Here is a 56,873-nt window from a genome sequence, read left to right on the forward strand (position 1 = left end):
AGCCAAATTTTATCGTGGTTTGATGGCATCCGAAGCGCGTCACTTCGGTACATATTGGGTTTTAGCTGATACTTACTTTGACCGGGAAATTGTCATGCAGCGGTTAGATGAATTAGCGATCGCCGAAAGTGAATTATTATTAACTTTACACCCAGAACCAAGAATTCATAGTTAACCGTAGTAAGCACTTCAGTGCTTAAAACAGGCGTTTCAACGCCTACTAGAAACTTTTATATTATATTTAAGCGAGATTTGTGCAAACGCTGGCTAATATGTCCAAATCGTGTATAGTACATATGTACAACACATAAGTCCTAAATATGACCCTCCAGTTCACATATGTAAGACTGCTAGTCTCCAATTTCGAGGCTTGCTTTATTTTTTATCGAGATGTCATGGGATTTGATATCGGTTGGGGCGATGAGAATGGTGTGTATGTTGAGTTTAAAACTGGAGATACCAAGCTTGCTTTATTTAAACAATACTTAATGGCTGAAGCAGTTGGAAACGCCAATCAACCGTCTTTTCTGGAATGCCAAGATAGAAGTGCCTTGATTTTTGCAGTAGATAATGTGGATGAAACATATCAACAACTTATAAAAAAAGATGTAAGATTTGTGACTGAGCCATGCGATCGCCCAGACTGGGGAACTAGAACAGCGCACTTTCGCGATCCTGATGGAAATCTGATTGAAATTAATAGTAATTTAGGTTCCTAATTTCATGAGAACCACTTATAAAGATTTTCTAATTCGTAACTGGGAACAAAGCGATCGCACTCCCGCATCTGAAATTATTCGCTCTGTATTATCAGAATACGGTTTGGGCTGGGAGCCAAACGGTGCAGATCGAGATGTGTTGCAAGTCGAAGAATGCTACTTAGAAACAGGTGGCGAATTTTGGGTAATTGAACACCTCGCATCCACCAAAGATTCAAGTGAAATAACAAATCTTCAAGCCTCCGAAGGGAGGCTTCGTTCGTTTAGCCGCGACTTTAGTCGTCAGGCTAATATAATTGAACACCAAAATCAAATAATAGGTACTGGTGCATACTACCCCATACATCGTGGTGAAAAAGCCGTAGAAATCAGGAAAATGTACCTTTTACCCAGCGCGAGGGGTTTAGGATTGGGGAAATATTTATTACAACAGCTAGAAAAAGCGATCGCTTCCCGTGGTTTCCAGCAAATTTGGATTGAAACCGCCAGCGTATTAGCCGAAGCTGTCAAACTGTATGAAAACAACGGCTATCAACCAGCAACCGGTGTAGAAACCGCAAGATGCGATCGCGTTTACGTTAAAAATTTATCCCCTCTTTTTTAAGCATCAGTACCCGCTAACACCATGCCAGGTAGAAAACTTGCCATATATTTCTCAGCACCTTTGGGATCGCTTAGTAATAGTGCGGAAACCTGTATAGCTTGTTCCCCAGGATAAACATCCTCCACACCGTCAATAACTGCTTGGAGAGCAGCCCTGGCGACTTCCCCAGGTGCTACCTTGGGATTGGGCCATTCCTTCGCTAAATCAGTATCCACAGTTCCAGGCATCACGCTAACTACCAGGGTATCCTGTGCTGCAAGCTCTGCCCGCACGCCTTGAGTCATCGAGATAGCAGCAGCTTTAGAAGCGCTGTAAGAACCACTGAACGGCAAATTTACTTTTCCCAGCAGTGACAAAACATTGACGATCGCACCCCCACCATGTTCTTTGAGAATAGGTGCAAAAGCACGACACATAGACAACATCCCAAAGTAATTGACCTCCATTTCTGCTCGCGCACTATCGATATCTGATGCAGCAATCAGTCCCTGATTGAGAGAGGTTCCCGCATTATTAATTACAAGAGTAACATCTTGACACTGAGTTGCAGCAGCAGTAACTGATTGAGGATTCGTTACGTCCAATTCAATTGGGAAAACGCGAGCAGGATCAACTGAAACCAGAGGGTTGAGTTTGCCAATGCTACGAGCGCAGACATATATTTTTGCTACACCCAAATTCAATAATTGCTCTACAAAGTGAGAACCGATCCCACCATTTGCACCTGTGACTAATGCAACTACACCGTTAATTTGCATTGGAGTTCTCCTTAAGGTATTTTGCCATATGTTCAACACCAGCAATTTTGGTTTTGGTGTCTTCAACGAGCCGATAAATTATAATATGCAAGGGTTAAAAGTTACCAAATGGATACTAACATCAAAAACTATTCCTGCCCTGTAGAAGTAACGATTAAAGCGGTTGGTGGTAAGTGGAAATGTCTTATCCTTTGGTGGCTAAGACGGGATGCGAGGCGTTTTGGTGAGTTAAAGTTATTAATTTCTAACATTAGCCAGAAAGTCTTGACTCAACAATTGAGAGAATTAGAAAAAGAGGGTTTAATTTACAGAGAATCATTCCCAGAGTCACCACCTCGTGTAGAATATGCTCTCACTCCTCATGGTCAAACTTTTACTCCCATCACCGAATTAATGTGCGAATGGGGGAAAGTACATCAAGTAGGGTATCAATTTAGTTACTGTCGCTTGGAAAACACGAAAATTTTAGTTGTATCTTCTGATGCTACAGCTCTTTGCACCAGTCTTGAAGAACGCCTGGGTGTAGCGATCGCTGTAACAAATATTCACGAGATACCCGATTTACTCAATCGGGTTCAACCCGATGCTATGCTAATCGATTTAACTTCCCTAAATGACAATGAAGCTCATTTACTGACAACTCAAGTCAAACTCAAACAAGTTGAGCAAAAAATGGCAATGGTTGCGATCGTTCTTGGTAATAATTCTGGAGAACGTGGGCGAGCATTTAAAATGGGGTTTGCTGTTCATATTCCCAAACCCGTTGAAACTATAGAAATGGTGTCCACCTTGGCTAGCTTAATTGTGAAAGATGTGTAAAGGTTTGGTTTAAACCCGGTAGCATCGGAATTAATAAATTAACCGCAGATCAACACAGATGAACACGGAGTTAGAGGATGTTTGAAAAGTCCTTAATGATGCATCAAATCAAACCAGCACGTTGAAATACTTCATTGGGAGTAATTTTTAATCCTGGTAGCAAATCATCGCTAATTAGTTGATTGTCTCGATAGGTGATAGGAACAGAAGCGGGTGCAAATATAGTAATGGTTCTGGCTTTTGTATCTACAACCCAAACACGAGAAACACCAGCTTTGATATAATCGGCAGCTTTTTCGCTCATCTCGCCAAAAGTTTGACCGGGTGAGATAATTTCAATAACTAATTCTGGAGGAACAGGACAAGCTTCGTCTTGTAACCAATCAGCAGGAAGCAGATCGTAAGAAACATAGGTCAAATCAGGTACAGGAAGCCAATCTTGTTGATTTGGTGTTAATTTGATTGCCCATTCAATTACAACCCGTCCCCTTTCTTGTGCCCATGCAGACAATAATATAAATAATGCACCAGTAGTCGAGCCATGAAAAAATTTGGGAGACATTTCTTCAGTTTTATATTTGGGAACAGCTTCACCGTTAACAAACTCGTAGGTAACATCACCTTCGGGGAGGGCAAGAAATTCTTCCAAGGTTAGGTGTTGATTAGGGGACTGAACCATATTTAGTTAAGATGGAAGGGATTTTATTTTAAGTTTAGGCGATCGCGTTTATGTTAAATTACTCCGGCACAGTTAGGAGTTATATCATGGGAGCGCAAATCACACATACTGTAGAGACGTTCCCCATACCGTAGAGACGTTCCGACGGAACGTCTCTACGACAGTTGTAATGCTCCATATATAATTGACGGGCTACTACTCTTTTATCGTTAACTTTCTGTTACAGTAATTTTCGCTTATATTTATCACAAAGTTACGTTTATTTATGCCCACTTATTTAGTTATCTAATAAATGAGTAATTTTATCAAAGGCTTACTCAGGCTCTTTCTTGAATCCAATTGTCCTCTTTGCCAGCGCCAAACAAACGAAGAATTTTGTCAATACTGTCTTAAACAGTTACATAGCTGTCACTTAGCTAATCCTAATAGCCGTTGGCAAGAATCAATACCAGTTTTTGCTTGGGGTAAGTATAGCGGTTCTTTAAAAAGAGCGATCGCTGTCATGAAATACGAAAATCAACCTCAAATCGCTCGCCCTTTGGGACAATGGTTAGGCGAAGCATGGTTAAATTCCCTCTCTACAAACCGACGCTTAATAGTTGTTCCTATTCCACTTCACCCCAGCAAGCAAAAAAAACGCGGTTACAACCAAGCCGCGCTCATAGCAGAAAGCTTTTGCCAAACAACTGGGTTAAAATTGAAACAAAATGGTTTGGCAAGAATACAAGAAACTGAAGCACAATTCGGTTTATCTCCTCTTGAGCGAGAAAAAAACTTAGCAAAAGCTTTTGGTTTAGGGAAAGATTTTTCTCAGTGTCGTCCAGATGTGCCAGTATTGTTAATTGACGACATTTGCACTAGTGGTGCTACTGCTAAATCTGCGGTGGAAGTACTTCATCAATGTGGAATTGCCGTAGAGGGAATAGCAGCGATCGCTACTCCTGTAAAAGAAAGATAAACAAAGAATATGTAGGCAAGCTATGCTTGAGAAATCTATAATTAACCAGATTATACTGTTTTTGTGGGAACACTGCTGGGAATGAGAAGTAAAGCTTTCGGGACAAGTTTGAGGCAAGTAATAATTGTTCCTGCTACATTGCTGGCAATTGGTATGAGTACAACAGCAGCTTTTGCTCAAAATAAGTTGTATACTCCTATACCTTTACCTAATAGCGCGGAAATTTCTGATACGCTTTCAGATAAAGACATTCCCACCGGTCAAGGTGGCTTTGCCCGTGATTACCTTGTGAGACTGACCAAGGGTGATAATCTCGCAGTTGATCTGTCATCTGACAGCTTTGATGCCATCATCACCCTGCTAGCACCTGATGGATCGACAGTAGCAGAAAATGATGACGGTCCCGATGGTAGCAGTAATTCCCTGCTGTTCACCCGCATTACACAAACAGGAAATTATATCATTCGTGTCAGGTCTTTCGGAGAAACTGGAGTTGGCGTCTATAAACTGAAAGTGACAAAGTTGCAACCAATTAAATAGACATCTCCAGAATTTAATTATGCGTTGCCCTGAAACCCTCGTAGAGACGTTCCACCGGAACGTCTTTACATTATGCGTTGCCCGAAACCTTTTCGCAAAACCCAAAATCGTTCACAGTGCCGTTAGCATACAGAGAAATAAAGCTTCAGTCCATTCAACCACTGCACCGTATGTATCTCCTGTATGTCCCCCTAATTTGTAATTAAACCAAGCACCAGTCACAAAAGCGATCGCACTTCCTGTCAGTGTCATCCCTAATGCAAAAAGTAGGCGTTTGTCTGTTAAAATTTCTAAACCACTTAAACTCAACAGCAGCAATAATCCTGGTAAGCAATCTTTATAAGAACGAATTGCTTCTTTATGAAATGCACCTTTACCAGTTAATTTGAGGTAAGGATATTGAGCGATCGCCAAAATTTGACCCCAACGTCCCCATCCACAAGCAGCCATCAAAACTAACCAGCGGTTTTGGTGGATGTCTGTCAATGCGGTTGTTTTTAATAATAGCAAGGCGATCGCTGCCATTGCCCCAAACGCACCTGTCGCACTATCTGTCATCACCTCCAATCGTCGTTCTTTGTCACCTACCGCTAACCCATCAGCAGTATCCATTACCCCATCTAAATGCAGTCCTCCCGTAATCGCAATCCAAACACTGACAACTAAGGCACTACGAGTTAATACTGGCATACCCAGATAATTCATTCCAGTATCAAATAGCCCCAAAATTCCCCCAATCATCAACCCGATCGCCGGCGCAAAGCGTGCAACCTGGGAAAAGTCTAAATTGTCCAGATATGGCAAAGGTATCGCAGTATAAAATATTACGGAAGCTGCTATTTGGGACAAACTTTTTTTCCACCACTGCTCTTCATTGGTCATATTTGTTACCTTATTTCTCAGTCATTAGTCATTAGCATTTTTACAGATGACAAATAACAAAAAATAAAGCACAAATGAAGAATGAGGCTGAAAATTCCCGCACAGGGAGCAGCATCAAATTTTAAAGCTTAAAATAAGATTTACTAGCATGATAAATTCTCCCGGAAAATTTTGTTATCCTTATCTCAGTTCTTAACTAAAAATGCATAGCATAAAAATAAACTTCATAATTATTTCCCGAAGTAGCAATTTAATCAGTGGCAGTTCCGTTGTACCGATTTTTCACTAATAACTTATCTCAAATTATTAGTTACTCGCCCGACAAATAAGTTGATAATTATTTAAATGTAGGGTTTAGCTCTATCTGTTCAATTGACTGTTTAGCTGTGTTGTACTTCACCTTCGCGCACTCAAGCTATTTAATTATGAGCCACCATCTACCCGACACCAAGATCCCAGCACCGTGCATCATTAACACGGGCGTAATTGTAAATAAGCTCGATATACGACGATTGTTGACGGATTTAGGTCGCGTCCACTACATTTACACCCAAGATGGCAAATTGCAGAGCGAGGGTGACGGGGACGTAATGGAAGTGTTTGCGAATCCACGACGGTCTACACTCGTAGCTAACCATGCTCTTTATTTAAATGTTTCTAGCTTCGATTATTTGGAATTAAAACAGTCTCCGCAGCAGCAAAGCTTTTTTGATTTGGTGCAAGAAGGAACCTGTCTGCGACTTATTCCTTTGTCTACCCCTTTACAAGAGCGACGCGATCGCAACTTGAATGTCACCACCATTGAAGCCATGATGGAGCAGGTACTATCAGCTAGGTGGGATGCAGAAATTGACGATGACGGTTCTGATTCGTTTTAAAGTCAAGAGTCAAGAGTCAAGACTTAAATCCTCCTTGTCTCCTTGTCTCCTTGTCTCCTTGTCCCCTTGTCTCCCCATCCCCCCCTCTCCCCATCACCCCATCTGTTTTATTTTGAGTTCTACATTCTCTTTTCAATGCCTTGCTTGCTGTAGCCAGACAAAAGCGCGGGCTGGGGTGTTTTTTACGCCTCATGGTATCGTTGAAACTCCACGGTTTATGCCGGTGGGAACCCTCGCAAATGTCAAAACTTTGACACCTGCCCAATTAAAAGACACTGGGGCGCAAATGGTGTTATCAAATACTTATCATCTCCATCTGCAACCGGGTGAAGCGATTGTGGCTGGGGGTGGAGGGTTACATAAGTTTATGGGTTGGAATGGTCCAATGCTGACAGATTCTGGTGGGTTTCAAGTTTTCAGCTTGAGCGAAATGCGAAAAATCACTGAAGAGGGTGTAGTATTTCGTTCACCTCATGATGGTCAGATTATTAACTTAACACCAGAGCGCTCAATTGAGATTCAGAATACTCTGGGGGCAGATGTGATTATGGCGTTTGATGAATGTCCGCCTTATCCAGCTACTCGCGAAGAGGTGGAAGCAGCTACATCGCGTACTTATCGCTGGTTACAACGTTGTATTGCGGCGCATCAACGCAGCGATCAGGCGTTGTTTGGTATTGTACAGGGAGGCGTGTATTTAGATTTGCGTTCTCAGGCTGCTGTGGCTTTGGCTGAGTTAGATTTGCCCGGATATGCGATTGGTGGTGTGAGTGTGGGAGAACCGCCAGAATTAATTGCGAATATTGTCCAAGCGACAGCCCCACTTTTACCACCAAATAAGCCGCGTTATTTGATGGGTGTAGGTACTTATCGAGAGATGGCGATCGCCATCGCTTCTGGCATAGATTTATTTGATTGCGTAATTCCTACTCGTTGGGCGAGACATGGTACAGCGATGGTACAAGGCGATCGCTGGAATTTGAAAAATGCTAAATTTCGTGAAGATTTTACGCCATTAGATGAAACTTGTGGTTGTTACACTTGCCAAAACTTCAGCCGTGCGTACATATCTCATTTAGTGCGATCGCAAGAAATTTTGGCTTACACTTTGTTGAGTATTCACAACATCACCGAACTGATAGGTTTTACGCAAAAGATAAGAGAGGCTATTTTAGGCGATCGCTTCGCCACAGAATTCGCTCACTGGCTTACTCCACCAGATGGAGTGATGGGAGATGGGAAGATAGGGAAAGGTTATTACTAATTCCCAATGCCCAATGCCCAATGCCCAATGCCCAATGCCCAATGCCCAATGCCCAATGCACTAAGAATTAACAACGTCACCAATGCGTGTTAAGATACTTCTCAATTATGAAAGCTGTGTTGGATAGGTGGATTTAAACGAACATGGAAGCTGCACTCTTATTAGCAAAATTGCCGGAAGCGTACCAAATTTTCGATCCATTGGTAGACGTTCTACCAATCATTCCCGTTTTCTTTTTGTTGCTAGCTTTCGTTTGGCAAGCAGCAGTAGGTTTTAGGTAAGCTAAATATTTGGCTTTGGTGGTAACGCCACAATTGAGTTAAATTTTACGGGACAGGCATGTTGCCTGTCTTATTTTTTGGATCAGCATGTTTTATTAAATTTATATTTATTAATATTTTGTAATATTTTCATATAATGAGTTAAGATACCGAATCAAGCCAAATCAAGACTCAGCCTGAAAAATCACTAAACAGCAATGGGTAACATCAAATTCGTTAAAGAAAATAAAGAAGTAATAGCAGCAAATGGTGCTAATTTGCGGCTTAAAGCCATGCAAAACAATATTGATATCTATAAACTTATCGGCAAGATGACGAATTGTGGCGGTGGTGGTAATTGTGGCACTTGTATTGTTGAGATAGCCGAAGGAATGGAAAATCTTTCCCAGCGCACAGATACAGAAAACCGGATGTTGAAGAAAAAGCCGGAAAATTATCGCCTTGCTTGTCAAACTGTGGTTAATGGTGCAGTCAGCGTAGTCACAAAGCCGTGAACTACCCAACACTGACAGGAGTACCTGTACAGTGTGGGCTTCCAGCTTCACGGACAGTCGCCTCTACGGAGGTCTTGCGATCCCGCTTTGGTCTTACAGTCCACTTACCATAATTAGTTTCCCAATCATGCCAGAGGTGGGTCTGTCCGCAAGCTTTTGCTACATTACAGAAGCCAGATCCGGTATGCCCTACCGTACTGTTTCGACCATATATCTTGGTTTTCTGGTACTTGATGCTTAAAGATTTTACCCGTGCAAGCATTCCTGCACAGAACCCCCTATCTTCAGTTTTCAAGGTGCGATGCCTCTCGGCTCTGGGTTTTTAAAGTGGTTGAATACCCTACCCACTAAAATAATGATAGCATTTGTGAGTAGAATTTACTCACAAAATGGAAGAAGTTCGGTTAAACGTTAGACTACCAAAGGATGAGATGCAGATTTTGGAAAAGTACGCCAAGGAAACAAGACGAACAAAAACAGACTTAGTTCGTGAATGGATACGCTCATTAGAAAAGAAGGACTGCACCTAAAGGTGCTACGCATTCATCCCACGGCTAAAAGCCGATGGGCTTTCTGCTCCCAAATCTGTAAAATATTTGGGCTGACTCGGACAACTATAATGCTATTCTAAAGTTGTTAACTGGAAATAAAAGAGAGGCTATCTTGCCATGCAAGTTAATGAGCTTGGGTTCGTAGCGAGCATTTTGTTCGTACTAGTTCCCGCTGTGTTTTTACTGATTCTTTACATCCAAACTGCCAGCCGCGAAGGTGGAAAAGATAATTAATTTCGGTATAAAATAAAGAACCCCTGCACTTGTAGTGTAGGGGTTTTTATCGTCGCTTCGCTCCTGGGTGTGGGGTATAGGGTGTCGGGTGTGGGGAAAGAAATATAGAGTTATTTGAACAAATTTGTATTTTATTTCCATACCCTACACCCCACACCGTACCCCCTACACCCTGTTCAATTATGGTTAAGCTTCGGTTCTGGCTAGCAATACCGGACAAGTAGCATTAACACGAACGTAGTCAGATAAAGAAGAACCTATTAGTCTGTCTATATCTACAAAACTCTTGGCAATTGAAGGACGGCGATCAGGCGAACCGAGTAATAATAAGTCTATATTCAATTCTTCTGCCAAACGACAAATTTCTTCACCGGTTTTGCCACTACTACTGTAACAACGAACTGGTACACTAGATTTTTTCGCTTCTGCAACTGCTGCTGCTAAAACTGGATTTTTTTCGGAACTAACTTCGGTTATTTCCGATTGTTTGCCGCGTAAATCTGTATCAACATTAGCAAGAATTAACTGCCCGCTGGCAATACCTTGCAATAAGAATGTAGCCAATTTTAAACAGTATTTTGCAGCATCAGATTCATCCATTGCCACCATAATGCGCTTAATATTTTTGACATAAATGTCATCTTTTACCAGCAACATCGGACGAGAAGATAACTGAAAAACGTACTGACTAACTGAGTTCGATAAAATTGATTGCAGTCGCTTAAGTCCGCGTGAACCCATGATGATCAAATCAGCATCGATTTCATCAGCGACTTGACAAACTACATCTTTGGGATCTCCTTGCCGCAAAATTGAAGAAATCTGGCTAGGATCTAAGTTTAAAATTTGAATTGCATTAGCTAATATTCTACCACCTTCTTCCCACTTAGCTGTCATTGCTTCACTGCTCGTTTTCCCAGATACAACGTGCAAAACTGTAACTTTTGCCTTTTGGATGGATGGCAATTGTGTTAAAGTTTTTAACATTTCTTCAGCGTGTCCCAATCCAGAGACAGCGAGCAAAATTTTTTGGATCATGTTACCTTCTGTTGTTAAGTTTGCTATGGTTTTCATCGCTTTGCTCAACAACCTAGCAAGTAAATGGCTACAAATAAACTTTTGTAATTGTTTTTTAACTACATGACAAATATAAACAAGTTACATTTATTTGCACCAAGTTACTTAAATTATCATCTAGGCTCCTAAGGATTAAGCATACTTCCAATTTTGCACTTTTAAGTTAACTATTTATGATTATTTTTATTAGTTTTAATCTATGTTAATTATTCTTAATTAAAGAACGATTAAGTATTGCAAAAAAGTAGGATAAATAATGAATAATTTTTATCCGTTGAATTAAACCTCGTCTACCTTGAGAACCGTAGTTTTCTGCCAAGACTTAAATAGGTGCAACCGAAGCGTCAATTGGGACACATCTGAATAAGAGTGAAACTCCTTCTTTTCAACATGGACGACGATCATTTTGATTGGCTACAGGTTCAGCTTAATAATATAAATTTTTATTTAGCTCTAGTAAACTCTCCTGTTTACTAGTTCTTTTGTACTAAATATGTCCGTTTCCTTGGAGTGTGATAGTTTGGGGTGCGGAATAAGGGAACTATAGCGCTTCTCGTTTGAATCAAATACAGATTTATCTGCGTCCATCTGCGTTCATCTGCGTTTCCTTAATTCTTTGATGTATTGCACCCAACTGAGAAGCGCTATATTTATTACCCCTGAAGAAATCCAGGGTAACTAATTTATAATCCGATAAATTTTAAGTATTGCGAAAGTTTCACCTACTAAAATTAAGGATTTTTTTGCAAATTGAGTAGTGTATTGTAAATTTCAGCTTTTAATTTTTCATTACTTTGTAGGTCTCTAGTAATCTTGTTAAAATTATCAATGCTGAGACCATTTTGTTCAACTATTTTTTGAGAGCGATTACAATAATTTACCGCAATATCTCGCGCCTTATTTGGCAGACTGCTGAGGCTGTTGGAGTCGCTACAAACAATCTGGGGAATTTCCCTACCACCAATAAGTTTTTTAATTTCTTCAAATGCTTGGCGTCGCTCAGGTTCCATTGCTAAGACTGATTTGGCATAATTTCTAATTTCAGTTGGAGTTTGGGCGTCAACTTGGGAACTTAAGGCAAAAGCGCTAGAAGCAAGACCCACAGCGGCTATAGCGCCAAATAAAAACGATTTATCAAGCATTCGTAGCTTTCTTGGTCGAAAAAAGAAATAGGAAATAATCTTCATATGCGAGATGACACAGAAATACAGTAGGGACAACTTAATAACTTTGAATTATTTTATAAGTTAGAAGTTCCAAGAAAAGAGATAATCGATATATTTATTGGTATAACTGACATAGTTCGATAACTTTAGTTTGCAGTATTGATATCTCGGAAGCTCCTTGTTTGATACTAACTTCTAACTCTAGCAGTACGGGTAAAGTAGAAATAAGTTGTGGCAAAGAAACAGACTTTATTTCTTGCTGTAAAAAGTAAATACGCTTGGGATTGCCTATCTCAGCGGCTTGAGCGATCGCTTGTTGATTCCGTTCTCCACTTGAAATCATAATTTTTACCCACAACCATGTGCGAAATCGACTAATTAGTGTAGCCACTATCCGCAAACCAGGTTCAGAAGCATTCATCAGATCGGCTAACGTTATTAAAGCTTTGGCTGTGTCCCCCATAATGATTGCATCCGCCAATTGAAAGCTGTTGTGTGTAGTGTTTCTGACTAGCCGAGCAACTATGTCAACCTCTAAAGGCTGATTGCTGCCTTCAGTATAAAGCCGTAACTTCTCCAACTCATTGTATAGCAGACGTGTATCGTTACCTACAGACTCTGCTAAAAGTTCTGCACATTCGGGACTTAATTTCACACCAACGATTTCAGCCGCTTGATTCACTGATTGCAGCAGTAATTCCGTCTTCCAAGTTGGTATCAGCGGAAATTCCCGGAATTCTTGAGCATATTGTTTCAGCAATTTTGTCGATTTCAGGCGTTCATCTAGTTTATTGCGACTAGTGAGCAATAAAAATGAATCTTGGGGAATTACTGGCAGCGTTCTCTGTAATTCCGTGAAGACATTATCTGGGCAGTTTTGACTGATAGTAGTATTCATCAGCCATACCAAGCGTCCACCGGCACCAAAAGTTGGTGTCATAACTTGATTTAGCGCTATTATCGCCGCATCCGGCTGCTCTGGGGAAATTGTGGTGTAATTAAAACTGATCCAATTGGGATCGAGGATGCGCGATCGCAACATAGCGATCGCCTTTTCGATAGAAAAATCATCCTCACCCCAGTAAATGTAAACTGGCATAGAGCAACCTCAACTGAAAATATCATCGCTTCTGAGCGTGCAAGAAAAGCTAAATACTTTTTAAATCACAATAAAGTTCCCTAAAATCAATAAACGTGAGCGCGGGAGGCATCAAAGATTGGACGACAATTATCAAACTTACTTAAATCGGGTAGCAAGAATGACGCTGCCAGAAGCTTACAGATCCCAAATCCAGCATATCCAGGAATCTTTCAAATTTCAGCCGTATGTTGAGGGAGCAAGACAAGCTGTACCCTTTCCTGGATATACGATAATTACCCCACCGTCGGAGGAAGAATCGGAAAACTCTGCTTTCTATACCAAATTACAAACTTACCAACACCAACTGTTGCAGCTGCCAAAAAACCCTAATTTGATTGTTCCTGTACCTACTAGCAGCTTTCATCTAACTTTGGCAGACTTAATTTGGGATAGTGCTTACCGCGATGCCTGTGAAAAAAATCCCGAATTTGAACAAGAATTAAGCTCTTGCATTGCGGAAATCTTTCAGCAATATCAACAATCCATCACAAAAGGGAATAATCTGATTTGCTGGCAGATGTTAGGACTGATTATAATGCCAAGATCCATAGGCGTTTGTTTAGTACCCCAAGATGAAAACTGTTATGAGCAGATTATTAACTTACGCCGGACAATTTATCAAAATTCCCAGCTAATTGCTTTAGGCATTGAACAGCATTATCACTTTACAGCACACATTACATTAGGCTATTTTGGCGAGATATCGCCCGATTTAGACCGCATAAGTTTAAGTACAATGCTTTCTGAGTTAAATCAACAATGGTTAGGAAATTCACCAGAATTTTTGGTAAGTCGTGCCGAATTGCGAAAGTTTGACGACATGACACGCTATTATCGGCAACCAGACTCACCAGTTTTAGTTATTAGTCCAGGATAGTATTTAGCGAAAGGGGTAATATAGCAGCCTATCGCTCTAATCCAATACATGTAGAGACGTAGCAGTGCTACGTCTCTACAAAGTTTTGGATTTTATATATGTACTTCCTAAGGAGTGAAATCTGCTGTAATTCCTTTTCTAGTTCCCAGTCCCCAGTACAACACGGTGGAAATAAAGCTACCATTCACTCATCAACGAAAGGCTTGTTTTATAAGCTTTTTGACTTTTGACTTCCGCGAAGCGGTACTAGTCCCCAATTTTAGGAAGTACATACTCTAAAATATTTAAAACTTTTCCACTCAAATTTGTCTTCTTATATTCTCTAATAATTTTGCCCCCAAGCTTTTCCGGAATTCGACGGCTGGGAATATTCGCTTTATCAGCACAATAGACAAGGTGTTGAAAATCTAAGTTTTCCTCAGCCCATGTTTTAAGTCCGATGATAGCCTCTAATCCGTAACCTTTGCCATGTGCTGATTTCTTCAGCCAAATACCAAGTTCTGGCTCGTTACTATTTATTTCGTGGATTCCCGTACAACCTAAAAATTTCAAAGAATTTTTATTTAAAATAACAAGTACAAGGTTTTCACGTTTTTTTATTTCTAAGAGTGAGTCGTTAATAAAATTTTCTGTATCCGAAATATTTTTTGGCGGATTGGTATACATATAAGTAGTAATTTCTTGATTAAATTCCCGAAAAATATCTTCTTGATATTTCATTGAAATAGTTTGTAAGAATAAACGACTTGTAGATATTTCTAACTGTAATAGTTCCATTTTTCGGTTTTTCTCGCTTGACATTATTGAGTTGACTAATTAATAAAATCATTTATACGGCAGTATCAGGCGACGTAATTTTTACTAAAATAACTTTCAGTATTGAATTTTACCAAATCATGCTATAAATTCATCCAATCTTCAAAAAGAAAAAGTTCTAGACGCATCATCAATAAGCTAAAGTTTTGTTAAGATGCAAATGTTAGTAGTTTCTCAACGAAAAACATCAATCAGGATGTGAAGAAAGAAATAGCACTAACAAGATAGAGTTCAGGAGAAAAAGCAATGAACACCTACATTTTTTTTGACGACGCCCTCCATATCCTTGTCAACGCTTACTTAGTATCATCTGTATTGCTAATCGCAGCTTCTGGTATCGGGTTAGCAGTCATCGAAACGATTGAAAAATCAGGGGAACGCTAACCCCAATCCCTCTTGTAGACTTGTTTCTGACATCTTTTAGGTCAGGTGTTCACTACTGAGAATTCTTGGGAACACTAAGAACACGAAGGTTGAAATTAGTTATTTAAGCTACCTAAGTATTACATAGGAAAAAGGTAACGATATGGCTAGTCAGACCTAAGTAAAGAAACAAACTACAATGGGTTTAGTCAAGAAAATGTTTAGCGGACATACTCAAGTTCAAGAAGCATTCAGTCCAGCAGAAGCCTTTGCTGCTATTATGCTAGCGGCGATCGCCTCCGACGGTTATCTTTCCCAAGAAGAAGTAACACGTATTACAGCTACTCTGTCTGGGATGAAGCTTTTCAGAAGTTATCCCAATGATGTAATGAACAGGCTGTTTGACAAACTCCTGGGAATTCTCCAGCGGGATGGTATCAATAGTTTATTTGATACAGCTAAAGAATCTCTGCCCCCCGACTTACGGGAAGCGGCTTTTGCAGTAACTGCGGATCTAATACTAGCTGATGGTATCCTTACTGAAGAAGAAAATAGTTTTTTAAATGATTTATATCATGCTTTGGGTATATCAACGGACATTGCCATACAAATTGTGCAGGTGATGATGATCAAAAACCGGGGATAAAAATAGAAAATCAGTTATAACTTATAAATTAAGTGTGCCAAAGGAGCGATAGCTTCTTTGGCATTGTTTTTGGTGTGAGTAGTAATATGCCCTGTTCTGCTACCTTAACTCAACTGATTGCAGTTCTTTCTGCCCAGCCTGTAAACTTATCTGAAGCTGCTCTAAAACAATTGGGTAGCGCTATTCAAACTGATACCCGTTTTTTGCAACCTGGTGAAGTATTTGTAGCTTTACGAGGGGAAAAGTTTGATGGACATGATTTTGTACCAATGGCGATCGCTAAAAATGCAATAGCTGCGATCGTTGATTTTGAGTACCTGAATCCGGGATTTCCTGTCTTGCAGGTCAAAGATACCCTCAAAGCATATCAACAAATCGCTTCTTGGTGGCGCGATCGCTTTCAAATTCCTGTAATTGGGGTAACGGGTTCTGTAGGTAAAACTACCACCAAGGAACTCATCGCTGCTGTTTTAGGAACTCAAGGACGAGTTCACAAAACTTATGGAAATTTCAATAATGAAATCGGTGTCCCAAAAACTCTTCTAGAACTAAGTTCAGAAGATGATTATGCCGTAATTGAAATGGCGATGCGCGGTAAGGGACAAATTGCCGAACTGACAGAAATTGCTCATCCGACAATCGCCGTAATTACTAATGTGGGAACAGCGCATATTGAGCTGCTCGGTTCTACCGAAGCGATCGCCGAAGCAAAATGTGAGTTATTAGCGCAAATGCCGTCATCTGGTGTGGCAATTCTCAATCATGATAACCCGTTATTAATGGCAACGGCGGCGCAAGTTTGGCAAGGTGAAACTTTGACTTACGGCTTGTCTGGAGGTGATATTCACGGGCTTTTAATTGATAACGATACTGTAAAAGTCGGGGGGATGGAACTTCCTTTACCTTTGCCTGGACGCCATAATGCAAGCAATTTCATGGCAGCTTTGGCAGTGGCGAAAGCCGTAGGTATTGATTGGTCGTGCTTGAAAGGTGGTGTTTTAGTTGATATGCCTTCCGGGCGATCGCAACGTTTTGTTTTGCCCAATGATGTGATAATATTAGATGAGACTTATAATGCTGCACCAGAAGCTATGATGGCAGCACTGCAATTATTAGCAGATACACCCGGAAAACGGAAGATTGCCGTATTGGGTGCAATGAAAGAATTAGGAGAGCGATCGCCACAATTACACTCCTCTGTGGGAGAAATGGTGGGAAAGTTGAATTTAGACGGTTTGCTGGTGTTGGTTGACGGACAAGATGCCCAAGAATACGCACTCAGCGCCAAAGGTATTCCATCCGAGTGCTTTGCAACTCATGCTGATTTAGTTGCTCGATTGAAAGAGTTTGTCACAGAAGGCGATCGTTTACTTTTCAAAGCTGCACATTCGGTAGGTTTAGATCGCGTTGTCAATCAGTTTCGGGCTGAATTTAATAGTTGATATTAAGCACAAATTTGCATTAATTCATGACGAAAATTTATCACAGAAACTCTGTGTCACTCTGCGCTTACCTCCTTTCCTCCTCTGCGTTAAAAAACGCGCTTGTTCTTACGCAAAACTGTACTAAGCGTAAAGACGTTCCGTGTAGAGACGTTCCGGCAAAACGTCTCTACATATGACGCGAATATAGCTCAATTAACTTGACGAAGCCAAGATTCGCTTGAAATTAGCTCGGCGATCGGATGTTTTGTCGTTAATCCAGGTTCAGATGTATCACCATCCGTTGAGTTAAAGCAATACGTAATGCATAGTGGACTGCTCTCAGAAAATATTCTCCGGCTTTTTCAAGAGTATTTTTATCATCACAAAGGTAAAACTCTATCCGCGCGATATTTCCATAAATTTCAGACAAGGCTTTATATCCTGATAAAATGCTTCAGAATAAGGCGATCGCCTGACAACTTGAGGTCTTTTGAAAGGAGAAGAATACTAAAAACGTGAAATGAACATATATCCTTATACACATAATTGGACATTTTTTACAGTACTAAAGTACTAATGTTTGAAACGATGTTTTGGCTTACAACGTTGTTTATATAAGGGAGAGTTGGGATTTTGTCGTTGGGTTGGTTGGGGAATTATCGCTCATAATTTAACTATTATTAGTCGAAAAACTCTCAGAACTCAAATAAATTGTCGAGTTTTTACTATCAACTAAATTTGAGTTTAATCAAATATTTTGTTATCATTAATCGCAGATAAAATACTGAAAATAAACTTTATTATAATATAGTTGAAACATACAACTATTGATTATTAACAAAGTTTTATATCTGATTTTTTGAACAGTTTCGCACTCCTGACTAGTCTAAACTCCAGTTGTTAGTTGATGGTGGTTAGTTGTTTGATTCACCAGTCCCCAATGCCCAATGCCCAATGCCCCAATAAATAATATGAATCAAGCTGTAATTCGCACAGAGTTTCTTTATAAATCTTTTGGGAAACTCGATGTCCTCAAAGATATTTCGACGGAGATTTATCAAGGTGAAGTAGTGGCTATTCTTGGTCCTTCGGGTTCGGGTAAGTCTACTTTTCTCCGATGTATGAATTTATTAGAACGTCCGACTAAAGGACGAGTTTACTTTAATGAACAAGAAATTACTCAGCCGAAGACAAATATTCTCAAAGTTCGGTCTTCTTTGGTGATGGTGTTTCAACACTTTAATTTGTTTCCTCACATGACAGTGCTGCAAAATGTCACTTATGCACCGATTAAAGTGAAAAAAGTTGATAAGCAACAAGCGCTTCAGAAGGGGTTGGAGTTACTTAATAAAGTGGGTTTGGCAGAAAAAGCCGATGTTTACCCATCTAAATTATCAGGGGGACAAAAACAACGAGTTGCGATCGCTCGTGCATTAGCGATGGAACCGCAAATGATTTTGTTTGATGAACCAACCTCAGCTTTAGATCCAGAAATGGTCAAAGATGTGTTAGAAGTGATGAAAGGTTTGGCACAATCGGGAATGACGATGGCAATTGTGACCCATGAAATGGGATTTGCTAGAGAAGTTGCCAGTCGAATTATGTTTCTCGATCAAGGAAGTTTGGCAGAGGATACTACACCAAGGGAATTTTTCCAAAATCCTCAATGCGATCGCGCAAAGCAATTTCTCGAAAAGATGCTTTAGTCTTCCTTATATAAACGTAGTAAGCGCTTCAGCGCTTTATTTAAGCACTTTAGTGCTTACTACACACAAAAACTCTAAAGGCTGACTGATGGAGGTAACAGTACGCTGTCAATTACATGAATAACTCCATTGTCAGTTTCGATATCCGGCTGAACGACTGTGGCATCATTCACCTTGACACCATTTGAGGCATCAATTTTGACATCGGAACCTTCAACCGTCGTGGCTTTAGTGAGCTTAACGACATCAGCCGCCGTGACTTTGCCAGAAACCACATGATATTCTAAGATTTTTCTCAGGGTAAGGATATCTTGAAGCAGTGCTTCGACTGTTCCCGATGGCAACTTAGAAAAGGCATCATCACTTGGCGCAAAAACAGTGAATGGACCGGGACTCTTGAGTGTATCTGCAAGACCAGCAGCCGTAACTGCCGCGACTAAGGTAGAGAAAATCCCCGCACTCATGGCAGTATCAACAATATCAGGCATAATTTTGATGCTATTTATGATAAATTGACAAAAAATGTCAAACATCCTCTAGCCTATGTCGGAAGTAGATTTACACTCTCTATCGGTGGGAGGAAATCGCCAGGTTTTTTGTAACCCCTGCTACTCTTGTTCTAAACAATTTTGCCTGTAGTGCCGTTGATTCCCCTACATTTGACACTCTCAGGTCTAAAGACACTGAGATTCTGCGGACAGAGTAGTTTTAGGCAGTACCCAAAGTCTAACTCTCGCTACGGTCGTCAAACACCGTCTACCCAGTTGGCTAGATTTAAACCTAGCTGTATGGCTAGTCGGGTAGCATTGGGATGTCACCATCCCGCAGCCCCCTAAGAACCGGACTTGACTGTTACCAATCATCCGGCTCAAGCCTTGGATTCCATTGTGGTCTTAGCTTTCCTTCCACCATGTAACACTGAAAGTCAGTAAACCAAAAAGTTTTTTCTAAACGGATAATATAGAGAAGACCACGGCGACTAAAGTCGCTCGTGTCGCTTCCCACGAGCGCACTGAAGTGACTGAGTTTCCCGCTTCCCGCGAGGTCTTATGAGCTAGTTGGGACTGTTAGGCGTTCACGCAATTGAACCTGCCCTGACTTTATATAATAGCCAAGTACCCCACAAACAAATTACATATTTGAGTCAAACTCAATATGAACGAGTTACAAGCAATTCTTAACGCCTTCGACGAAAGCCAAAAAAGCGGTGAAACCTCATATCTGGCAACTGTAGTCAACACCTTTGGTTCAACCTACCGACGTCCGGGTGCGAAAATGTTGATGACAAATACCGGAAAAATAATTGGCGCCATTAGCGGCGGTTGCTTAGAAAATGATGTTTTTCAACATACTCGCCAAAACACCAATTTCTTGGAACCGATTGTAGTCACCTACGATAACACTGCCGATGAAGATATTGTCTGGGGATTTGGGCTGGGCTGCAACGGCGTTGTGCAAGTACTTATTGAACGCTTGGATGTAAAAAGCGAACTTAATGCGATCGCATTTATTGCTCGGTGCTTAAATAATCAACAGCGCGGCGTTATCGCTACCGTTTTTAGTGTAGAGGATGCGCTGAATGTCAAAGTCGGCTCACGCCTAATTCTTAATTCTGACAATACTGTAATAACTGATATTGAACAAGCAAACTTAACAAAACTTCTTATTAAAGATGCTCAAACTGCTTTGGACAATCAACTTTCAACAGTCCACAAGTACCAATTATCAGGCAGCATAGAAGTCTTAATCGAAGTTATCCAACCACCAACACCACTGATTGTATATGGTGCAGGACGGGATGCTGTACCTGTAGTGAACTTTGCCAAAGCATTAGGCTGGGATGTTACAGTAGTTGATTGCCGATCGCATGAAGCAACAAAAGAGCGATTAGCGATCGCTGATAAGGTGATTCTCAGCCGTCGCGAAATTGTCCACAAAGAAATATCTATAGATGAAAATGCGATCGCTGTGGTGATGACGCATAATTATCTCGACGATTTAGAAATTCTGAAAACGCTTTTACCATCAAGAGCACGTTATCTAGGTATTTTAGGTCCCAAGCAGCGCACAGAAAAACTACTTCAAGATTTACAGGCAGAAAAAATAACTTATAGCAAACAACAATTAGAAAAATTATACGCCCCAATTGGCATCGATACAGGAGCAGACACCCCCGAAGAAATAGCCCTATCAATCATCGCCGAAATTCAAACAGTTTTAGCAAAACGTAGTGGAGGCTTTTTAAGGAACCGTAACGAACCAATTCATCAACGAAGTCACATAACTTGAATTGTTCTTTCGTAGTAAGCAATTCATTGCTTATAGGACTTACGCACTCGTTACCAGAAAACAAGACTTTGAGATTGCTTCCTTGCGTCGCAATGACGGAAATATGTAGTCCGTGCGTAAGTCCTGGCTTAAAATAAGCACGAAGAGTGCTTACTACATTTAGATGCGTTTACCCTGCTAGGTGATTAAAAATAATCAAAACATAAAAAAAGGCAGACTTATGTGGTCTGCCTTTTCTATTTCCATCTTATTATTATGTCTGTGGGCAAATAGAAACTAAATTATCTAAAAGCGAGAAGGGGGTGGAAGACACCCCAACAAAGTGGTGATTAAATCAACTTAGCCCAAATTAAGAGCCTTTTGATTTTTGCGTTTGAGGAGGAGCATACCACCACCTATAGCCAGCATACCTAAAGCAAGGCTAGGCTCAGGCACAGTGCGGAAGGAGTGGTTATCGCTTTCAAATCCACCCGCTCCTTTTTGGGAAATCACAATTTTGTTGAAGTATTCATCTGCGTTATCTGCAAAGAACTGAACGTAGCCATTGCCTTGATAGTACGTATTGCTTCCGGGTGCTGATTGTATAGAACTATCACCTGCCTTTGGTCCAGGATGTTGTTCAGAGTACAGGGCAAACTTACCTATGTCCGCAGTTTCAAAGGTCTTGATCAGGGTGTCTCCCTTAAAAAAGGAAAGAGTATTACCAGGGTGAGCAGCACCCCAATCTAAACCAAAAGATTTTGTCAGACTCTCTAAGCTAATTGTGACGGAGCTATTAGCGAAAACTTGCAAATATTTAGAGGTATTTTTCTCGTCAACAGTACCAACTGGTGCCCAAGTGTTGCTTAAAACTTTACTTGCTGGGTTAACTGTTAAGTTATTGAATGTGTACTGAGCAAATCCAGTAGTTGGTGCTGTACCGTCTACTTTTTTGCCTTTTGCGTCTACTGTATTGTTGAAGTCAACAGTGATTGCGTTTTTGTCTTTGGTATACGCACCTTGATTAGTTTCTCCGTTAGGACCTGTAGTACCTGTACTCATGGTAAAGGACATCGCGTGAGCAGCATCTGCGTAGGAGAAGGAAGCGATCGCAGATAAAGATAAAGCAGCAATTGAGGCAAATTTCCTGATAAACATGATTGTAAGCTCGTGTCGTTTTCCGTGTCTTGAGCCAATTATCTGATGCATTATTGACTAAATGTCAGGATATATTTACTGAAATATTATTTTTATTTAAATAGCCATAAATTGTGACTGATTTAACCAGCTTACAGAGAAAAAACAGTGATTTTACTTTCACAAACGTGAAGATAAACAAGTTAAAGGAACTAATTTTTATGAAGAAACGAATTATTAATAAAGAAGTTGTATACTTGTCCAGTGTTATTTTTAAGGAGTGATGAAGTAAAGAGAATTTTTTCTGTGTATAGGGTGTCTCTAAAAAATATAACGAGGGTGAATTAGGCGATCGCTTTTTTAGAATGACAGGGAAAGCGTATCAAATTGCCGTAAATAACAGTTTGATCATTTCCCGCATTAGGGCATACTGTATTAATCTGGTAAAAAAATGTAGAGACGTAGCAATGCTAGGTGTTTAAAAGCAATGCTACGTCTCTACAAGGGTTCTGGATAACGCATATTTAATTGTTATATGTAAAAATGCAGTAGAGGGGATAGACGCACCCCTAGAAAGTTCTAATTAACCGAGTTTATCCCAAGTTGACAGACTTCTGATTTTTGCGCTTGCGGAGGAAGATACCACCAACAGCTAGCAATCCTAAAGCTACACCTGGCTCAGGTACTTTGGCAGCGTCGTACTTGCCTGTACCTGTACGGAATGTGTGGTTGTCAGATTCAAAGCCGCCGCCATCATTCTGAGAAAGGACAATCTTATCAAAGTTATCATTTACACCTTCGGAGAAAAACTCGAAGAAGCCATTCAATTGACCACCGTGTGTCGAAGATGAAACTTTTGCAGCCGCGTTCATGATGTCATAGGTCAATTCTTTAACTAAGGTTCCACCCTTGAAGAATGACAAAGTATTACCTCCACTCAAAGCACCTGCATCAAAACCGAAGTAGTTGAAAACCTTATTTTTTGTGTTTTCGATGGTGACAGTGTTACCTTTGAAAACAGCTAAATAGTTGGAGTAATTTACGTCTGTTCCCACAACACCAGAAGGTGCCCACTTGTCACTGTAAATACCAGTTTGCCCAGAAAGAGCTGTCGTAGAATAAGTACCTTGAGAGAAAGTATATTTTACTCCATCGCTGTTCGGTGCTTTGCCATCATTGAAATCAAGGGTTGTATAACCTTTGTTGTTTACTTGTTCAGAAAAAGCACCTTGATTTTTAACTGCACTATCGCGGTAAGCACCAGCACTGTAGGTAAATCCGAGAGCGTGAGCTGAACCGGCGTAGGAAATGGAAGCGATCGCACTTAAAGATAAAGCAGCAATTGAAGCAATTTTTTTGATAAACATCATGTTTGGCTCTTGTCGTTTTCCGTGTCTTGAGCCTATTATGTGACTTAGTAAATACAAAAAATAGGCTATATTTACGGAATTTGCTTTTTTGCTTAAAATGTTACATATCTAACTAACTTAATATAAAAGTGAGTACTTTTACTTCCGTAAAGGTAAAGATAAACAAGGTATACGAACTAATATTTGTGAAGAAACGAATTATTGATAAAGAAGTGGTGTATTTGTCCTTCGTTTTTTAAAGAGTAATGAAGAGCTGGGAAATTTGTTTTTGTGTTTGAGAAAAAGGCAGGTGGGGCAAACCTGCCAAAGACTTGATATTAAAGCATAATCAAACCCAGTCGGACACCAACAGTTACAGCCTCGGTGCGAGACGAAACCCCTAGCTTGCCAAATATGGATGAGACATGAAACTTGACGGTATGCTCGGAGATATGCAAACGCTTGGCGATCGCTTTATTTCCCAAACCAGAACCGAGCATTTCTAAAACCTCTATCTCTCTTGGTGTCAATGTTTGCATCGGTGTGAGCGTCACTTTTTCCCGCATCAACTCTTTGAGAGGAAGCAACTCAACTGCATCGGGGTGTAAGACAATTAAACCAAAAGCGATCGCCTCGACAGCCGCGATAATCTCTGACTCTGTGCTGCTATCTGGTAAAATGCCCCGTATACCAGAACGCAGTGCTACTTCTAAGTTGATGCTGTCAAGTTCGTCAGCAATAACAATAATTGGTGATGAGTATTGCTCCTCTTGCATGGAAAGCAATTTTTCCCAGACTGATTGTTGAAGGTTGCCGCTCAAATCTAACAGCACCACCTGTGGTTGTAATTGCCCAACTTCCCCCAAGAGTGCATCCAAGTCAGATACACTACCTACTACCGTCAGTTGAGGGTTGCTTGTCAGCACAGCTGACAAACCTGCCCGCACCACGGGGGAAGGTGCAACTACCATCACCCGAATCATGTTACCTCCACAGCAGTTTTCCCATCTTGCAACACAACATAAAAAATGTATTGTTGCCCACCACGCAGAACTTGTAATGGTAGTGATTTACTGTCGCTTTGATTAAGATAGTTGCTTAAATCATTCGGTTGAGAGAATAATTGCCCCGAAACCCCAATCAACACATCACCAACTCGCAAACCAGCAGCTTCAGCAACACTTTGAGAATGCACAGATAAAATTAATAAGCCCAAGCTGCGTTTTACCAGTACAGGTTGTAAAGTCACCCCCAGCTTTCGACGATTTCCATCTAGAAAACGCTTGACAGTTGAGCTTGATATTGCCACAGCCAAATTGTTGGCAATCATGGTATTAATTCCGACAACGCGACCGAGACAATCGGCAAGCGGACCGCCAGAATTGCCAGGATACAGTTGAATATCAGCCATTACCAAACGCTGATTATTTGTGTGGATAATGCCGATTGTGACTGCACCACTGTCACCAAAAGGATTACCCACAGAAGAGACTAATTCACCCACTCGTAGGGCATCTGCATCACCAATGGTTGCGGCATTTAAGTCAGTAGCAGCAATTTTCAAAGCTGCTAAATCCTGCTGTGGATCGAAGTGTGTCCGTACTGCATCAAATATGCGTCCATCTGACAATTCGACAGTCGTCTTGTTGCTGGTAGCGACATGGGCATTAGTGATGATTAAGCCGTCAGGTTGCCAGATGACACCGGAACCGCTTCCTAAAGAACCGCTACGCACTTTTACAGTAATATTACGTAGTTTAGCAGCTAGGAGTGCTAATTCATCAGTTATTGCTGTGATAGTCATATTGGGGAAATTGTGATTTTTGAAGTTGGAATAGTTACTCAACCGGTTTTTCGCCGATCGCGATCGCTATCTCTTGCAAAACTCCACCGCGTACAATTTGCACAGAAACAGTTTTACCAACGCGATCGCTATTATTCAGCAATGCCAGCACATCACCGGTATCGCTGACAGAAGTATTATCGAAAGCTACCAATACATCCCCAAGCAGCACACCTGCCTTGTCAGCAGGTCCGTTTGTCTCAACATTGACGACAATCACCCCACCAGCAGAAGTTAAATTTAAGGCGCTTTTCAAGTTTGCAGGTAAACGTACAGGTTGCATTCCCAATCCCAAATAGCCCCGTGGAATGCGTCCTTTGGCAATTAATTGGTCAACCACACGATTTACTGTAGAAGCGGGGATAGTTAAAGCAGTACCACGCCGCCCCGATGTATTCATTCCTACCACGAAACCAGCAGCATCTACGAGGGGTCCACCTGCAAAGCCAGCGTAGAAAGTGATATCTGGACGGATGAACGAGTCAATATTACCACCGCTCATGCTTCGCCAAGCACCACTAACAACACTCACTGCACCCATAGCCGCTTTTAAGTCACCCTCGCTACTTCTTGCTAATCCAAGTACTAAATGACCAACTTTGAGTGTTGTTGCGTCGCCAATTTTCGCCACTGGGATTTCTACGTTTTGTAGCTGAAAGACAGCTACATCGGTGCTGGAATCATGACCCAAGATTTTAGCTGCAACTGTTCGATTATCTGTAGTGGTGACAGTAATTTCTTCATAGCGTTGTAGCGACTCGTCAGAGGTAACGATGATACCATCTCGCCAGTGAATTCCGCTAGGGGAAATGCGGGCGCCAGCGTTCACAGCAACAACAGCACTCCCAACCTGCTCTACGATATCGGCTAAATTGTTGGACAGAGCCACTAATGAAGACATCCAATTTCTCCTTTAAACGTTCCTAGATGCTCATATTTTGCCGTTTTGTTTTCGCAGGTGGCATCAGAAAAATGGGGAGAATCTATCCTAGAAAAATGGCTAGTAGTCTGCCAAGCCCGAAGTCACGCATTCAAAAAGCTTATAATTCAGGCTTTTTGACGATTTTAATAGAACTTACGGTTTCTTAATGAAAAAACGAACTGCACTCCTACGCAGAGTTGACAAAGGAATGAGGAAGAGAGAGAACTTTTGCGTAAGTCCTACAAAAATAAAATCTGATTTCTATATCTACACTGATGTGGTAGTATCACAATACATAATAGCCTTAATGTCATCATGCAAAATACATAATTAGAATTTGTTTTGGCAATTTATAAGTAATTTACCTTGACCATAGTTGCCTTCTGCCCTCTGTCTTTCTTGATAAAATCAGAAACCTTAAGTAAACATATTGTGCCAATAGTCAACTACAATGATGAATAATTTCTCAAACTTTCAAAATATCATTGCACAGGTTAAACAAGATTTGCCTTCAATTCCGCTTGCGAGTCCTTGGAAGACATTAGTAATCAATGCAATTGTAATCCTTGTATCGTATATTTTTATCTTTTATATTCTTCGCATCTGGTTTCGTCGATTCCGCTCAGATGCAGCGATTATGACGCTGAATGTCTCTAAAATCCCCGCCTTAATTATTAGTATTCTTCTAAGCCTGAAACTCTTTTTAGTGTCACTAGGAACAACTACATTCCTGACAACAGTTCAGAAAAGTTTCTCTGCAATCATCATCATTACACTAACTTTCTGGCTAGTTAGTTTTCTGACCGAAGTAGTTGTTTACTATCTAGTGGAATTTGCCGAGAAAAGTGAGGCGCAGTGGGATGATGTCTTAGTACCACTCCTGCAAAATATCTTGCCAGTGATTGTCTATCTAACTGGAGGTTTATTATCACTTCAAGCTTTTGGTCTAAATTTAACTGGATTGTGGGTTGCTGTGGGAGGAGTAGCCTTTATTCTCGGTTTTGCCCTACAAGATATCTTGGGGAATTTTTTTGCTGGTGTGGTGTTATTGATTGATTCTCCCTTCCGCTTTGGTGATGTCGTGACTCTTGGGGATGGAAAATCAGCAATCATCAAAAAAGTTGGGTTACGGTTGACTACTTTGTATGTAATTGATCAACACTGCGATTTATATGTACCCAACAATTCAATTCAAACTAAATCGATTCTTAACTTAAGTCGTCCCACAGCCCATTACTACTACACCCTTTCTTTTCCTGTAAAGAGTGATGCCGATCCAGCTCGTGTGATTGAACTGATGCAGTCAGTTATTCTTGCTCATCCGGATACATTAGGCAATGTGGATCGCAAGCTTCAAATGCTGAATGAATATTTTGGAATGTCAGAGGAGCCGACTAAAGCAATTCAGAAGCGAGAAGCTGGGCAGTTGCGATTATTGGCTGAGAAGCAGGTCAATACTTTGTTAGCAAAGGTGGAACAAGCATTTGATGATCTTTCAGATAAAATTAGTCGCATGGAAGATGGAGGTTTAGATAAAGAAGAGATTAGAAACCTTCAACGCATTTTTATGGATGTTTGTCAAATGATTGGGATGGAGGTATTGTCTGACCGCTTAGTGAGGAGCAAACGTGTGTGGTTGGAGGAATCCCCCGAAGCAGTTGCTGCCGAAGGAGCGCTGATTGGTTTAATCCGCTGTTGGTATCAATCTTGGTTAAAAGATCCGGATTTACTCCATGAGGATCGAATTCAGCTACCAAAGTATTGGGAGCAAAAGATTAATCTGCTGAAGATCAAGATGAACAAACTTTTTGTGAAAGTTAGTAAGACTTCATCAGACGATACTCGCTTGGATAATGCCATGACATCTCTACGGATGTGGATGCAGGAAAATTTCAAAACTACCCGCAATGAATGGCAAGAACCTAAAATTTGGGTTAGCGAAATTCAGCAATCAGAGCGAAATTTTAGCGTGAAGTTCTACGTGGACGATATTACCTTAGAACACTGCGAACGGGGTGTGCGAATTAAGAGTGAAGTCAATCGAGAACTGACCTGGCAATTGAGACGGTCTTACCTTTCTATATAGGGTCAGTTGTTCTCATTAGACATAGGAGTGAAAATGAATGTAGAGACGTAGCACTTGGTAGTCTCTACAAGGGTTGTGGACAACGCATAGTTCATTTTCACTTTTATGTCTATTTGTAGTCAACCCCCCAACGAAAACAGTGGGAAATCTCCACTGATATCTGCATGATGGACTGGGAATCATAACTAATTATCCGGACTTGATATTACGCAACTGTCACAGGCGATCGCCACCAAAATTTGACAACACCCAGAATAATTAAGGTACGATAAATTGGTATTTGCAAACAAAATTATGCAATTATTAACAGGTAAAAATGAATGCAGATGAACTTAAACGGCGTTATATCGCAGGCGAGAGAGATTTCTCTATAGCAGATTTAAGTGGAGTTAAGCTAATTAAAGCTTATTTACCCGGAATCAATTTATGGGCTGCAAACTTAAGTGGAGCTGTGCGAATCGTTGGTTAGAAACCAATCCTAGTAAAGGATTAGGGGGATTAGCCGCAAGGTATGAACCTTGACAACTGAATGTCCATGTAGGTGAAAAACCTACCCCGCAGGTGCAGCGGTGAAAGCACTTCCCCCAGGTTCGAGACTAGCCATCAACGCCTGAAGCGGGGATGAAAGGTGGTAATACTGAAAGCCTAATTCGGTATCCATCGAGCAAAAGTACCCATGAGTAAAGCCTCGGCTTGAAGATGCGTTTGAATCGTCGTTATTAAGAACCAGCGAAATAAGGCTGAAGCGCTGGAGCCAAAAGGCAAAGGATAAGGAGTTGGCAAGTAGTTCTTTGACCAATAAGCACCTCCAATAAACCCGGCGAATAGCATCACTCTAAAGGTACACAATATGGATATTCGGAACGAGATAACCTCTCGCTTACTCTCAAGAGGTCGAATACTTGAGTAGGTGCTAACCGTATGTAGCGAGGAGGAGAGATCGAGTCAGAAGCGAATGCTTGGGGTAACGCCCAGGATATGCAGACAGACTCACGATGATTTGGAAGATAAAGTCTCAAGTAATGAGTATATATGTCTAAAACGAGTTTAAAGACTACGGTGGAATGGAACCAAGTGAATTGGCGAAAGCTAGAACGCAAGGTTTACAAGCTCCAAAAGAGAATTTATCGAGCCTCAATTCGTGGCGATGTGAAAGCATTTCGCAGACTCCAAAAGACGTTGATGAAGTCTTGGGCAGCAAAGGTATTAGCGGTCAGACGGGTTACACAAGACAATCAAGGTAAGAAGACGGCTGGAGTGGATGGGTTGAAAAGCCTGACCCCAAAGCAACGCCTCACCCTGGTTGCCAATCTCAAATTAAGCTCAAAAGTCGCACCAACCCGGAGAGTATGGATACCAAAACCGGGGACAGAGGAGAAACGACCATTAGGCATCCCGACAATGAACGACCGAGCCTTGCAAGCACTTGTCAAAATGGCAATAGAGCCAGAATGGGAAGCGCGATTTGAACCCAATTCATACGGGTTTAGACCAGGACGCTCGTGCCATGATGCAGTTGGAGCAATATATGTCGCAATTAACCACAAACCTAAATTTGTGCTAGATGCTGATATTGCTAAATGCTTCGACCGCATTGACCATGAAGCACTGCTAATAAAATTAAATACATTCCCCACCTTACGCCGACAAGTTCAAGCGTGGTTAAAAGCGGGAGTGATGGATGGAAAGCAGTTGTTTCCAACATCTGAGGGAACGCCACAGGGAGGGGTCATTTCTCCTCTATTGGCAAATATAGCCCTCCACGGGATGGAAAAACGGATTAAGCAATACGCGGAAACGCTAAAAGGAAGAAAGCGAAATAATCGCAGGAGCCTTAGCCTAATCCGTTACGCCGATGACTTCGTAATTCTCCACGAAGACATAACCGTTGTTCAAAGATGCAGAGAGATTATCTCTGAATGGTTACAAGGCATGGGGTTGGAATTAAAACCGAGTAAAACGAGACTTGCTCACACTCTCAACCAGTATGAGCAAGAAAAGCCGGGATTCGATTTTCTTGGCTTTACGATACAACAATTTCCCATAGGAAAGTATCACTCGAAACAAGGTTTTAAAACAATCATCACCCCAAGTAAGCAGAAGCAAAAGGTACATTACGACCAAATCGCTAGTTTAATTGACGCTCATAAGGCAGCACCGCAAGCGGCGCTAATCAGCCGATTAAACCCAATCATTAGGGGGTGGGCTAACTACTACGCGACTGTAGTAAGCAAGATGGCTTACTCAGATATCGATGACCTCACGCACCAAAAGCTTGTAGCTTGGGCAAAACGCCGTCACCCCTTAAAAAGCGGGGCATGGGTGTCAAAGAAATATTGGCACCATATAAACGGTGATAACTGGGTATTCGCAACCAGGGAGGAAGGGACAAACCCACTCCGGTTATTAGACCATGCCGACACCCCAATAGTGCGTCATGTAAAAGTTAAAGACGAATCGTCTCCATACGACGGAAACCTAGTTTATTGGAGTAAAAGAATGGGAAAAAACCCCGAAATGCCAAGTAAGGTATCAAAACTCCTGAAAATGCAAGAAGGGAAGTGCGCCCACTGCGGACTATTTTTCCGCGAAAACGATGTTATGGAAGTTGACCACAGAATCCCAAAATCGCAAGGTGGAAAGGATTCTTACGAGAACTGGCAACTCCTACACAGACATTGCCATGATACAAAGACAGCCAGCGATGGCAGTCTTGGCACAAAATCCGGCTGTAATAGTGCCGAGCCTAAACCCACCAGAAGACTTGAGAAAGTTGAGGATAAATGGGTAATGAGGTACGCATGACAAAGCGCCAAAATCATTGAGGAGCCGTGTGAGGTGAAAGTCTCAAGCACGGTTTTGAAGACCAGCGGGGCTGGTGACAGTCTCGCTGAGTTTAATAATTTAGCCAAAGCAAAATTATGGGGAGCCAATTTTGAGGGAGCTAATTTATCCAGAGCTAACTTAACTGGAGCTAACCTCAGCGGAGCGAATTTAAGTCAAGCTAATCTGCGAGGAGCCAAACTAAATAATGTTAAGCTGTACGGTGCTAATTTTAGTGGTGCTTTTTACGACGAAAGTACCCGATTTGCTAGAGGTTTTGACCCCATCAGTCAAAATATGTGCTTAATTTGATTTTGTTTAACTGAGCAGATATCGATTAGACATAGGTGTGAAAAATAATAGACATCTCCAGAGTCATAGGTAGAGACTACCAAGTGCTACGTCTAATCAATGGTTTCGGGCAACGCATAATTAGTTTCTACCAGATGTCTAATGTAGAGACTACCAAGTGCTACGTCTTTACAATGGTTTTAGATAACGCATATTTAATTTCTATGCCTATGTCTATTAGACATCTCCAGAGTCATACGTAGAGACTACCAAGTGCTACGTCTAATCAAGGGTTCGGGCAACGCATATTTAAATTCGGTCGATGTCTATTAATTCGAGAAAAATCTCGGAACTATAGCGATCGCCTTTCTCGTCTATTTATAAACTATCTCAAAATTACCAGCTTTATTATACCATCTGTGTGAGTAGTCTTTGCGACTGGAATCGGCAAATAATTATGGTTTTAATCAAATTACTGCCTAAAATTGTAGTGTTTTATATAGGAGTCAATAAAGATGCAACGTAGTTTGAAAAGCCTTTTACTTCTAACCGCTGTTATCAGCTTGACAGCTTTACAAGAAGCAAAAGCAGTGTCAAATAGTAGCCTGACTGTGACGATTAACGGATTTAAAAGCCAGCGGGGACAAGTTTGCTTGAGTTTGTTTTCAGGTGGACGAGGATTTCCTAGCAGCAGCGATCGCGCGGTGGCTGCCCGTTGTGTCAAACTAGAAAAAATACCCCTGACAGTTAAATTTGACAACTTAAAAGCCGGAAATTATGCGATCGCTGCTTTTCATGATGCCAACGGTGACGGTATTCTCAATCGAAATCCGTTCGGTATTCCCACAGAAGAGTTTGGCTTTTCTCAAAACCCAAAAATTCTCACAGGTGCGCCAAAATTTGCCGATTCTGCGTTTCTAGTCGCAGGTCCTGAGACTAACATTCAAATTAAGTTGCTGAACTTTTTCGGCTAAAGTAAACGCTAAGTAAGTAGGTGTGAAAATTTCAAGGTATGTCCGAAGCGAGTGGAACGAAGCAATCCCAAGGATTTTGATTTTTTTACATTCTCTTATATAGTTCGGTTTATTTGTGCCGACTTACTTGTAGCATTACTTTGTTGTTATTCTACAGTGAATTCCCACTATGAGCGTTTAGTTGCACGACTGCTGCATTTGACCCAAATAAGCCACCCACATCAACTGAGTGCCAAGTCTCCACCTGAAGGGGCGAAACGCTACTATTTAAGAAATTAGTTAAAGTTCTAGAGTGAATTTATCAAATTCTTTAGAATAGCAATAAGGGTCTAAAGTTGAGGATTGAGTTTGTATATTATATAGGTTTGTTTGCTTGGTGGAAAGTATCAGTAATAAAGCTAACACTGGATCAACATTTTTCCTGGTAGTCTCACTGAACATATCCAATAATGCCATTTAATTAAAATGGTAAAAACAACCGAATTTTATTTTATTAAACCTCTTCCAGTACAAATGGTGACAAAAGTAAAGGTTAAAAGAGAAAGATTTTTCTTACTTCTTTTCCCTTTTTCCGAATAAGTGAAAGAAGTCTATTTTATTAGTCGTTGAGAGTAATTTACAGAAATTGATGAAACCCGATACCACAACAGAATTTAACTCAGACCCAGAGATTGACCGTTTAATCGATGAAGTAATAACTTCTTCTTTAACGGATGAGCAGTATCGTCAAAAAATGCAGCGCCGTAAGGAAGTTCAAGATAAACGAATCGCAAATGCTGTCCCAGAAAAAGGCTTAGTTATTATTAATACCGGCAATGGTAAGGGAAAAACGACTGCGGCGTTGGGGATGGTATTACGATCGCTCGGTCATGGATATAAAGTAGCGATCGTCCAATTTATCAAAGGTGCCTGGGAACCTTCAGAAAAAAAGGTTTTCAGTATGTGGCAAGACCAGTTAGAATTTCATGCTATGGGCGAAGGTTTTACCTGGGAAACTCAAGACCGCGATCGCGACCTCGATAAAGCTTATGAAGCTTGGCAAAAATCATTAGAATACATCCGCCATCCAGACTTTAAGCTGGTGCTGTTAGATGAAATTAATATCGCTGTGAAAATGGGTTATTTACAAGTTGACGAAATTTTAAGAGGTTTGCAGGAAAAACCACTCGACAAACACGTTATTCTTACAGGTAGAGGCGCACCAGCGGCTTTAATTGAACGAGCCGATTTAGTCACAGAAATGACTTTAGTAAAGCATCCTTTTCGCGATCAAGGCATAAAAGCGCAAGCGGGAATTGAGTTTTGATGAGTAAGTGATGAACGATCAATGATGCCAAAACTAATTATTCATCGTTCATTCAATGAACCATATCCGCCATTTAAAGCTTGATTGCACTTCTGCAAAATTTGGCGATCGCCTTCACTGACAGTATTTAATTGATGATAGTCTTGTAATGCTACTGAGTAGGCATAAGTCATTGGCTGATCTACATCTAGTTTCGGTAGTATATTTGCCGTAGCTACCTCTTCTATACCTCCTCCACCAGGTGCAGTCACCGTCATTGCCAACTCTCCTGAGGAGTCAATATTGCCCTGAAAACAACTAAACTCAGAACTCGGCATATACAACGCACCCATCACCTGATTTTGGCGCTTCTGAAATACAATATATCCTTGCCCAAGTTGGTTTGGTTGTAGCGACTGACCGTAGAGATAAACGCCATCTTGTTTGGGAAACTTCGTGGTGGGAACTGCAGCCTTTTTTGTTGCTTTTTGAGTTTCGGTAAGTTGTGTAGTAGTTCCAGATAAAGAAACTTTTTCGTCATCAGCCTGGATTTGTCTTTGTTGCAAAACAGCGTTTCTGGAAACAAGCAGCAAATCCGTAGCCAACGTTGATGTTTGTACTGTTTCTATTTGGTTACTCAAAGCTGGTTTAGCCTGTTCAGCAATAACACCAGCCGTTATAACTAAACCAACGAGGGGAATTGTCCATTTGCCAGGGTAAAGAAATTTATTCATATATATAGCACCCAAATTCTCCTGTTAAAATAACTACTTATTTCGCCACCTATTTAAACCGTAACCAAGTATTTAGGCATCAAGGCTCTGTCAAAGGATTGATTTATATTGTGCGGAACAATACACTTTGATGAAATATTTTTTAGTTTTAATCAGAAAATACCATCGTTTAAGCGATTTTCACTTCACTTGTGTAAATTCACTCGCTGGGGTGAGGTTTACGGAAAATCCCTGATATTTTTTTCTTTTCTATTTTTTAGCTAAAAAAATCGCCCCCTGAATTCAGGAGGCGCGTCGCCTAGAGCGATGAGCTTATAACTAGCTAGCAACGTACTCTTTAACATTTGCGCGACGACGACGCAGATGAGCAAGGGCTTGATGCTCTAATTGGCGGACGCGCTCACGGCTAAGACTTAAGCGTTCGCCAACTTTCGCCAGAGACATTTCGTTACCATCTTCTAAACCAAAGCGCAAAGCTAAAACTTCTCGCTGTTGGGGGGTGAGTTCAGCCAGAAGAGTGTTCAAGTCTTGACGCAAGAATTCTTGCGTCATGTAATACTCAGGTGATGGTCCATCATCTTCGAGCATTTCTTGCAACTCAGTATCTTGATTATCGCCGACGCGTACATCCAAAGAAACTGGCTGACGTGCCATATTCAGGTATTCGCGAATTTGAGCCGGTTCTAGCTCAAGTTCTTTGGCAATTTCTGCTGGTGTTGGCGATCGCCCATATTTTTGAGCTAGTTCGCGCTGTACCTTTTTGATTTTGTTCAGCTTTTCGGTGATGTGGATCGGTAAGCGAATTGTCCGACCTTGTTGAGCGATCGCCCGCGTAATCGCTTGACGAATCCACCAGTAAGCGTAAGTCGAGAACTTATAACCCCGTGTCGGGTCAAACTTCTCTACACCTCTTTCTAGTCCTAGAGTTCCTTCTTGGATCAAATCCAGAAACTCCATATTCCGCTTTTGGTATTTTTTCGCAATAGCAACGACTAAGCGCAAATTCGCTTCAATCATCTTTTGCTTTGCTCGCTTACCTTGATGCACAAGCTGTGTAACCTCTCCCTCTGGGAGATTAACATGGCTTGCCCACTCTTCTAAGCTAATTTCACGTTGCTGTTTCTTTTCTAAAGCCTCTTTGGCTTCCACTAACTTCATCATGTGTTGCACCTGCTTCCCAAAGATGATTTCTTGGTCACGGGTTAGCAGTGGTACACGACCAATCTCGCGGAGATAGGTTCGCACCATATCAGCCGTGAATTTGGTGTTAGTGTTTTCAGTTTGGGTGTTAACAGTAGGCATTGGTGCGTGGTCCTCTCGTCCGTAAACACAATGAATATTTAATTACTAGGGTTGATGGGGAAAGATTGTGTTTTGATCTCACCACATTATGAACTACCGAAGACAATCATATTAGTACAAGTTTTGTCAAGACGGTGCTCCCTTTAGATAGGTTTTCCTATCCTCCCTAAACATTTAAGTCGTTAGAAGTACGCGCTCTTTATTTCCCTTGATTTCTTTTCGTCCTCACTCCTTAGCAGCGACCCGAAAAATACGAAGTCAGTATGAGTTCTACTTATTTAATATTACGACAAATTAGTCGGATAGTAAAGTAGCTCAGATAAATCTTTCTATTATAATGCAAAACTGCTTATTTGCCAAAAAAATGGCGAAAAATTGTTTTGTGCCCTTACTATATATATAGTGACGCTAAAACCCCTCTCGCGAGTGCCTGAAATTAGCCGGATAACCGAACTGATTAATTGTAATATTACGAAATGGGGCAATGGGCACGCTTGATTGGGGGAATTAAAGAAGTCCTTTGAAACAATACCTTCGCCAAAATAAAGACGGCTGGACGTAGTAGAGTTATTGTTTACCACAACTACAACTCAATCGCCACAGAAAGCCCATGCCAGATATATTAGCACTGTTGGAATGCTTGCAACGATATACGACTTGAACTTCTTTGAGGCGTTGGAGGCGATATTAATACTAATTATTCCCAAGCGTCTTAGCATCCAATTCATCCCGCATTTATGCAGTGCCAATCTTGCACTGTTATTAATCGCCAGCTAGAATCATTAAATATCTCTAAAACTCGCTGGTGATAGTTCACTAAACTCTGACGATGACCAACAGTGATAAAGGTTATCTTAGTTTTTTGTAGCTGTTGGTAAAGATGCTTCTCATTTTGCTGATCCAAAGCGCTGGTTGCTTCATCCAAAAAGGCATAACGAGGTTGATTAAGTAAAAGTCTTGCGAAAACAAGACGCTGTTGCTCTCCTATAGAACCCATTTGGGATCTTTACGTTCTAAGGTAGAATAATCGAACTTACTGGTTATCAAACGAAGATATTGTTGAAAGTAATGCGCGTTATGATAGGATTTTTTCATGCCCACTTGGACGATGCCCATTGCCCCAAATTAAAACCCAAGATCGGCTTTAGCTAGTTCAGCAGCAGCAAAGACTTCTGCGTCTGGCTTTTCTTCCCAAGCGATATCACCAATTTCTGCATAGAAAGTTGAATCATAAGGACGGGTACGCACCACTACAGGCATGGGTACGGCGTGTCCTAAAATTAAAGCTTGTTGCTTTGAGTCTAACTTGGCTAAGACCGATCGCAAACCACCACCACCAGAGACACCTGTAAAAATCGCGTCGATGTCTTTTTCATCATTGAGCAAAGCGGTGATGCGGGTGCCAATTTGAGACATAACTTCATTATCTATGCCTGAAGGACGTTGATCGACCACCAGAAGTGTAACGAAATATTTCCGCAATTCGCGGGCGATGGTGCCAAAGATGGTACTTTGGACAATAGCCGGGTCAAGAAAGCGGTGTGCTTCCTCAATGGTAATCATTAATGGCATTGGGCGATCGCATGGATTTTTACTTTGCAAGAACTTGTCAGCTTTTTTGACATACTTCTCGTGAATGCGTTTGGTAATCATGTTCGTCACCAACATGTAAGAAAGCATGTTGGATTGGGAACCAAATTCTATCACAACATTTTTCCCTGCTTCCAAACATTGCAAAATCTTGTCGATGTAGTTTTGCGGGCAAGCCGCTCGGATATACTTTAAACTGTCCATCCGCAAAAGTTTGCGTTGCAAAGCCATAATCGAACCTTTATGTCCGCGCTTTTCATCGCAGAACATCTCGATTTCGTCATTCGTCATGCTCAGTAATTGGACAATCCAAGATTTCCCGAATTCGGAGTACAAAATATTAGCATTATCTAATGCTGCATCCGACAGCCCTAAATCCCGACTGCATAACTTAATATCTTCGACATCGATTTGGTCGTAACTTAAATATAGTTCTTGTGCATCCCTTACACCCCGACGTTTTGTAGATTCTGGATCAAGAGTGTAAACTTCAACTTGAGATGGAAATAACTGTTTTAAACCTTTAACAGTATTGACATTTTTACCTTCTGCTACAGCTTCCCAACCATACTCAGAATGCATATCAAAAATTAAGTTAACTGCTGCGCTTTTGCGAATTACACCAGCTAAAAGTAAGCGTGTTAAAAACGATTTTCCAGTACCAGATTTACCAAAAACGCCATTACTGCGTTCAACAAAACGATTTAAATCGATGCAAACTGGAACATCCATATCCAGGGGTTTCCCAATGGAGAAATTTTTTCTTTGCGGATCGTCTTCCCAACCAAATACTCGACGAAAATCGTCTTCATTCGCTTCGTAAACTTGGCTAAAGTGACTGGGAATAGTTTTAACTGGTAACAGTTCCATCGTCGTGCTGGTTTGGGGTTGAAAAGATGCTAAACCCGTCGTCGATGGTACAAAGGGATTAACAGATTTGCCATTTGTAGCTGAATAAGTTTCATTATTTTCGGGAGTGAACATCAACATCGGTGAGAGGTTGATAGTTCCATAAGTACCACTTCCAGCTAAAACTTCTCTTAAAAATGTATCTTCCCAATTTGGAGGATTAGCGATAATTCTTTGGTTAGCAGTTCCTAGCGCTACATCTGTCAGCATACAGAAAAAACGCGATCGCATTCCTTGCACGACTAAAAATTTACCTACCCGCATATCTTCAACCGAAATATCCGGATGTAATCTTACTTCTAATCCATCTGTGAGAGAACCTTCTATTACTGAACCTAACGGTTGTCCCAAATTCATATCTTATTTGTTGGTGGATAGTGGATATTTGTTGATGGATAGTGGATAGTTGTTGATGGATAGTGGATAGTTGGAGCGTTGTTGGGTGTTGAGTGTTGGTTGCTGATTGTCAAAAAGTACTACTAACTCTTAACTCCTAACTCTTAACAACTATCCACTAACAACTAACTCTTAACAACTATCCACTAACACCTATCCACTAACTTTTAATCAATTTCAATTGAAGTTGGGGCACTACCTGTGGTAGTAGTAAATATTAATGGTGTGCGATATTGACTATAAAGGCGATCGCGCCAAATGAAGAATGGTTCGTAAAGGGGATTATTTGCTAATTCTGGGACACCTTTACCTCTCAGGTTGACTGGTAAATCTAGATAGGGACCATCGGGAAACTTCAGCAAAATCGACAATCCCGCCACGGCAAAGTCTGCTAAAGTAGGTTCGTCTCCGACTAAATAAGGACTCTCAGCTAATATTAGCGTCAGTGCTTCTAAGTCTTGCTTTAAGTCGGTCATGGCGCTACGTACCACATCTGGAGTATAACCTACTCCAACACCCAAAACTTTTAGTAAATCGTTTGGTACTCCTTGAACCAGACTTTTGAATACATCTGGTGTCGAACTCGGTAATAGAGACTTGCGGAAATTTTGGTCTTGACTAATCGCGGAAAATAAGGCTTTGCGACTTTTGATACCAATTGACTCATCAGCCCATTCTTCCATCATTAAGCATAAACCACGTTGCTTTGAATCTTTCGGTATCAGTGGGCGATCGGGATATTCTAAATCTAAATACTTAGCGATCGCTGTGGAATCTGAGATATATCTATTACCATCTTTCAGCACTGGTACTTGTCGCTGACCACTTAATCGGAAGAGGTCTACTTGTCCAATCCCAGGTGTAATTTCAATTTTGCGGTACGCTAATCCTTTATAATCAAGGAGGAGGCGTACTTTCTCTGAGTAATGAGATAGTTCAAATTGGTATAATTCCAGCATCTTCCCTACCTTATAATTGGTGCGTTTATCAACTTTACAATTGTATCTTTAGTAATATAAATTTTCATTACTAATTAATTTATTTTGCGCCAAACTAATCGAGACTAACGCTGATTTTTGAATGAGATTTCTGTGGAGATTGCTATCAGGCAAAGTCTTTTATCTTAAATACTTGCTTTTTGTTTGGGTGATGTGGTATTAGCCGAAGGGGAAAATTCGGTGGGGCGATCGCCTACACAAAAGTCGTGATAAACTTAATTTGATTAATATTATATTTGCTACAAGCGATACCTTCTAACCTTCAGTGTAATAATTTCCGGATTAAGGAAATCCTATCACCACCGCATATTTTCAACAGAAAATCTTACTTCTTTAGTTAGTTTTATCTGTAGGGAAGTGTTATAAGTCTTTATGTAATGTGTGAAAATAAAGCCAAACAAAATTTATGAAGGTTGATTATAACATAAAATTGCTGACCAAGTTAGCAGGACTAGTAGGAGCAACCGGCGCTAGTTTCCTCATGATTTTTTCGGCTAGAGCCAATGAGGTACTAAATCCTAACCCTGGCGTTTTCTCACAGGCACCCTACAATCGGGGTCAACGTGTTTTGGTAAACGCTGAATATACACCGACTAAGCCAGAATTAGCGAAACAGGGGAAGAAGCCTGCACCAGGGAAAAACACGGTATCTCAGAGTAACCAAAGAGGCGGTATAAATCCTAGCCCTAGTATTTTCAACGAGGCTCCTTATAATCGTAGCGGTCGCACCGCACCTGGTCAAACTAACCCCACTGTACCTACCCCTACCACCCCGGAAGCTACACCTACACCAGAGCCAACACAAGTACCGACTACGGAAACACCACCCGTACCCGAAAATCAAAAACCCCCAACCGACAAACCCACCCCAACTAATCCACCTGGAGGAAGTTCCAGCACTCAAGGTAAGAATTTGGTAGCGTTGGCAGAAGCAGACGGCTCTTTTAAAACTTTAACTCAGGCTTTAAAAGCAGCTGGATTGACAGAGATTTTACAAGGTAAAGATAACTACACCATTTTTGCGCCCACGGATGCGGCATTTGCTAAATTACCACAAGATGCGGTGCGCGATTTGTTGAAGCCAGAAAACAAAGAAGTATTGGTCAAGCTTTTGACTTACCATGTGGTCAAAGGTCAAGTATTATCTGCTGATTTGAAATCTGGCGAAGTGAAAAGCGTTGAAGGCGGTGCAATTAACGTTAAAGTTGATCCGAAAGCTGGCGTAACCGTTAATGAAGCTAAGGTGACGAAGGCAGATATCATAGGTAGTAACGGCGTTATTCATGCGATCGATCAAGTGATTTTACCTCCTGATTTGTAATCTCAGAAGTTTTCACAAGAAGAACGCAGGTCGTGTTTCCTCCACTTGACTTTCAGTCAGTTGTGAATAATAATAACCCGTTCAAATATTAGTTTGGACGGGTTTTTTAGTTTTCTCTATTGCATTACATTATATAACGTTGCACTACAGTGTTATATAATGTGATGCAAATGTATTTTTAGGAAATAAAGCGATGAGTAAAGAAAACATTACCTTTCGGATAGATAGTGATAAAAAGCTGGCGCTTGATGCAATTGCAGCCGGAATAAATCGTGATAGAAGTTATGTACTGAATGAGGCAGTAACCGCTTATGTAGAGATGTACCAGTGGCAAATTGCAGAAATTACTAAGGGGATTGCTGAAGCGGATGCAGGAGACTTTGCAAGCGATGAGGAAGTAAAAGCTACATTTGCAAGGCTAACTAATGCAGATTAAATGGCTACGTCGTGCGCTGCGTAATCTGGAACAAGCCCATAATTACATCCTAAAAGACAGTCCAAAAGCTGCACAAGAAGCAATTTTCAGGATTCAAAGTGCAGTGAGTCAACTTGAGAACTATCCTTTTATGGGGCGAGTTGGACGTGTAATTGCTAAATTCAAATTTGCTTTATTCAATAAAATCCAATATTTCGATTTTGACAAAAATCTTAAATTGTCATACAAAAATTTACACCGAATAATGCCAAGACTGCTAATTCACTTTTAGTGCTTTTAGTATCAGCTTTTGCGAAAATTGCTACTTGCGTGTATAACGATGCTTCACACCAACGGGGAAATATTCCGGATCGCCAAGTGGTGCTAATATCACTTTTGGCATTTGATATTCTGGGGGGACGTAGTTAGCAAACTCGCTATTGAGGCGCTTTAATTGTGAGAGAATTGAATGAGCGATCGCCTCACTTTTCTCTTCACTTCCTTCCACCTCAGGCGCCAACTCCACAACCACAGATAAAAAGCGGTTCTTGTCTGCATCTTCCTTCACCTGCAATACAAACTTACCCGTTACCCACTCTTTAATTACAGGTTGCTCTAATCCTACCGTGACATTTTCTGGGTAAATATTCGCCCCAAAATAAGAAACCGTAAAATTAGAACGTCCGAAAACATAAACAAAAGGTAATTGATGAATCCCTCTCAGTATAGCCCGCGAAGGCGGGCTTTGTTCGTGTAGCCCCAGGCTTCCAGCCTGCGGGTTCATTTTAACACCTTGATTTTCTAACTCTGCCACAGGGTTAAATCCCCACTCCGCCAAAAATTCCAACATGGCATCATAACTAATTATCCCCCCAGTATCTAAAATGTTATAACGCACCAAGGGAATACCATTATCTCCCGAAAAAAACAACGTGCCATTTTCAACTTCAAAAAAGCGGCTGATCGGGTCATACTGTAGCAAAGTAGGTAAACGAGATTCCCCAAATAAAGCTTTCGCAGCATCAGGATTTTCTGCCAAAAAACGACGAATACAAATACTTAAAGGTGTTTCATTAGCCAAAACACCCGCATCCGCAGTTCCATAAAGTGATGCTGAATCGTAACAGAAATTTTGTGAACCAATTCTTTCACCAACTAAACTGCGCCATTCTTCACTAAATACTTCTCCTGCCATAACTAGTTTAACTTGATATTGCTGCCATTCCACACCACGAGCAATACCACTATCAATTACATCTTTCAAAAATGGCGGATATCCTAATAATACAACTTGCTCGAAAGCTGAACCAAGTTCTTGCACAACTCGCAATATTTCTTCTTTCTTGTTACCAGGTGTAATTACAGTGATAGGATAACCTTTGCTGGCAAGATAGCGACAACAATTAGTTGTAAACATTCCACCTACCCAGGTTCCTAAAGTGAAACAAACCACAGCTAAAGTGCTTTTGGAATCTGCATGAAAGCTGTCATGAAATATCTGCTCAAACCGGCTCGCAATTTGTAGCTCATCTGTGAAGAAACGTGTCCAAAATGTCGGTTTACCTGTGGAACCTGAAGAAGCCGCTATCATGTCACATGCTTGTAACTGCCCATTACGACACAAATCAGTTAAAGGATGACGCGAGATATAATTTTCTTTGGTAATCAAAGGTAGTTTTTGGAAATCCTCAAAGGTTTGGATGGAAGCGGGATTTATATTCTGTTGTGCTAAAAAAGTCTTGTAAGCCGGTACGTTACCAGCGATTTCGTGAAATAATGCCAAAGCTGCTGATTCGCTTTTACTATTTATATGGCGTTGTAGTAGGGTTTCTAAAGGTGTAGTTATAAACTCTTGAAAAGCTTTTACTGCCCGCTGCTGTTGTGATTCGCTGTTCATGATACTTATATTTTTAGGATTATTCGTTTGGGGGAGATGGGGAGAGGGGGGGACAAGGGGACAAGGGGACAAGGGGGAATTTATTCTTTGTTTTCCCACTCCCCCATTCTTGTACAGACGCGATTAATCGCGTCTCCCCCATTTTCATAATTTTGCGTAAATGGGACTTTTCTCGTTGTAGCAATAAAGAAAACCCTTCATTCATACTTGGGCACTATGCAAGTCTATTGCAGTAAACAACACGCAAATGATCAGAGTAACCGATTTTGCATCCACTGCGGTGAACCGTTACCTCTTGCTACGGGGAAGGTGGTGGAGAATCGCTATCATATTTTACGACAATTGGGGCAGGGTGGTTTTGGACGCACTTATTTGGCTGAGGACAAAAATCAATCAAATGAAAATTGCGTGCTGAAGGAGTTTGCACCCCAAGTTGAAGCACAACAAGATTTATTAAAAGCGAAAGAATTATTTGAACGCGAAGCAAGTGTTTTAAAGAAACTTCAGCATCCGCAAATTCCCCGTTTTCACGCTTCTTTGCAAGCGAAGTTAGGTAATAAAGATTTTTTCTTTTTGGTGCAAGATTATGTGGAGGGTGAAAATTATTATCAGTTGTTAGAACGTCAAACTTTTAGTGAGGAAGAAGTAATTAAGCTTCTGCAAGAAATATTACCTGTGTTGTCATATATTCACTCACTAGATGTCGTTCACCGCGATATTTCTCCTGATAATCTGATTTTGAGGAGTTCTGATAAATTGCCGGTGTTGATTGATTTTGGAGGAGTGAAGCAATTACCTGCGAGTAAGGGTTTTTGGTTTACTCAGTTGGGTGGAAATCGCACATTGTTGGGTAAAAAGGGTTACGCACCAGAAGAACAGTTACGTCAGGGAAAAGCGTTTCCTAGTAGCGATTTGTACTCTTTGGCGGTGACATCCCTGGTATTATTTACAGGTAAGGAACCGCAACATCTTTATGATAGCTATCAAGGTGTTTGGCGTTGGGGAAAGGAAATTAAAGTCAGTTCGCAACTAGAAGCTGTGTTAAAAAGGATGCTTGCTTATAAACCAAGCGATCGCTATCAAACAGCCAATGAAGTTCTCAAAGATTTAAAGTTTTCTATGGCTGTCAAAGCTGCAAATCCACACATCACCAAGCTGAAAACTATGATAGCCGCTCCTGGGCGACAACGCGCTGGTGCTGTGGTTAGTAATCTTCACAAAAGAACGCAATTAGTCGCCGGTGCTTTACCTTTACCTATTTGGCTTCGTCCTTTTGCTGTTAGTCTTATAGGCACAACTGCGGTTGTTTTAGTTTTCGCTGGGACTTGGGCAGTAGTAAATGCCGTTGCTCGTACTGTATCATCATTTTCTGTATCTGTCCCTTCAATTTCTCTACCAAAATTACCGGGGGGAGGAAATCCAGAAAATAAACCCGCAAATAATAAAGATATAAGTCAAATTGTTAATCGCCGTCAAGAATTAGAAATTCCTGAAGGATTTTTTACTCGAACTGTAGATAATTTATTTTATACTGAAAAGCCAGAATTACAAGGACGCGCTCTGACTTCTAGCTCAGAAGATGCTGCTTTACGCAAAGAATGGTACGGTGTAGCTGATGACTTGCTAGATAAATTAGAACAAGCTAAACTCAGTAACGCATCGCGTCGGAAGTTAGGCAATTACAGTTCTCAAGATTACGACGTTTGGAGACGCAAAACCCAAGCAGGACAGTTAGGTGATTATACAATCAGTCAATTGAACAGAGACACAAATCAAAAATTCGATCGCTTGTTTCCCGGTCAGCGACGTGGGAAACTCAATCAAAAGACTCTTGGTCAAATTTGGTATGCGATCGCTGCCGATCAAGTTAGTAAAATACAACAATAGTCGGGAGTTGATAGTGGTTAGTGGATGGTGGTTAGTGGATGGTGGATGGTGGATGGTGGTTAGTGGATGGTGGATGGTGGATGGTGGATGGTGGTTAGTGGATGGTGGTTAGTGGATGGTGGATGGGCAGAAATAAATATAAAATGTTTTGTCATTGCGTTCGCGTAGCGTCTCGTAGAGAGGAACGAAGCAATCCCAATCACTGCGATTGCTTCGTCGTTCCTCCTCGCTTCGGACATCTTACAAGAAAGGCAGAAGTTCGAGGGCAGAAGGCACTTATGTTAGGAGTATCAATTAAAACTTACTTTGTGGGTTTAAAGCCCAGTTGAAACAAATAATTATACTCAAGATGGCTTGCAGCGAGGTATAAAACGTCCTTGTTTCAATCCCACTATGAGTAAGGGTGGGTTGCCTTCTGCCTTCTGCCTCCTGCCTTCTGCCTTCTGAAATTTAATTACGCCTACCTACTTAGTGGATGGTGGTTAATCCTCGATCAACAACTATCAACCATCAACTATCAACTATCAACCATCAACCATCAACTATCAACCATCAACTATCAACTATCAACTATCAACTATCAACTATCAACTATCAACTAACAACTAACAAGCAACTAAATTATTATGAATCTCGTTTATTGTTCTAAGGGACACGAAAACCCTGCTGGTAGTAGCTTTTGTCTCCATTGTGGTGAAAAGATAAATCAAAATCTGGTGAGTCAGGGTATCCAAGCGGGACAAACTCTAGGCGATCGCTATGTTATTGTACGTCTACTCGGTCAAGGTGGATTCGGACGCACTCATTTAGCTGAAGATATCAACCGCTTTCGGGAACTTTGTGTTTTAAAAGAATTCTCTCCCCAAGTTCAAACTCCTTACGTTTTACAAAAAGCTGAAGAATTGTTTCAGCGAGAAGCAACTGTTCTTTACAAATTGCAACATCCGCAAATTCCCCGCTTCCGCGAATTGTTTCGCAGCAATTTGGGGGGTAAAGAATACCTGTTTTTGGTGCAAGATTATGTAGAAGGGCAACCTTACAACGCTTTATTAAATACTCGCTTACAGCAAGGTTTACGGTTTAGTGAAGCGGAAGTGCGTCAATTATTACTGCAACTTCTGCCAGTTTTGGATTACATCCACTCTTTGGGAGTCATTCACCGCGATATTTCCCCCGATAACTTAATTCTTCGCAACGTTGACCAATTACCAATCTTAATTGACTTTGGCGGGGTGAAACAAGTAGTCGCAGCCGTCGCTTCTGAATATTATCAACACGGTGCAGGTGCGACACCACCTGCAACACTACTGGGGAAGGTGGGATATGCACCCTCTGAACAGATGCAAACCGGGCTGGTATCTCCTCACAGCGATTTGTATGCTTTAGCGGCGACGGTGTTAGTTTTACTGACAGGTAGACAACCGCAAGAATTAATTGATACTCATACTTTAACTTGGAAATGGCGAAGGGAAGTTACTGTTAGTCCGAATTTAGAACAGGTGTTAGAGAGAATGCTATCACCCATACCAGGCGATCGCTTTCAATCAGCGCGTCAAGTTTTGAATTCATTAAACACTTCACCTGTCAACTATCCGCCGACTCAACAAACTCAAGGTACTGTAGCCGTATCCCCCTCTCCTCCCCTCTCCCCCGATATTCCCCAGCCAAAAAACTCATGGACATCAGGCAAAAGTTTGCTGGTAGGATTGGCTTTAGCTGGGGTTGTTGGTGTTGGTTGGTTGGGAACAAACTTGATATTATCTCGTGGTGGAGATTCTTTACAAGATATCGCGCAACCTACACCCAGCGTTACACCAAAGGATAATCAGCCAACCGATCCCCTAGCGCAATATTCAACCGAAGAACGCGCACGTAAAGAAAAATTAAGCGATCGCCGTCAACAGTTGGGTATAGATTTCAACTTTTACGTTAACTTGGTAAATCAAGTCTTTTGGGAGAAAAATCCCAGTTTAAAAGGGCGCAAACTGAGCGATAATGTTGAAGATGAGAGTTTGCGTGCCGAGTGGGATAAAACAGCCGCAGAATTGTTAGATAAGCTTGCGCCACTGAGTAAAAATGCCCGTCAAAAATTAGGAAATTATACAGCTGCACAACGCGATCGCGATAAAGCCCAAGTCAATAAAATCAACGTTGGTAGCCGTTCATTATATGATTTAGGCGATGCGGCATTTTATCAGCAATTTCCCGAACAGCGAGGTAAAAAGTTTACTAATACATACATCGGACAAGTTTGGCAAGGATTTGTTAGTGATAAAGTTCAAGCGATCGTTTCAGGTAGGGCTTTGCAGAAACTTGTATTTGATAAAGGTGCGAACAGCAAAACAGTTAGCGGTACTCTTAAAGCTGCTGATGGCAAAGTATTCATTGCCGAACTTGCCAAGAATCAATTAATGGATATTAAACTACAAGCAAATTCCCAAGTTTTGCTATCAATTTATTCCCCCTCTGGCAAAATCATATTTTTAGAAGATTCGACAAAACGCACCTTGTCAACCGAACTACCAGAAGACGGATATTATGAGTTTGTCGTCGTTTCCACCGCATTAAAACCACTAGATTATCAACTTAGCATCACCGCCGAAAATCCCGCACCACCACCATCCCCCACACCAACACCCACCGAAACTTCTACCCCAATATTAACACCCACACCAACACCCACACCAACATCAACACCCACATTAAAACCAACATCTATACCCACACCCACGCCGATAATAACACCTTAGCAAAGATTAATTCATAGTGAAACTCTGCGAACCTCTGCGTCTTCCTCAGCGTCTCTTTGCGTTTAAAATTCAATCCATTTAGGCATCACCGGAAAAATTAGGGTGACTGACCATCAATAATATTTAGAAAATCTTCAGCCGTGATAATCGGGCAAGAAAAATTATCTTTTAGACTGAGTAAATCGCGATCGCCCGTCACGAGATAATCAGCCTCACTGACCACAGCCAAAAGTAAAAAAGGCAGATCAAACGGATCACGACATTCAGGAATTACAGGCAAGCGGTCAGGCATCGCTACAGCTTCACAAAAGAGTATGTAATCCGATAGTAAATCTTCTTGCTCAGTTGGCGTGAGCTTAAACTTTGGATAAGCCAGCACTCGGATTAACTCAGTTGTTGTCGCTTTAGAAACCAGCGGAGTGAAGAGATCGTCCTGCCATGCCAAACGAAGCCTAGATACTCTGCCCCCAAATATCAGCGCCTAGATAATGATATTAGTATCAATTACCACCCGTGGACAAACCATTACGATTGACGCGCCCAAGCCACTGCATCAGCCACATCCTGCTCACTCAGTCCTAAATCTGCCAGCTTAGATCGAACCGCATCAGCCCGCTGAATTTTTACAGGAGTCAGAATAATTTGCCCCCCCTCCACCTTTACCTCAAAATACTCAGCCTCACCGATTTCACGAGTAATACTTTTAGGCAGCGTTAGTTGATTTTTAGAAGTTAACTTGGCGAGCATGACTTGCCTCCTAGCCTTTGCGATCAAATGTAAGGATTCCTTACTTGAGTATATACATCCTACCTTACCTGGTTGAACGGAGAATCCCACCCCTTGAAGGGGTGGGAGCGTCAATAAATCTAAAACCCAATCACAGAAACAGCTTTTTTGTACGGCACAGTTTCAAACAGGCAAAAGCCTTGACATATAAGACTTTTGAATGCGTGACTTCCGCGCAGCGGTACTAGCACTTTACTAAGTCTTGTCGTAGTAAGCGCTTAAAAAGCGATAAATCGCTTACTACGAGAGTTCTGATTACGGTCTTGGCGGAATGCGAAGTACTTGCCCAGGTACAAGCACAGTTGGGTCGAGTCCAATCACATCTCGATTAGCCTCGTAGATGACATTGAGCAGATTGCCATCTCCATAAGCTCTCTCAGCTATCAAAAATAGATAGTCACCTTGTTGCACAAGATATGTTTGACCAGGTACGGGTGTAGTGTTTCCTTCCAGTATGGGAATGTAAAGTATCTGCCCTGCGAAGATCGCATTAGGGTTAGATCCAATCACATTTTTGTTAGCGTTGTAAATTACGTTGAAGAAACTCTCATTTCCGTAAGCTCTTTGAGCTATCTTCGACAGATCGTCACCTTGCCCCACAACATATGTTCTGCTAGGTATGGGTTGTTGAATTGGCGGGGTGGGGAAATTTCGAGGTTGGTTAGGCAAGTTCTTCAGGAAACTGATACTTGGCGAGAAAAAGTACTCACCCCCCTTGAGTGTGACAAAGTTTGCAAAGTTGACATCGGCTTTCTTGGTTGGTTGATCCCGGTCTTTTAACCAATTTTGCGCTGGCTTCGGCTCTTCTTTAATCAGCGGATCGCTCTGACCAGGTAAGCTTTGACCACTCACTGCATCCAATCCAGTTCTGTCGTAATTTTTATTTTCTACATTGCGGGACTTGGACATATCGGGTTCAAGGAATCTGGGATTATTGCTCCAGAAGCGCTGAATAAACTCAAACTGTTCCCAGATATCGGATTGATAGCACATAAATAGCAACCCAACACCACCCTTAGGTAGATTATCGAGGTTGCCAGAGAAGTTGCTGAGTGGTCCATAGGTCATTCCGCGTCGTGTAATGCGATGTCCTAGCTCTTGTTCTTTGCTCTGGGCAAAAGGTCCACCTTTTCTGACCGATTCGTTTCGGGGATTGGTCGTGCGAAGATGCGACTGGAATGGGCATTTTAGTCCAACAGGATCGCTAGAATAGCTAAAGTTATTTAAGTTAGTACCCCCGTCACTAGACTTGATAACAAGTGGAGTGCCATCTTCAAAACGTCCCACTGCCATTGCACCAGCCTGCTTAGGAGAAACCCCTAATGCTTGACCCAAGGCAACTTCAGCCTTCTTGAATCCTTGAACATTTTGCTCAAGTTTGCGAAAGACAAGAAAACTACCAAAGCTAACATTTGGAGTGCCAAAAGGATCTGGAACCAAGACAAGATTGAGTCTAGCACTGAATAGTTTCTTGGCGGTATCGCCGTTTTCCCGATCTACGTCTTTCTTGAGGAAAAGCGGTTGACCGATACCATCTGTAAAGCCAAAATGCTCAACAACACTCTCTTCTTGACTATTTTGAAACTTTCGACGTACTGTATTGGCTCGTTCGATAGTGGCGATCGCCGCAATATTATTCAGCTTTTGAACAACTTCTGATTCTTTGTTTTTCAGAGATGTCGGATCGTTAGCTGCTATGATTATCAATGCATCAATTTCCTTAAATCCCGGCTCCCAAGTGCTAACTGGTGGGTCTATAAGTGCATACTGTCGCGTCTTCATACCGTTCTGGAAGACATCAGCGTAATCATCGTTAAGTTGGTTTTCGGTAGGATTAGGTTTTTTTCGATTCTGAAGATTGGCACCCTTCGGTTGAATAGAATCAGGGAAACCTAGTTTTTCATAGCCTGAGGAAGATAAAGAGAAGTGTACAAATACACCACCATCAATTTTTTGCTCCCTCCAAGCAACAGCATCATCTAACTGCTTTTTGGCTGATGTAATATCTTGAGCGGCAAATTGAGCAATCCATTGCCTAAGTGCAGCAAGTTTGCCTGAATCTTCCCTGGTATTGGAAAAAGTTAAGAAAATCTGTACAGAGTTGTTTCTTCCATGTCCTGTAAGAATGTTACCTTGCAAATCTTGAAGAACATCTTGATATTGTTGATCGTTCTGGTCAATTGGTTCTTTGTTTGAATTGAGGTCTAATGGCATTATTTGCTCCTGAAATATTTTGTGTGCTTTCCCGAAAGCGCGATCGCTTGCTGTTCTGGTTAGATTCCCGACTTCGCTTTAAAAAGTCGGGAAGGAAAGCAGCGAGCGATCGCACATCTTTCTGTTCAAAGTCTTTAGTCTAGTCGAGGTCTTTTACTGAATCACAAGTCCTGTTCGGACTTAAATTTCCAGAATCGATATTGGAAATGGGTATACCAACTACATTGAGATTACAGTTCCTTAATGCAAATATTACGGAACTGAACGACCTCGGTATGGCACTGCAAGCCAATGAAACCTTCTGAACGCTTCTTCTTACCGTCACTAGGATCGGCAAATCCTAAGAGTTCCGGGAAGGTTCCTGCACTAACCAATTGGTTATTCAGTTTGACCTCAATCTCATTGCCTTGAACTCTGATTTCATAGCTGTTCCAGTAGCCAGGATTACTAGAGTTGCGCGGGCTGATTACCTTGGCAGCCCATCGTTGAGCAGGGAAAACCTCGTATACTGCACCGGTCTTGTGTAAGGGGCTACCGTAGATGTTGTTGGGAAAATCGTAACCGCGATCGTCAATTTGGATTTCGGTGCTGGAGTGATAGAAGTTATCATCAAGAGCCTTGGGTTCTAGTGTTCTTAGGAAGATACCAGAATTGGCTTCAATGTCAAAAGCTTTCCACTCCAACTTGAGAATGAAATTTTTGAATTTTTTGCGAGTAAACCAAAGAACGCCAAGTCCGACATTCTTATTACCAACACCTGCACCTAGCACTGGGACACTCTGATTTTGGACATCAAAGAAGTTTTGGCTACCTGATGCCGCAATTTCCCAGCCATCTGCCTTGAAGTTGCCCTTATAAAGGTTTTCAAAGCCTTGTTCGTCCCTGACAGCCTCAACTGAGGTGTAGCGTTCAATAATTGAGCGAGCAATCTTACGGGATAAAGCTAATCCTGTGGGTACGGGATTCGCAGAACCAACAGTGGGGAAAATCGACTGATCTACACAATAGGCATTGGATACATGGTGAAAACGACCATTAGCATCCGTGACGGATTTGGTATAGTCAGTCCCCATCCAGAGGGTGCCAGATTCATGATAAGTAGTTCCAGATGGATCTTCGCCTCCACTAAAGAACTGAATTGGAGCGTTAGGATCGCGACTAGTTGCACTTCCTGGGGGCTGGTTAGCTAACGCCTCAATGAAGGCAAAAGCTGCTTGAGCCTGAGCCACTCGAACAGCCCTGTCATCAGGCGTTTCAACCGAATTCACAAAGGCTTTAGGTATCCGCAGGGGTTGACCGTTCTCAAAGTACACATCATCCCCAGTGCCGCCGAAAGTATTAACATTCATCCAACTGACGTTGTTATTGCTACCAATGGGGCTGGTTCTGTTACCAAAAGTCTCCCCACAGGTGCGAATGCCGATAACAACTCTGTCCCCCAATCCTTTCTGGGCTTCGAGAATCGACTGCACATCATCTAAATTGGGTACCATCCGGTACAGAAACTCTTCTGGGTTGTTAGCGGCACCGGGGAAGGCTCCTGTATTCACATTGGGAGCAGCATAAAATTGAAAATGGAATTGCCCTGCTCCCTGTGATGTCTGAGTTGAACCTTGAACATGCAACGCAGCAGTCCTCAACGTGTTATCAGTTGCTGGGATTCCTAGAGCATTTCGGGAGACTTTCCAGACAAAGTTACCGCGAACGTGGGACATCAGGTTTCGCCCCATTAACTCTCCACCAGGCGCTAATTGACGGGGACGAGGGAAGGAATTTAAAGCTAGACGTGTGGAGTTGATGGTATTACCGGCGATGATCACCACAGCACTAGGCTTGAGATTCAACCTCACCACACGAGCTTTGCTCTTATCCTTTGGTGCAGAGGGATCGACCAGAGCAACCACAACCTGGGTTACAACGCCATTGACTGTTTCTAGTTTGATAACTTCAGCGTAAGGAACTAGGAATAGCTTACTTGATTGATCTGGTTTCTCTTTGGCTTCGCGGATGGAGTCGAGTAATAAGGGCAGGCTGCTGAACTTATCGATGCTGAACAAGCCAGAAACCGGTGACTCACCCTGCACGGCGATTGGCGGTGGCAGTACTGCTTTGAGAGATGGGACACGCTGCTTTTCGATAATGTTCTTGCCGCTTTTGAACAACGCATCATACAAAGAGCCGTTGATAAAGTCTTGGACAGGATAGGCACCGATTTCTCGCTCAATAAACTCATATCCATCAAACACAGACCCATCTGGCTGAGATTTGCGGAATAGATACTCCTGAACATCCAAAGACCAGAGCCTATCGCCATTTTCATCGACTTTCTCAACATCAGCATCGACTAAACGTGGTGTCCATCCTCCCCAGAAGAGTGATTTGCCACCTATGCAGCGATGGTGTGGGACAAAAGAAGAACCCCGCACTTGACCTGGATCAACCAAGTTTTCTTGCACAAGCGAACCGATATCGCCTACACGAGTTAGGCTTTGAACATGTTCGCTAATCAGAAATGGACCAGATTCTAAAACCAAAACTCGTGGGGCTTGGTCTGGATTTGCTGTCCTCCGACCAAACTCGAATAGCTTGGTAGCGGTGTATGCACCATACATACCTGAGCCAATTACCACGGCATCGAATTGACCACCTGCTTGTGCTGCGAGGATTTCTTCCCAGGTATTGCACACAAAGCGAGCGATCGCATCCAAAGAAAAAGTTGTTCTCTGAATGTCTGGAGGTGGCTGAATTTGCTGCCCAGAATCCACTAATCTATTCAATGGCATGATGCTTTATTCTCCATTACTACGTTTTCGCACTTACGAGGCTTTTCTTTTCATCCAGAGCGATCGGTTTCCAGTAACCAGAACTTACGCAGAACCTTTATAAGCAAGATAAACATTGTCCTTTACGCTTTTAGGTTTAGCGCTTGAAGAACTAATTTGCGTAAGTTCAAAAAAACATATTCACAAGATGCGATTTTTTGCTCGCTCCCTTTCATTTACTTAATAGGTAAAGCTCTTTTTGATTTATGCACTTAGTGGGGAAGTTATAGCTAAAAATTTAGTAAATAATCTAAAAATACAATAAATTTATAATATTTGAAAATTAAACATCTATCAAAAGATATATTTTTTTGATAGCACTGTTACTGAATATGAAAAAATTACTATAAAAGTACTAAATATGACACTAGTACCGCTGCGCGGAAGTCACTCATTCAAAAGTCACTCATTCAAAAGTATTATGGAATGGGCTTTTTACAGATTTTAAATGGTCTGCTTATTTCCGCGCCCGCTGTAATAGTGGTTTATCGCATTAATTTTGAGAAGCTACGAGTGGTCAGATCCCCGACTTCTTGGAGAAGTCGGGGATCTTGCAGACCATCAGAATTAATGACATGAAACACTAGAGAGCCGGTCTAGTAGAAGTGCTTGACCTAAAACACAAGATATGAATGTTGTGAAAATCGGGGATTTTAGTGTTTTGTTTTTATGCGTAGGCGTAGCCCGTCGTAGACATCGCTAAAAATCATACCCAAATATTTTCCCAAAATAGGCGTTTTATCCTAATTCACATACCTTCTATTTTGTCAACATATATTAGTAGACCGGCGCTCTAGTACTGCAAGATGGAAGTGAAAAAGTTTATAGATCAAGGCTTGTGCCTGTTTGAAATGGTTGCTTTATTTATTTACCGAAGAAAGGCAGAGGGCAGGAGGCAGAAGGCAGAAGGAAGAAAATGCAATTTTTGCCCTCAGCAAGCGTGGGTTTAAAGCCCCTAAATTTATTTATGAACAAATGTAAAAAGATTTTTTTGAGACGCAAGGCGCGAGAAAAAAGGTGTCCTTATTGAAACCCCTCAATTTATTTATGGGGTTTCCCTTCTGCCCTCTGCCCTCTGCCTTCTGCCTTTTCATGCACCCGCTGTAATAGTTGGACTAATGCCATTCGTGCGATCGCACGAATGGCATTTAATCGAAATCTGTCGGCAAATTTGGATCGCGATGATGTTGAAAAAGTCGCGTAATTTGCGCTGGTGTTACGCGTCCCAAAGATAATTCAGGAATATTATCTTCTGCAAAAAATCCTACTTCCTCAGTTTCAATACTTGGTGAAGCAGAACCACCAATTAATTAATTCGCATAGAAAAAACAGCTTGTAAACGTAATGTAGAAAAGGAGGATGTCCTTGTCTGTTTCTATTACCACCCGTGGACAACCCATTACTATGTCCCGGAAGTTAAATCCTTATTTTTAAATATGGGGTTTATGAGTCCCCAAGAATCACTAATTGATAGAACATTGATTACGACTCATTTTTAAGCGTTTCTGTTATATCCAACTCAGTTTAAATTGCTACGATTTTACCTAAAAATTTAGTTATTTAAAACATCAAATCTGCGTATCTACCACTCCTAAACGTAATGCAATACGTTGATACTTTGTCGCATCATAAAAAGTACCTCTATGCATCAGTTGTGAATTGTCCCAAAATATAACATCTCCTGGATGCCAAACATAAGAATAAACAGGAGTGCAATTTAAAACAGTTTGAAATAAATCATTCCAAAAATGTTTTCCCTCCTCTGGTTTATCTTCCATACCGACAGGAATAGCTGTATCTGAACCTAAATATAATCCTTTTTGACCAGTAACTTTGTGAGTAGACACAATTGGATGCACTTTCTGAGGAATATCAACAGTCGTTTTGTTACTTTTAGAAAACATTGGTGGTGCGTGATACATAAACATCTTTTCTAATTGCTGCTGATGTTCACGATCCAAATTATTATACGCTTCCACCATGTCGATAAACTCAGTTGTATGGGGTTCCCCATCCATCCCTTCCGGAGGTACTTCTACGCAATAAAGCATCACCACATAGAGTGCATTCATATCCAGTTTCTCTGTACGTGGGATGCCATCTTTATCATGATGCCATTCCCAAGCAAACTTTCCTATCACTTCTTGAGCAAGTCCTTTTGGATTACCCAAAATACTCACATATTGACTTTGTAAATCTGGGCTAATATCAGGATCTAATGTCTTAGAATAGCCACCGAACATTAAATCACCAAACGTATTTCTAGCAAATTCTTCCAGCTGCGAAGCGGTAAGATGTTGCTGTCTAACTACAACAACACCGTGTTCCCAAAGTGATTGCTTAAATTCACGTATTTGTAAGTTTGTCAGGTTAATTAAATTGCAACCCTGTAACACTTCAACTCCGAGTCTCGGATGCTGCTGTACTTGTTTATAATGAGTGATTGAAGTCATATATACTCCTTTTAATCGAAATCCGTCGGCAAATTTGGATCGCGGTGATGTTGAAAAAATCGCGTAATTTGCTCTGGTGTTACGCGTCCTAAAGATAATTCAGGAATATTATCTTCTGCAAAAAATCCTACTTCCTCAGTTTCGATACTTGGTGAAGCAGAACCACCAATTAATTCACATAAAAAAAACAGCTTGTAAACGTAATGTAGAAAAGGAGGATGTCCTTGTTTGTTTCTATCATAGATAGCCAAAACTTTCACAGCGCGGGTTAAATAACCGGATTCTTCATAAGTTTCTCTCACACTTACTTCACTTGGAGAATCACCGATATCAGCCCATCCACCAGGTAAAGTCCAACAGCCATCAGATCGTTCTTTAACTAATAATATCGTATCGCCTTGAAAGACAACTCCGCGCACATCAACTTTCGGAGTAGCATAGCCAACATTACGAGCGAATAAATCCAGAATATAGCTTTCTTCTGTATTTGAATAAGTGGATAAAATTTCCGCCGCAATTTGTTGCACTTGTTGAAAGCGTTGAA

General features: G+C 41.3%; 56 protein-coding genes and 4 pseudogenes (2 of these 60 cut by a window edge). 32 read left to right on the top strand and 28 right to left on the bottom strand.

Features of this window, described 5'->3' with window-relative positions:
- The 3 genes from miaE to TOL9009_RS42745 form a co-directional block, all read left to right on the top strand.
- Positions 1-175 carry the final stretch of a tRNA-(ms[2]io[6]A)-hydroxylase gene (gene miaE / locus TOL9009_RS0134275; protein WP_029637854.1) on the top strand. It extends 425 nt beyond the left edge of the window, so only the last 175 of its 600 coding nucleotides appear in the window; the start codon falls outside the window, past its left edge; the stop codon is at positions 173-175.
- 145 nt (positions 176-320) lie between these two features.
- Complete coding sequence (locus TOL9009_RS0134280) at positions 321-719, top strand: VOC family protein (RefSeq protein WP_029637855.1); 399 nt, start codon at positions 321-323, stop codon at positions 717-719.
- Positions 720-723: 4 nt separating this feature from the next.
- Positions 724-1,323: a GNAT family N-acetyltransferase gene (locus TOL9009_RS42745; RefSeq protein WP_029637856.1), complete on the top strand. Its 600-nt coding sequence runs from the start codon at positions 724-726 to the stop codon at positions 1,321-1,323.
- On the opposite strand, the gene TOL9009_RS0134290 is transcribed toward TOL9009_RS42745, so the two are convergent.
- A complete protein-coding gene (locus TOL9009_RS0134290; RefSeq protein WP_029637857.1) occupies positions 1,320-2,081 on the bottom strand; it encodes an SDR family oxidoreductase in 762 nt (253 codons plus the stop codon). The two genes, TOL9009_RS42745 and TOL9009_RS0134290, sit on opposite strands and share 4 nt — an antisense overlap.
- A gap of 108 nt (positions 2,082-2,189) precedes the next feature.
- Between TOL9009_RS0134290 and TOL9009_RS50250 the strand changes: the two genes are divergently transcribed.
- Positions 2,190-2,900 (top strand): winged helix-turn-helix transcriptional regulator, encoded by a 711-nt coding sequence (locus TOL9009_RS50250; RefSeq protein WP_063628732.1) that lies wholly within the window; start codon positions 2,190-2,192, stop codon positions 2,898-2,900.
- A 103-nt stretch (positions 2,901-3,003) separates the two neighbouring features.
- On the opposite strand, the gene TOL9009_RS0134300 is transcribed toward TOL9009_RS50250, so the two are convergent.
- Entirely contained in the window at positions 3,004-3,579 is a 576-nt protein-coding gene (locus tag TOL9009_RS0134300) for a Uma2 family endonuclease (RefSeq protein WP_029637858.1), read from the bottom strand.
- Positions 3,580-3,871: 292 nt separating this feature from the next.
- On the opposite strand from TOL9009_RS0134300, the gene TOL9009_RS0134305 reads away from it, so the two are divergent.
- Both TOL9009_RS0134305 and TOL9009_RS0134310 read left to right on the top strand, forming a co-directional pair.
- On the top strand, positions 3,872-4,537 hold the full coding sequence (locus TOL9009_RS0134305; RefSeq protein WP_029637859.1) for a ComF family protein: 666 nt from the start codon (positions 3,872-3,874) through the stop codon (positions 4,535-4,537).
- Between the two features lie 81 nt (positions 4,538-4,618).
- Entirely contained in the window at positions 4,619-5,077 is a 459-nt protein-coding gene (locus tag TOL9009_RS0134310; RefSeq protein ID WP_029637860.1) for a PPC domain-containing protein, read from the top strand.
- Between the two features lie 111 nt (positions 5,078-5,188).
- Here the strand turns inward: TOL9009_RS0134310 and cobS are convergent, their stop codons facing one another.
- Positions 5,189-5,959 (bottom strand): adenosylcobinamide-GDP ribazoletransferase, encoded by a 771-nt coding sequence (gene cobS, locus TOL9009_RS0134315; protein WP_029637861.1) that lies wholly within the window; start codon positions 5,957-5,959, stop codon positions 5,189-5,191.
- A gap of 425 nt (positions 5,960-6,384) precedes the next feature.
- On the opposite strand from cobS, the gene TOL9009_RS0134320 reads away from it, so the two are divergent.
- The 4 genes from TOL9009_RS0134320 (at position 6,385) to TOL9009_RS0134335 (ending at position 8,876) form a co-directional block, all read left to right on the top strand.
- Entirely contained in the window at positions 6,385-6,837 is a 453-nt protein-coding gene (locus TOL9009_RS0134320) for a hypothetical protein (protein WP_029637862.1), read from the top strand.
- Between the two features lie 112 nt (positions 6,838-6,949).
- On the top strand, positions 6,950-8,101 hold the full coding sequence (gene tgt, locus TOL9009_RS0134325) for a tRNA guanosine(34) transglycosylase Tgt (protein WP_029637863.1): 1,152 nt from the start codon (positions 6,950-6,952) through the stop codon (positions 8,099-8,101).
- 143 nt (positions 8,102-8,244) lie between these two features.
- Positions 8,245-8,382 carry a photosystem II reaction center protein K gene (locus tag TOL9009_RS0134330; RefSeq protein ID WP_010995059.1) on the top strand — a complete coding sequence of 46 codons (138 nt, stop codon included), beginning with the start codon at positions 8,245-8,247 and terminating at the stop codon, positions 8,380-8,382.
- A 197-nt stretch (positions 8,383-8,579) separates the two neighbouring features.
- Positions 8,580-8,876 carry a 2Fe-2S iron-sulfur cluster-binding protein gene (locus tag TOL9009_RS0134335; RefSeq protein WP_029637864.1) on the top strand — a complete coding sequence of 99 codons (297 nt, stop codon included), beginning with the start codon at positions 8,580-8,582 and terminating at the stop codon, positions 8,874-8,876.
- Position 8,877: 1 nt separating this feature from the next.
- On the opposite strand, the gene TOL9009_RS41445 is transcribed toward TOL9009_RS0134335, so the two are convergent.
- The gene (locus TOL9009_RS41445) at positions 8,878-9,171 is read right to left on the bottom strand and encodes a hypothetical protein (protein WP_038298252.1); all 294 of its coding nucleotides are present in this window, start codon (positions 9,169-9,171) and stop codon (positions 8,878-8,880) included.
- 94 nt (positions 9,172-9,265) lie between these two features.
- Here TOL9009_RS41445 and TOL9009_RS44105 point away from each other — a divergent pair, with 94 nt between their 5' ends.
- Both TOL9009_RS44105 and psbM read left to right on the top strand, forming a co-directional pair.
- On the top strand, positions 9,266-9,406 hold the full coding sequence (locus TOL9009_RS44105) for a ribbon-helix-helix protein, CopG family (protein WP_072022211.1): 141 nt from the start codon (positions 9,266-9,268) through the stop codon (positions 9,404-9,406).
- Between the two features lie 138 nt (positions 9,407-9,544).
- Entirely contained in the window at positions 9,545-9,661 is a 117-nt protein-coding gene (gene psbM / locus TOL9009_RS0134340) for a photosystem II reaction center protein PsbM (protein WP_029637865.1), read from the top strand.
- Between the two features lie 186 nt (positions 9,662-9,847).
- Here the strand turns inward: psbM and TOL9009_RS0134345 are convergent, their stop codons facing one another.
- The 3 genes from TOL9009_RS0134345 to holA all read right to left on the bottom strand — a co-directional run bounded on the left by TOL9009_RS0134345 (position 9,848) and on the right by holA (position 13,003).
- On the bottom strand, positions 9,848-10,699 hold the full coding sequence (locus TOL9009_RS0134345) for a universal stress protein (protein ID WP_029637866.1): 852 nt from the start codon (positions 10,697-10,699) through the stop codon (positions 9,848-9,850).
- A 770-nt stretch (positions 10,700-11,469) separates the two neighbouring features.
- Positions 11,470-11,880 carry a DUF4168 domain-containing protein gene (locus TOL9009_RS0134350; protein WP_242055403.1) on the bottom strand — a complete coding sequence of 137 codons (411 nt, stop codon included), beginning with the start codon at positions 11,878-11,880 and terminating at the stop codon, positions 11,470-11,472.
- 139 nt (positions 11,881-12,019) lie between these two features.
- Positions 12,020-13,003 carry a DNA polymerase III subunit delta gene (holA, locus tag TOL9009_RS0134355; RefSeq protein WP_029637868.1) on the bottom strand — a complete coding sequence of 328 codons (984 nt, stop codon included), beginning with the start codon at positions 13,001-13,003 and terminating at the stop codon, positions 12,020-12,022.
- Positions 13,004-13,121: 118 nt separating this feature from the next.
- Here holA and TOL9009_RS0134360 point away from each other — a divergent pair, with 118 nt between their 5' ends.
- The gene (locus tag TOL9009_RS0134360; RefSeq protein ID WP_029637869.1) at positions 13,122-13,922 is read left to right on the top strand and encodes a DUF1868 domain-containing protein; all 801 of its coding nucleotides are present in this window, start codon (positions 13,122-13,124) and stop codon (positions 13,920-13,922) included.
- Between the two features lie 246 nt (positions 13,923-14,168).
- Here TOL9009_RS0134360 and TOL9009_RS0134365 read toward each other — a convergent pair whose 3' ends face one another.
- A complete protein-coding gene (locus tag TOL9009_RS0134365; protein ID WP_029637870.1) occupies positions 14,169-14,699 on the bottom strand; it encodes a GNAT family N-acetyltransferase in 531 nt (176 codons plus the stop codon).
- A 285-nt stretch (positions 14,700-14,984) separates the two neighbouring features.
- Between TOL9009_RS0134365 and TOL9009_RS48130 the strand changes: the two genes are divergently transcribed.
- The 3 genes from TOL9009_RS48130 to TOL9009_RS0134380 all read left to right on the top strand — a co-directional run bounded on the left by TOL9009_RS48130 (position 14,985) and on the right by TOL9009_RS0134380 (position 17,189).
- On the top strand, positions 14,985-15,122 hold the full coding sequence (locus tag TOL9009_RS48130) for a hypothetical protein (protein ID WP_029637871.1): 138 nt from the start codon (positions 14,985-14,987) through the stop codon (positions 15,120-15,122).
- Between the two features lie 178 nt (positions 15,123-15,300).
- Positions 15,301-15,747: a tellurite resistance TerB family protein gene (locus TOL9009_RS0134375; RefSeq protein ID WP_029637872.1), complete on the top strand. Its 447-nt coding sequence runs from the start codon at positions 15,301-15,303 to the stop codon at positions 15,745-15,747.
- An 86-nt stretch (positions 15,748-15,833) separates the two neighbouring features.
- A complete protein-coding gene (locus tag TOL9009_RS0134380) occupies positions 15,834-17,189 on the top strand; it encodes a UDP-N-acetylmuramoyl-tripeptide--D-alanyl-D-alanine ligase (RefSeq protein WP_029637873.1) in 1,356 nt (451 codons plus the stop codon).
- Between the two features lie 253 nt (positions 17,190-17,442).
- Here TOL9009_RS0134380 and TOL9009_RS48135 read toward each other — a convergent pair whose 3' ends face one another.
- Positions 17,443-17,601, bottom strand: a complete 159-nt coding sequence (locus TOL9009_RS48135) for a hypothetical protein (protein ID WP_186227755.1) — start codon at positions 17,599-17,601, stop codon at positions 17,443-17,445.
- Positions 17,602-17,751: 150 nt separating this feature from the next.
- Between TOL9009_RS48135 and TOL9009_RS46575 the strand changes: the two are divergent.
- A pseudogene (locus TOL9009_RS46575) lies at positions 17,752-17,907 on the top strand (ISNCY family transposase); the annotation flags it as partial.
- A gap of 235 nt (positions 17,908-18,142) precedes the next feature.
- Positions 18,143-18,877, top strand: coding sequence for an amino acid ABC transporter ATP-binding protein (locus tag TOL9009_RS0134385; protein WP_029637874.1), 735 nt, complete (start codon positions 18,143-18,145; stop codon positions 18,875-18,877).
- Positions 18,878-18,951: 74 nt separating this feature from the next.
- Here the strand turns inward: TOL9009_RS0134385 and TOL9009_RS0134390 are convergent, their stop codons facing one another.
- Positions 18,952-19,365 (bottom strand): fasciclin domain-containing protein, encoded by a 414-nt coding sequence (locus TOL9009_RS0134390; RefSeq protein ID WP_029637875.1) that lies wholly within the window; start codon positions 19,363-19,365, stop codon positions 18,952-18,954.
- Between the two features lie 667 nt (positions 19,366-20,032).
- On the opposite strand from TOL9009_RS0134390, the gene TOL9009_RS0134395 reads away from it, so the two are divergent.
- A complete protein-coding gene (locus TOL9009_RS0134395; RefSeq protein ID WP_029637876.1) occupies positions 20,033-21,166 on the top strand; it encodes an XdhC family protein in 1,134 nt (377 codons plus the stop codon).
- A 339-nt stretch (positions 21,167-21,505) separates the two neighbouring features.
- Here TOL9009_RS0134395 and TOL9009_RS0134400 read toward each other — a convergent pair whose 3' ends face one another.
- The 5 genes from TOL9009_RS0134400 to TOL9009_RS0134420 form a co-directional block, all read right to left on the bottom strand.
- Entirely contained in the window at positions 21,506-22,303 is a 798-nt protein-coding gene (locus TOL9009_RS0134400; RefSeq protein WP_038298258.1) for a PEP-CTERM sorting domain-containing protein, read from the bottom strand.
- A 572-nt stretch (positions 22,304-22,875) separates the two neighbouring features.
- Complete coding sequence (locus TOL9009_RS0134405) at positions 22,876-23,652, bottom strand: PEP-CTERM sorting domain-containing protein (RefSeq protein ID WP_029637878.1); 777 nt, start codon at positions 23,650-23,652, stop codon at positions 22,876-22,878.
- A gap of 317 nt (positions 23,653-23,969) precedes the next feature.
- Positions 23,970-24,614, bottom strand: a complete 645-nt coding sequence (locus TOL9009_RS0134410) for a response regulator transcription factor (RefSeq protein WP_029637879.1) — start codon at positions 24,612-24,614, stop codon at positions 23,970-23,972.
- Positions 24,611-25,435 carry a S1C family serine protease gene (locus TOL9009_RS0134415; RefSeq protein ID WP_029637880.1) on the bottom strand — a complete coding sequence of 275 codons (825 nt, stop codon included), beginning with the start codon at positions 25,433-25,435 and terminating at the stop codon, positions 24,611-24,613. The genes TOL9009_RS0134410 and TOL9009_RS0134415 overlap by 4 nt, the downstream gene beginning before the upstream one ends.
- A gap of 34 nt (positions 25,436-25,469) precedes the next feature.
- Positions 25,470-26,375, bottom strand: coding sequence for a S1C family serine protease (locus TOL9009_RS0134420; protein WP_029637881.1), 906 nt, complete (start codon positions 26,373-26,375; stop codon positions 25,470-25,472).
- Positions 26,376-26,847: 472 nt separating this feature from the next.
- Here TOL9009_RS0134420 and TOL9009_RS0134425 point away from each other — a divergent pair, with 472 nt between their 5' ends.
- The 6 genes and pseudogenes from TOL9009_RS0134425 (at position 26,848) to cobO (ending at position 33,876) form a co-directional block, all read left to right on the top strand.
- Positions 26,848-28,482: a mechanosensitive ion channel family protein gene (locus TOL9009_RS0134425; protein ID WP_199341424.1), complete on the top strand. Its 1,635-nt coding sequence runs from the start codon at positions 26,848-26,850 to the stop codon at positions 28,480-28,482.
- Between the two features lie 316 nt (positions 28,483-28,798).
- Positions 28,799-28,933: pseudogene (locus tag TOL9009_RS44855) on the top strand (pentapeptide repeat-containing protein); the annotation flags it as partial.
- Between the two features lie 581 nt (positions 28,934-29,514).
- Positions 29,515-31,287: a group II intron reverse transcriptase/maturase gene (ltrA, locus tag TOL9009_RS0134435; RefSeq protein WP_029637883.1), complete on the top strand. Its 1,773-nt coding sequence runs from the start codon at positions 29,515-29,517 to the stop codon at positions 31,285-31,287.
- Between the two features lie 54 nt (positions 31,288-31,341).
- Positions 31,342-31,617: a pentapeptide repeat-containing protein gene (locus tag TOL9009_RS0134440; RefSeq protein ID WP_199341426.1), complete on the top strand. Its 276-nt coding sequence runs from the start codon at positions 31,342-31,344 to the stop codon at positions 31,615-31,617.
- 494 nt (positions 31,618-32,111) lie between these two features.
- Entirely contained in the window at positions 32,112-32,570 is a 459-nt protein-coding gene (locus tag TOL9009_RS0134445; protein ID WP_051503199.1) for a DUF2141 domain-containing protein, read from the top strand.
- 628 nt (positions 32,571-33,198) lie between these two features.
- The gene (cobO, locus tag TOL9009_RS0134450) at positions 33,199-33,876 is read left to right on the top strand and encodes a cob(I)yrinic acid a,c-diamide adenosyltransferase (protein WP_029637886.1); all 678 of its coding nucleotides are present in this window, start codon (positions 33,199-33,201) and stop codon (positions 33,874-33,876) included.
- Positions 33,877-33,917: 41 nt separating this feature from the next.
- On the opposite strand, the gene TOL9009_RS0134455 is transcribed toward cobO, so the two are convergent.
- The 5 genes and pseudogenes from TOL9009_RS0134455 to TOL9009_RS0134475 all read right to left on the bottom strand — a co-directional run bounded on the left by TOL9009_RS0134455 (position 33,918) and on the right by TOL9009_RS0134475 (position 39,745).
- On the bottom strand, positions 33,918-34,589 hold the full coding sequence (locus TOL9009_RS0134455) for a hypothetical protein (protein ID WP_029637887.1): 672 nt from the start codon (positions 34,587-34,589) through the stop codon (positions 33,918-33,920).
- A 318-nt stretch (positions 34,590-34,907) separates the two neighbouring features.
- Positions 34,908-35,891: an RNA polymerase sigma factor, RpoD/SigA family gene (locus TOL9009_RS0134460; protein ID WP_029637888.1), complete on the bottom strand. Its 984-nt coding sequence runs from the start codon at positions 35,889-35,891 to the stop codon at positions 34,908-34,910.
- A 724-nt stretch (positions 35,892-36,615) separates the two neighbouring features.
- A pseudogene (locus TOL9009_RS0134465) lies at positions 36,616-36,882 on the bottom strand (ABC transporter ATP-binding protein/permease); the annotation flags it as partial.
- Between the two features lie 134 nt (positions 36,883-37,016).
- On the bottom strand, positions 37,017-38,747 hold the full coding sequence (locus TOL9009_RS0134470; RefSeq protein WP_029637890.1) for a helicase HerA domain-containing protein: 1,731 nt from the start codon (positions 38,745-38,747) through the stop codon (positions 37,017-37,019).
- Positions 38,748-38,953: 206 nt separating this feature from the next.
- Complete coding sequence (locus TOL9009_RS0134475; protein WP_029637891.1) at positions 38,954-39,745, bottom strand: glutathione S-transferase; 792 nt, start codon at positions 39,743-39,745, stop codon at positions 38,954-38,956.
- A 445-nt stretch (positions 39,746-40,190) separates the two neighbouring features.
- Here TOL9009_RS0134475 and TOL9009_RS0134480 point away from each other — a divergent pair, with 445 nt between their 5' ends.
- The 3 genes from TOL9009_RS0134480 to TOL9009_RS0134490 all read left to right on the top strand — a co-directional run bounded on the left by TOL9009_RS0134480 (position 40,191) and on the right by TOL9009_RS0134490 (position 41,812).
- Positions 40,191-41,105, top strand: coding sequence for a fasciclin domain-containing protein (locus tag TOL9009_RS0134480; protein ID WP_029637892.1), 915 nt, complete (start codon positions 40,191-40,193; stop codon positions 41,103-41,105).
- 193 nt (positions 41,106-41,298) lie between these two features.
- A complete protein-coding gene (locus tag TOL9009_RS0134485; protein WP_029637893.1) occupies positions 41,299-41,541 on the top strand; it encodes a CopG family ribbon-helix-helix protein in 243 nt (80 codons plus the stop codon).
- Positions 41,531-41,812 (top strand): type II toxin-antitoxin system RelE/ParE family toxin, encoded by a 282-nt coding sequence (locus TOL9009_RS0134490; protein ID WP_029637894.1) that lies wholly within the window; start codon positions 41,531-41,533, stop codon positions 41,810-41,812. The genes TOL9009_RS0134485 and TOL9009_RS0134490 overlap by 11 nt, the downstream gene beginning before the upstream one ends.
- 30 nt (positions 41,813-41,842) lie before the next feature.
- Here the strand turns inward: TOL9009_RS0134490 and TOL9009_RS0134495 are convergent, their stop codons facing one another.
- Positions 41,843-43,417 (bottom strand): phenylacetate--CoA ligase family protein, encoded by a 1,575-nt coding sequence (locus TOL9009_RS0134495; RefSeq protein ID WP_029637895.1) that lies wholly within the window; start codon positions 43,415-43,417, stop codon positions 41,843-41,845.
- A 216-nt stretch (positions 43,418-43,633) separates the two neighbouring features.
- On the opposite strand from TOL9009_RS0134495, the gene TOL9009_RS0134500 reads away from it, so the two are divergent.
- From TOL9009_RS0134500 to TOL9009_RS0134510, 3 genes are all read left to right on the top strand, one after another.
- A complete protein-coding gene (locus TOL9009_RS0134500) occupies positions 43,634-45,304 on the top strand; it encodes a serine/threonine-protein kinase (protein WP_029637896.1) in 1,671 nt (556 codons plus the stop codon).
- Between the two features lie 475 nt (positions 45,305-45,779).
- Entirely contained in the window at positions 45,780-45,953 is a 174-nt protein-coding gene (locus TOL9009_RS48140) for a hypothetical protein (RefSeq protein WP_186227756.1), read from the top strand.
- Entirely contained in the window at positions 45,931-48,054 is a 2,124-nt protein-coding gene (locus TOL9009_RS0134510) for a serine/threonine-protein kinase (RefSeq protein WP_029637897.1), read from the top strand. Before TOL9009_RS48140 ends, TOL9009_RS0134510 begins: the two co-directional genes overlap by 23 nt.
- A 97-nt stretch (positions 48,055-48,151) precedes the next feature.
- Here TOL9009_RS0134510 and TOL9009_RS41455 read toward each other — a convergent pair whose 3' ends face one another.
- The 3 genes from TOL9009_RS41455 to TOL9009_RS41460 all read right to left on the bottom strand — a co-directional run bounded on the left by TOL9009_RS41455 (position 48,152) and on the right by TOL9009_RS41460 (position 51,054).
- Complete coding sequence (locus TOL9009_RS41455) at positions 48,152-48,499, bottom strand: putative toxin-antitoxin system toxin component, PIN family (RefSeq protein ID WP_199341626.1); 348 nt, start codon at positions 48,497-48,499, stop codon at positions 48,152-48,154.
- An 80-nt stretch (positions 48,500-48,579) separates the two neighbouring features.
- Positions 48,580-48,801 carry an AbrB/MazE/SpoVT family DNA-binding domain-containing protein gene (locus TOL9009_RS0134520; protein ID WP_029637898.1) on the bottom strand — a complete coding sequence of 74 codons (222 nt, stop codon included), beginning with the start codon at positions 48,799-48,801 and terminating at the stop codon, positions 48,580-48,582.
- A 294-nt stretch (positions 48,802-49,095) separates the two neighbouring features.
- Positions 49,096-51,054, bottom strand: a complete 1,959-nt coding sequence (locus tag TOL9009_RS41460) for a Dyp-type peroxidase (protein ID WP_051503200.1) — start codon at positions 51,052-51,054, stop codon at positions 49,096-49,098.
- Between TOL9009_RS41460 and TOL9009_RS48145 the strand changes: the two genes are divergently transcribed.
- Complete coding sequence (locus TOL9009_RS48145; protein WP_186227757.1) at positions 51,048-51,197, top strand: hypothetical protein; 150 nt, start codon at positions 51,048-51,050, stop codon at positions 51,195-51,197. The two genes, TOL9009_RS41460 and TOL9009_RS48145, sit on opposite strands and share 7 nt — an antisense overlap.
- An 87-nt stretch (positions 51,198-51,284) precedes the next feature.
- On the opposite strand, the gene TOL9009_RS0134535 is transcribed toward TOL9009_RS48145, so the two are convergent.
- The 4 genes and pseudogenes from TOL9009_RS0134535 to TOL9009_RS0134550 all read right to left on the bottom strand — a co-directional run.
- Entirely contained in the window at positions 51,285-53,837 is a 2,553-nt protein-coding gene (locus tag TOL9009_RS0134535; protein ID WP_029637899.1) for a family 16 glycoside hydrolase, read from the bottom strand.
- Positions 53,838-55,024: 1,187 nt separating this feature from the next.
- Positions 55,025-55,256 (bottom strand): annotated as a pseudogene (locus tag TOL9009_RS49885) (ADP-ribose pyrophosphatase); the annotation flags it as partial.
- 188 nt (positions 55,257-55,444) lie between these two features.
- A complete protein-coding gene (locus TOL9009_RS44120) occupies positions 55,445-56,329 on the bottom strand; it encodes a TauD/TfdA dioxygenase family protein (RefSeq protein ID WP_072022213.1) in 885 nt (294 codons plus the stop codon).
- 11 nt (positions 56,330-56,340) lie between these two features.
- Positions 56,341-56,873: the 3' portion of an NUDIX hydrolase gene (locus tag TOL9009_RS0134550; protein WP_029637901.1), read on the bottom strand. It continues 85 nt past the right edge of the window; 533 of the gene's 618 nt are visible here — the last part of the coding sequence; the start codon falls outside the window, past its right edge; the stop codon is at positions 56,341-56,343.

Origin of the sequence: [Scytonema hofmanni] UTEX 2349, assembly GCF_000582685.1 — a bacterium.
GTDB lineage: Bacteria > Cyanobacteriota > Cyanobacteriia > Cyanobacteriales > Nostocaceae > Hassallia > Hassallia hofmanni.

What these genes read in the sequence shown, in the direction of transcription:
- TOL9009_RS0134280 (WP_029637855.1), top strand. Translation starts at nt 321, where the DNA reads ATGACCCTCCAGTTCACATATGTAAGACTGCTAGTCTCCAATTTCGAG.
- TOL9009_RS0134470 (WP_029637890.1), bottom strand. Translation starts at nt 38,747, where the DNA reads ATGAATTTGGGACAACCGTTAGGTTCAGTAATAGAAGGTTCTCTCACA.
- TOL9009_RS0134290 (WP_029637857.1), bottom strand. Translation starts at nt 2,081, where the DNA reads ATGCAAATTAACGGTGTAGTTGCATTAGTCACAGGTGCAAATGGTGGG.
- TOL9009_RS0134490 (WP_029637894.1), top strand. Translation starts at nt 41,531, where the DNA reads ATGCAGATTAAATGGCTACGTCGTGCGCTGCGTAATCTGGAACAAGCC.
- TOL9009_RS48140 (WP_186227756.1), top strand. Translation starts at nt 45,780, where the DNA reads ATGGTGGTTAATCCTCGATCAACAACTATCAACCATCAACTATCAACT.
- TOL9009_RS0134485 (WP_029637893.1), top strand. Translation starts at nt 41,299, where the DNA reads ATGAGTAAAGAAAACATTACCTTTCGGATAGATAGTGATAAAAAGCTG.
- TOL9009_RS0134415 (WP_029637880.1), bottom strand. Translation starts at nt 25,435, where the DNA reads ATGACTATCACAGCAATAACTGATGAATTAGCACTCCTAGCTGCTAAA.
- cobS (WP_029637861.1), bottom strand. Translation starts at nt 5,959, where the DNA reads ATGACCAATGAAGAGCAGTGGTGGAAAAAAAGTTTGTCCCAAATAGCA.
- TOL9009_RS0134500 (WP_029637896.1), top strand. Translation starts at nt 43,634, where the DNA reads ATGCAAGTCTATTGCAGTAAACAACACGCAAATGATCAGAGTAACCGA.
- TOL9009_RS0134455 (WP_029637887.1), bottom strand. Translation starts at nt 34,589, where the DNA reads ATGAATAAATTTCTTTACCCTGGCAAATGGACAATTCCCCTCGTTGGT.
- TOL9009_RS0134380 (WP_029637873.1), top strand. Translation starts at nt 15,834, where the DNA reads ATGCCCTGTTCTGCTACCTTAACTCAACTGATTGCAGTTCTTTCTGCC.
- TOL9009_RS0134520 (WP_029637898.1), bottom strand. Translation starts at nt 48,801, where the DNA reads ATGCTCGCCAAGTTAACTTCTAAAAATCAACTAACGCTGCCTAAAAGT.
- TOL9009_RS0134350 (WP_242055403.1), bottom strand. Translation starts at nt 11,880, where the DNA reads ATGCTTGATAAATCGTTTTTATTTGGCGCTATAGCCGCTGTGGGTCTT.
- TOL9009_RS0134330 (WP_010995059.1), top strand. Translation starts at nt 8,245, where the DNA reads ATGGAAGCTGCACTCTTATTAGCAAAATTGCCGGAAGCGTACCAAATT.
- psbM (WP_029637865.1), top strand. Translation starts at nt 9,545, where the DNA reads ATGCAAGTTAATGAGCTTGGGTTCGTAGCGAGCATTTTGTTCGTACTA.
- TOL9009_RS0134495 (WP_029637895.1), bottom strand. Translation starts at nt 43,417, where the DNA reads ATGAACAGCGAATCACAACAGCAGCGGGCAGTAAAAGCTTTTCAAGAG.
- TOL9009_RS0134445 (WP_051503199.1), top strand. Translation starts at nt 32,112, where the DNA reads ATGCAACGTAGTTTGAAAAGCCTTTTACTTCTAACCGCTGTTATCAGC.
- TOL9009_RS0134365 (WP_029637870.1), bottom strand. Translation starts at nt 14,699, where the DNA reads ATGGAACTATTACAGTTAGAAATATCTACAAGTCGTTTATTCTTACAA.
- TOL9009_RS0134405 (WP_029637878.1), bottom strand. Translation starts at nt 23,652, where the DNA reads ATGATGTTTATCAAAAAAATTGCTTCAATTGCTGCTTTATCTTTAAGT.
- TOL9009_RS0134320 (WP_029637862.1), top strand. Translation starts at nt 6,385, where the DNA reads ATGAGCCACCATCTACCCGACACCAAGATCCCAGCACCGTGCATCATT.
- TOL9009_RS0134425 (WP_199341424.1), top strand. Translation starts at nt 26,848, where the DNA reads ATGATGAATAATTTCTCAAACTTTCAAAATATCATTGCACAGGTTAAA.
- TOL9009_RS0134535 (WP_029637899.1), bottom strand. Translation starts at nt 53,837, where the DNA reads ATGCCATTGAATAGATTAGTGGATTCTGGGCAGCAAATTCAGCCACCT.
- holA (WP_029637868.1), bottom strand. Translation starts at nt 13,003, where the DNA reads ATGCCAGTTTACATTTACTGGGGTGAGGATGATTTTTCTATCGAAAAG.
- TOL9009_RS0134385 (WP_029637874.1), top strand. Translation starts at nt 18,143, where the DNA reads ATGAATCAAGCTGTAATTCGCACAGAGTTTCTTTATAAATCTTTTGGG.
- TOL9009_RS42745 (WP_029637856.1), top strand. Translation starts at nt 724, where the DNA reads ATGAGAACCACTTATAAAGATTTTCTAATTCGTAACTGGGAACAAAGC.
- TOL9009_RS48130 (WP_029637871.1), top strand. Translation starts at nt 14,985, where the DNA reads ATGAACACCTACATTTTTTTTGACGACGCCCTCCATATCCTTGTCAAC.
- TOL9009_RS0134400 (WP_038298258.1), bottom strand. Translation starts at nt 22,303, where the DNA reads ATGTTTATCAGGAAATTTGCCTCAATTGCTGCTTTATCTTTATCTGCG.
- TOL9009_RS0134475 (WP_029637891.1), bottom strand. Translation starts at nt 39,745, where the DNA reads ATGCTGGAATTATACCAATTTGAACTATCTCATTACTCAGAGAAAGTA.
- TOL9009_RS0134310 (WP_029637860.1), top strand. Translation starts at nt 4,619, where the DNA reads ATGAGAAGTAAAGCTTTCGGGACAAGTTTGAGGCAAGTAATAATTGTT.
- TOL9009_RS0134305 (WP_029637859.1), top strand. Translation starts at nt 3,872, where the DNA reads ATGAGTAATTTTATCAAAGGCTTACTCAGGCTCTTTCTTGAATCCAAT.
- TOL9009_RS0134300 (WP_029637858.1), bottom strand. Translation starts at nt 3,579, where the DNA reads ATGGTTCAGTCCCCTAATCAACACCTAACCTTGGAAGAATTTCTTGCC.
- TOL9009_RS0134460 (WP_029637888.1), bottom strand. Translation starts at nt 35,891, where the DNA reads ATGCCTACTGTTAACACCCAAACTGAAAACACTAACACCAAATTCACG.
- TOL9009_RS0134375 (WP_029637872.1), top strand. Translation starts at nt 15,301, where the DNA reads ATGGGTTTAGTCAAGAAAATGTTTAGCGGACATACTCAAGTTCAAGAA.
- TOL9009_RS0134410 (WP_029637879.1), bottom strand. Translation starts at nt 24,614, where the DNA reads ATGATTCGGGTGATGGTAGTTGCACCTTCCCCCGTGGTGCGGGCAGGT.
- TOL9009_RS0134390 (WP_029637875.1), bottom strand. Translation starts at nt 19,365, where the DNA reads ATGCCTGATATTGTTGATACTGCCATGAGTGCGGGGATTTTCTCTACC.
- TOL9009_RS0134420 (WP_029637881.1), bottom strand. Translation starts at nt 26,375, where the DNA reads ATGTCTTCATTAGTGGCTCTGTCCAACAATTTAGCCGATATCGTAGAG.
- TOL9009_RS41460 (WP_051503200.1), bottom strand. Translation starts at nt 51,054, where the DNA reads ATGCCATTAGACCTCAATTCAAACAAAGAACCAATTGACCAGAACGAT.
- ltrA (WP_029637883.1), top strand. Translation starts at nt 29,515, where the DNA reads ATGTCTAAAACGAGTTTAAAGACTACGGTGGAATGGAACCAAGTGAAT.
- TOL9009_RS44120 (WP_072022213.1), bottom strand. Translation starts at nt 56,329, where the DNA reads ATGACTTCAATCACTCATTATAAACAAGTACAGCAGCATCCGAGACTC.
- TOL9009_RS44105 (WP_072022211.1), top strand. Translation starts at nt 9,266, where the DNA reads ATGGAAGAAGTTCGGTTAAACGTTAGACTACCAAAGGATGAGATGCAG.
- TOL9009_RS0134395 (WP_029637876.1), top strand. Translation starts at nt 20,033, where the DNA reads ATGAACGAGTTACAAGCAATTCTTAACGCCTTCGACGAAAGCCAAAAA.
- TOL9009_RS0134335 (WP_029637864.1), top strand. Translation starts at nt 8,580, where the DNA reads ATGGGTAACATCAAATTCGTTAAAGAAAATAAAGAAGTAATAGCAGCA.
- cobO (WP_029637886.1), top strand. Translation starts at nt 33,199, where the DNA reads ATGAAACCCGATACCACAACAGAATTTAACTCAGACCCAGAGATTGAC.
- TOL9009_RS0134345 (WP_029637866.1), bottom strand. Translation starts at nt 10,699, where the DNA reads ATGATCCAAAAAATTTTGCTCGCTGTCTCTGGATTGGGACACGCTGAA.
- TOL9009_RS50250 (WP_063628732.1), top strand. Translation starts at nt 2,190, where the DNA reads ATGGATACTAACATCAAAAACTATTCCTGCCCTGTAGAAGTAACGATT.
- TOL9009_RS0134510 (WP_029637897.1), top strand. Translation starts at nt 45,931, where the DNA reads ATGAATCTCGTTTATTGTTCTAAGGGACACGAAAACCCTGCTGGTAGT.
- TOL9009_RS48145 (WP_186227757.1), top strand. Translation starts at nt 51,048, where the DNA reads ATGGCATTATTTGCTCCTGAAATATTTTGTGTGCTTTCCCGAAAGCGC.
- TOL9009_RS0134480 (WP_029637892.1), top strand. Translation starts at nt 40,191, where the DNA reads ATGAAGGTTGATTATAACATAAAATTGCTGACCAAGTTAGCAGGACTA.